We start from the raw sequence: 57,671 nt of genomic DNA, 5'->3' as shown, positions 1-57,671 counted from the left end.
GAACAGTTCGCACACCTCAACTCGATGCTGCGGGACGCCTGTTACATCCTGGACCTGGAGAAGGTTCCGGCGATGTACGTGACGCAGGACCCGAAGCCCAACGCGATGTGCATCGGTCTCGACGAGCCGATCATCGTCGTGACGACGGGTCTGGTGGAGCTGCTCGACGAGGAGGAGATGCGGGCCGTCGTCGGGCACGAGGTCGGGCACGCGCTGTCCGGGCACTCGGTGTACCGGACGATCCTGCTGTTCCTGACGAGTCTCGCGCTGAAGGTCGCGTGGATTCCGCTGGGGAACATTGCGATCATGGCGATCATCACGGCGCTGCGGGAGTGGTTCCGCAAGTCGGAGCTGTCGGCGGACCGGGCGGGGTTGCTGGTGGGCCAGGACTTGCAGGCGTCGATGCGCGGACTGATGAAGATCGCGGGCGGCAACCACCTCCACGAGATGAACGTGGACGCGTTCCTCAAGCAGGCCGAGGAGTACGAGGCGGGCGGCGATCTGCGCGACTCCGTACTGAAGATCCTGAATGTTCTGCCCCGGTCGCACCCGTTCACCACCGTGCGTGCGGCGGAGCTGAAGAAGTGGTCCCAGAGCCGCGACTACCAGCGGATCATGGACGGTCACTACCCGCGGCGTGACGAGGACAAGGACACCTCGGTGACGGACTCCTTCAAGGAGTCGGCGTCGCACTACGCGGACACGGTCCGCACCAGCAAGGACCCGTTGATGAAGCTGGTCGGGGATCTGGCGGGTGGCGCCGGGGACCTGGGGAGCAAGTTGAAGGGCGCGTTCGGTGGGGGCGGGTCCGGAGGGTCCGGGTCGGGGTCCGCCGGCTCGAACGGAGGGGACGGGTCCGGCGCCTGAGGTGCGGGACCCGGCCGGGCGAGGACGGGGGTGGGTGCCGCTGTTGCGGGGCCTTCTCCCCCCTCCCTGCCCCACCCCCTGGCACGGCCCCTAGCCGGGGCTGATGCTCGGCATGGCCGTGGGTGAGAGGGTGCCGCAGATGGTGCCCGTGCCGGGGCCCGTGGCGTACGGGTCGGTGCCTGCGGGGGTGGCCGGGGCCGCGGAGGGCCGCTGGCCGGCCAGCAGGGGCGTCCAGGACTGCGGGACGGCGGGGTCCCAGCTCTCGCCGCAGGCCTGCGGGCCGCCGACCGCGTACGAGCCGAGCAGTTCCGTGCGGTGGCGGCGCAGGTCCTCCGCGTCGTACCGGAAGTGCAGTTCGCGCCGGACGGTGAACAGTGAGGCCCCGTCGGCCCGTTCGCGGCCCGGCCCGGTGGCCGGGCGCAGCGGGTAGACGAAGGTGTGGTCGGTCCTCACGTCGAGGATGTCGGGCCCGACCTCGGTGGCGCGCAGGACGCCGTTCGCGCGGACGGCTCCCGCGAGGGCGACCTTGGTGGAGTCGAAGCGTACGAGCCAGCCGCCCGCGCCCGGGACCTCTCCGTTGCGTACGGCCTGGGAAGACGCGAAGCCCGCGTCGTACTGCTCCAGTTGGTCCGGGTCGAGGAGCAGGCGGACGGGCCTGACCGCGCCGCCGGTCAGGACGCCGGGGTCGACGGACGACTGGACGAGGTAGTCCTTGGCGATGGTCAGAGCTGCCAGGACCTGGCTCTCGGAGAAGTGGGCAGTGCCGCGGGCGACGGGCAGTTGGATTCCTGCGGCGCCGGTGCCGAACTGGGCGGCTGGGCTGTGCAGGAAGAGTTCCGCGGGGGCGCCGCCGGGCACCTTCCCTCTCGGGGCCAGCGGTATCACGGTCGCGCGCAGGGCTTCGGGGCGGCGGTCGGAGGTGGCGGTCGCCGGGGCACGTACGCCCATGTAGACGGCAGTCGCGAAGGCCAGGACGACGAGCAGTACCAGCACGAGCACTTGTCTGCGGCTGCTGCCGGTGACGGCTGGGGCGGCCGGCGGGGGCAGGATGCGGACGGCCGGGGCGTGGTCTTCCGCCCGCTCCGAGGCGGAGTATTCCTGGAGCCGGGCAGCCCGGACGAACGATTCGTCGAAGACGACGGACCGGTAGTCGTCGTCACCACTGTTGGGGAGTCCCTCGGGCGGGGTGCCCTCGGGCGGTTCCGATCGACCTGCCATCGCTTCTCCCTGAGCACTGGGCCCTGCGGTGGGGAGAGGAGTCTCTCTTTCAGAGTAGGTCGCGGGAAGCGAAGGTAAACGCCCCGGAACGAGAGAACTTGGGCTGAACTCTGTTGTGTTTTCCGGGCGTTGGAGGTTTCGCCCGGGGAATCGCGGAGTCCGGGCCTTGTCCGGTCCCTCAGGGTGTGCGGGGCTGGGCGGAGGCCGCCGGTGCCGTGTATTCCGCTGAAGCGGAGGGCGGGCCGCCGCTCCGGCCGACCCCATTGCCCGTGCCCGTGCCCGTGCCCGTACCGGTCTCGGTACCCGTGCCGGTCGTTGTGTCCGTTCCGCCGGCGGGTTTGTCGACGCCGGTAGCGGCCGGTGAGGGCACTTGTCCGTCGCGGCTTCCGGAGGCTCCCCGGTAGACGGCGGCGAAGGCGAAGGCGACCATGCCGATGCCCATCAGCAGGGCGAGCAGCCAGGCGACCGGGCGGTGCCAGCGGGAGGAGTTGCGGTACGGGCGCAGGGCGCCGCCGTAGCGCCCGTACGGCCCGTGGAAGGTCCCGTAGCCGTCCGGGTCGCCGTAGGGCGCGTGGAGGCCGTGTGCGTCGCGCAGCTCGTACGGATCGTCCTCGGGGGTCCGTTGGCCCGCCCAGCTGCGGGCGCCCTCCGTGTCGGAGCGCGCCTGGGTGGCGGCCAAAAGTCGCTCCACCGCGCTCGGTTCATGAATTTCGGCGGCTTTGACGAAGTCCTCGTCGAATACCACGGAGGCGAAGTCCTCGTCCGCGCCCCCGCGGTCGTCGTCGGGCTCCCAGCCATCCGGGAACGGCTTGCCCTCCACGTCGTCCGGCACCCGTTCAGCGTAGACCCGGGCGGTCGTTTTGGGCAGGGAACGGACGGAGCACGCGCGCGTAGTGCTGGTCCGTGCCGGCTTCCGGGGTCTGCGCGCGTGGTCGTCCCGGGGGGTCAGCGCACGTGGCCGTCGCCCGTGACGATGTACTTCGTCGACGTCAGTTCGGGAAGTCCCATGGGTCCGCGCGCATGCAACTTCTGCGTGGAGATGCCGATTTCGGCGCCGAAGCCGAACTGTCCGCCGTCGGTGAAGCGGGTGGAGGCGTTCACGGTGACGGTCGTGGAGTCGACGAGCTGGGTGAAGCGGCGGGCGGCGGCCTGCGAGGTGGTGACAATGGCCTCGGTATGACCGGAGGACCAGCGGCGGATGTGCGCAACAGCGTCGTCCAGCGACTCCACGACGGCTGCCGCGATGTCGTAGGACAGGTACTCGGTCTCCCAGTCGGCCTCTACGGCGGGCACGACTGTCGCCTTCGAATTGTTTGCGTAACCAAGTGTCTTGTCGTCCGCGTGGACGGTGACGCCCGCTTCGGCGAGTGCGTCCAGTGCGCGCGGCAGGAAGGCGTCCGCGATGTCCTGGTGGACGAGGAGGGTCTCGGCGGCGTTGCAGACGCTGACCCGGTGTGCCTTGGAGTTGACGAGGATGTCGATCGCCATCTCGATGTCGGCCTGTGCGTCCACGTACACGTGGCAGTTTCCGGTGCCGGTCTCGATGACGGGGACGGTGGATTCCTCGACGACGGTACGGATCAGCGAGGCGCCGCCGCGCGGGATGAGCACGTCGACCAGTCCGCGGGCGCGCATCAGTTCACGTACCGAATCGCGGGATTCACCGGGAACCAGCTGTACGGCGTCGGCGGGCAGTCCCGCTCCCTCGATCGCGTCGCGGACCACGCCGACGAGTGCGGTGTTGGAGGCGTACGCGGAGGAAGAACCACGCAGCAGAACGGCGTTGCCGGACTTCAGGCACAGTGCGGCGGCATCGACGGTGACGTTGGGGCGGGCCTCGTAGATGATGCCGACGACGCCGAGCGGGACGCGTACCTGGCGCAGGTCGATGCCGTTGGGGAGGGTCGAGCCGCGCACCACTTCGCCGACCGGGTCGGGCAGCGCCGCCACGTCGCGTACGTCCGCGGCGATCGCCCGTACCCGTTCGGGGGTGAGGGTGAGCCGGTCGACGACGGAGTCGGCGGTGCCCGCTTCACGCGCGCGTGCGACGTCCTGGCCGTTGGCGGCGACGATCTCGTCCGTACGGGAGAGCAGTGCGTCGGCCACGGCGAGCAGCGCCGCGTCCTTCACGGCGCGCGGCAGCGGTGCGAGTGCGGCGGCGGCCGCGCGGGCCCGGGAGGCGGCGGCGAGGACCGGGGAGCGGCCTTCGGCGGCGTCGGCTGTGGCGTCGGCGGGAGCGGTGTGCGAGGTCATGCCCGCAGGGTAATCCGGTGCCCGGGGCCGCCCGTCCGCCGTCCCGGACTCCGAGACGGCGGCTTCCGTGCACCGGCCGGTGCGAAAGCCGCACCCCGGGTCCTACGGGATCCGTGCACCGGCCGGTGCGGGTGTGTCTCCCCGGTCAGTACGGGTGTACGCCGACGGGTGCGGCGGGCGGTGGCCCGTATCCCTCGGCGACCCGCTGGTGGTAGGTCTCGCGGTCGATGACTTCCAGGCCGACGATCTCCCAGGGCGGCAGTTGGGCCGTGGAGCGGTGTTCGCCCCACAGCCGCAGGGCGACGGCCGCCGCGTCGTGCAGGTCGCGGGCCTCTTCCCAGTAGCGGATTTCCGCGTGGTCGTCGGCGTACCGGCTGGTCAGCAGGAAGGGGTGGTCGTGGGCGAGCTGTTCGAGGCCGCGCCTGACCTCTTTGAGCGGGGTCTCGGCGCCGGAGACGCTGAGCGTGATGTACCAGAGGCGGGATGCCTCCGGGTCCGGCCGCCGGGGTCCGGTGCGGGTTTCCCGGTTGCCGTGGGTGCCCTGTGTGCCGGGGCCGCCGGATCCGGTCCGCCCGCCCTGGGTGTTCGCGGCGTCGGCCGCGCCGGTGTTCTCACCGTTCTGGTGGCCGCTGTCCCCGCCGTCGTCGAAGTCCGTTCCCGCCCCGACACTCGTCAAGGCTCGCTCGGCTGTCCCTCGGGGCGGCGCCCCCGGGCGCGCTCGTCTCACCGGCGGCCTCCTGATGCGTTTGTGTGCTGTACCCCCGTAACAGAGTTGACCAGTCCTGGGCCGGATGCGGGGGGTTTTCTGGAAGGTCTCCACCAGGAGGCTGGACTTTCGGCCGTTTCGTGGACGCCGGTGGAGCATTCGGGGAGTCTTCGTCCACTTCTCTCCGGCCGGTCAGTGAGGCAGCAGAACCAGGTCGTCGCGGTGCACGACTTCACGTTCGTACGCGGGTCCGAGTTCGCGCGCGAGATCGCGGGTGGAACGGCCGAGGAGTTGCGGGAGTTCTTTCGCGTCGAAGTTGACGAGTCCGCGGGCGACGGCACGGCCCGTGCTGTCGCGCAGTTCGACCGGGTCCCCCGCACCGAACTCGCCCTCTACGGAGGCGATTCCGGCGGGCAGCAGCGAGGTGCGCCGCTCGACGACCGCGCGTACGGCCCCGTCGTCGAGGGTGAGTGCGCCCTGCGGGGTGGAGGCGTGCGCGAGCCAGAGCAGCCGGTCGGCGCTGCGGCGGCCGGTGCGGTGGAAGTACGTTCCGGTGTCCCGCCCGGCGAGGGCGTCGGCGGCGTGGCTGGCGGAGGTGAGGACGACGGGGATGCCGGCGGCGGCGGCGATGCGGGCGGCCTCGACCTTGGTGACCATGCCGCCGGTGCCGACGCCCGCTTTTCCGGCGCTGCCGATCTGGACGTGGGCGATGTCGTCGGGGCCCGCGACCTCGGTGATGCGGGTGGTGCCGGGCTTGGCCGGATCTCCGTCGTACAGGCCGTCGACATCCGAAAGAAGTACCAGGAGGTCGGCGCGGACGAGGTGGGCGACGAGGGCGGCGAGGCGGTCGTTGTCGCCGAATCGGATCTCGTCGGTGGCGACGGTGTCGTTCTCGTTGACGATCGGCAGTGCACCCATGGCGAGGAGTTGATCGAGGGTGCGGTAGGCGTTGCGGTAGTGGGCGCGGCGGCTGGTGTCGGTGCCGGTGAGCAGGACCTGGCCGACGCGGACGCCGTAGCGGGCGAAGGAGGCGGTGTACCGGGCGACCAGGAGTCCTTGGCCTACGCTGGCGGCTGCCTGCTGGCGCGCCAGGTCCTTGGGGCGGCGGTGCAGTCCGAGGGGGGCGAGTCCGGCGGCGATGGCCCCCGACGAAACGAGGACGACCTCGCGCGCTCCGCCCGCCCTGACCTTGGCGAGGACGTCGACGAGGGCGTCGACCCGGTCGGCGTCGAGGCCGCCGGCGGCGGTGGTCAGGGAGGAGGAGCCGACCTTGACCACGACCCTGCGGGCGTCGGTGACGGGCTGCCGGTCGGTGTTGCCCGGAATGTGCTTCGGCTGACTGCTTGCCCCTGCCACGTGCGTGCGTCCCCTCGGTGTGTCCCGGTGCTGCTTCCTGCGCAATGTACGTGAGGGGGTGTGGTGCCCGCCGGGTGATTCTGCCCCGCGAGACACCACCACGGGGCCGCCCCCGGCGGGAGCGAGGTGTACGGCTCCACCCGGGGCTGTCCCGCCCTGCGCGGCGGGGAGGGGGTCAGAGGGAAGGGCAGGAAGGAAGATCAGTCCTGCGGGTGGCGGTGGCGCCAGCCGGACCAGGCGGATTCGACCATTTCGCGGACCGAGTACTGGGCCTGCCAGTCGAGCTCGGTGCTGATGCGGTCCGCGGCCGCGACCACCCGGGCCGGGTCCCCGGCCCGCCGCGGCGCCACCTCGGCCTTGATGTCCTCCCGGCCGCTGACCTCGCGGATGAGGTCGATCATCTCGGCGACGGAAACGCCCTCGCCCTTGCCGATGTTGAGGATCAGCTGGGCCTCGGGGTCGGCCACCAGCTTGCGGGCGGCGGCCACGTGCGCGGAGGCGATGTCGGCGACGTGGATGTAGTCACGGACGCAGGTGCCGTCGGGCGTCGGGTAGTCGTCACCGAAGATCAGCGGTGCCTTGTCGGCTTCGAGTCGCTCGAACACCATCGGTACGAGGTTGAAGATGCCGGGGTCGCCCAGTTCGGGGGAGGCCGCGCCGGCGACGTTGAAGTAGCGCATGCAGGCGGTGGCCATGCCGTGCGCCCTGCCGATCGCGCCGACCATCCATTCGCCGGCCAGCTTGGTCTCGCCGTACGGGCTCATGGGCAGGCAGGGGGTGTCCTCGGTGACCAGCTCGACGTCGGGCATTCCGTAGACGGCGGCGGAGGACGAGAAAAGGAACTGCTTGACTCCGGCGGCGACGGCCGCCTCCAGTACGGTCTGCAGGCCGACCACGTTCTCGCGGTAATAGAACAGGGGCCGTTCCACCGATTCGCCGACCTGCTTCTTGGCGGCGATGTGCACCACGCCCGTGATGCCGTGCCGTCGCAGTACGTCGTCGAGGAGTGCGCGGTCGAGCACGGAGCCCCGCTCCAGCGGAACGCCGGATGGAATCCGCGTCTCGGCTCCCGTACTCAGGTCGTCCAGCACGACGACACTTTCACCGCCGTCGGCGAGCGCCTTTACCACGTGTGAACCGATGTATCCCGCACCGCCAGTTACCAGCCAAGTCATAGAGGCACTATACAGAGACGCAATGATCACTGATCGGGGCATCTCTGGGCAGGGACTGGGCGGGTTGGTCCGTAGGCTAGCCTGGCCGGGACTGTGGAAATCCTCCAGACCCTTCAGTCGGGGTTCATCTGTCGGTCACCCCTCACGTACCCGCAGTGGTGAGGGGATCAGTAATCGAAACGTATCGAGGACGTGAACACAGAGGTGGCCTTGTCAAGCCCGTCTCCCTCGTCGGACAGCCTCCCGACGACCGTGCCGGACATCAGTGTTGTGGTCATTGTCTACAACGATGCCGACCGGTTGCCGACAGCCGTGCAGTCGGTCCTGGACCAGTCGCTGCACAACGTCGAGGTGATCATCGCGGACGACTGTTCCACGGACGGTTCGTACACCGTGGCCAGGACGCTTGCGGCTCAGCACCCCGACCGGGTCCGGGCGATCCAGTTGGAGGAGAACAGCGGCGGCTGCGGTGAGCCGCGCAACCAGGGCATCGCCGTGGCGCGCGGCCGTTATGTGATGTTCCTGGACAGTGACGACACGCTGGAACTCAACGCGTGCCGCAACATGCTGGAGGCGGCCGAGACGACCGGTGCGGATCTGGTGTCCGGACTGTGTCTGCGGGTCCACGTCGACAGCCGGCACGGCAAGACGACGGAGTGGTACCGCTGGCTGTACAACGCCACGCGCACGATCGACTCCGTTGCGGAACTCCCCGACCTGCTGGTCTTCGACACTCTGTCGACCAACAAGTGTTATCGGCGCGAATTCCTGATCGAGAGCAACCTCACCTTCCCCAAGCGGATTCACTACGAGGACCTGCTTTTCTCGGCCCAGGCATATTTGGCAGCTTCTCGTATCACCCTCATTCCTAATACTGTTTATTACTGGAATGTGGTCGAGAAGACCGAGAAGAAGTCGATCAGTAATCGCCGCAACGAAATCAACAATTTCGCGGACCGGGTGGAGATCCACCGGCGGATCGACAAAATCCTCAAGTCCCGCGGTATGGACGACCTGAAGCTGCACAAGGACATCAAGTTCCTGAAGCACGACCTGGTCCTCTACTTGCGTGAACTGCCGTTCCTGGACGACGACTACCGGCACGCCTTCGCCGAGATGGCCCGCGAGTACGTCCAGTCGTTCGCCCCCGAGGCGTACAACGAGCTGCACCCCGCCCACGCCATCTGCGCGTACCTCCTCCTCCAGGAGGACTGGGACAACCTGATGCCCGCGATCGACATGCTCCTGAACCGGAGCAAGCTCACGGTGCCGCTGGTGGAGAAGGACGGCCGGATCTACTGGTGCGAGGAGCACCTGGGGGACAGTCACGCCCGTGCGCTGCTGGACGTCACCGACCTCGGTTACCACACCAAGCCGGTCGACAAGCTGGACCTGCGCAACAGTCTGACCGGGTACACCGAGCACTCCTCGGACGTCGTCCTCAGCGGTGCGGTGGTCAACCCGCTGGGCAAGATCAAGCCGGGCGCGAAGCTGTCTGCGGAGATCGTCCTCAAGGCCCGCCGGACCAGCCTCCAGACGTTCCGTTTCCCCGTCCGCAGTGTCCGTCTGGACGGCGAGAGGGTGTTCTGGGAGGCCACTCTGCCGCTGGCCAAGGAGCTGCGCCCGCTGGGCATCGTGGACGACGTGTGGAACGTCCGGATGCATCTGAAGGTCGACGGGAAGACCACGATCGGTGCGATCACGGTCGGCCAGACCGACATCGAGCGGACCGGCATTGTCACCGTCAAGCCCCGGCTGACGCGGCTGGCGGGCGACCGCATAGAGGCAGAGGTCTCCGGGCGCGGTCATCTGGCGTTCCACATCGTGCAGCACAGCGCGGCCTCGCAGAAGGCCCGCGCGCTGATCCAGAACAACATGGACAGCCTGCCCGCGCGGATCGCCAAGACCACGTACCGCAAGGCGCGTGACGTGCGCAAGGACCTCAACTCCGGGCCGCGCAAGATCGACGGCTACCACCGCATGATCAAGGCTCTGCCGGTCCGCAAGGGCACCGTCGTCTTCGAGAGCCACCTGGGCAAGCAGTACAGCGACAGCCCCCGGGCCATCTACGAGGAGCTGAAGCGGCGCGGCGCCCCGATCCACGCGATCTGGTCGTACGCGGGCGCCAAGCCGACCGGTTTCCCGACCGATGTGGAACTGGTCAAGCGCTGGTCGTGGAAGTACCTGCGGGCGCTGGCCCAGGCCGAGTTCTGGGTCGACAACCAGGGCTTCCCCCTGAAGCTGAGGAAGCGTCCCGAGACGACGTACATCCAGACCTGGCACGGTTCCGCGCTCAAGCGGATGGGCTTCGACGAGCCCGGCTACCGCTTGATGTCGGAGGGCGAGCAGGCCGCGTACCAGACGTCGCTGGACCGCTTCGACCACTTCGTGGTGCGCAGTGAGCACGATGTGCGCACTCTGGCGCGCGCCTACCGGATGCCGGAGAGCAAGCTGCTGCGCAGCGGTTACCCGCGCAACGACGCCCTGGTGAAGGGCCGTGACGCGACCGGGGAGAGCAACGAGGTCAAGGCGCTCAAGGAGCGTCTGGGCATCCGCCCGGGGCTGCCGGTGCTGCTGTACGCGCCCACCTTCCGCGCCAACGCCCAGGGCAAGGTGCAGAAGTTCGAGTTCCCGTTCTCCATCGAGGAGCTGGCGGAGCGGTTCGGGGACAAGTTCACGCTGCTGGTGCGCACGCACTACCTCAACCAGGTGTCGCTGCCGCCGGCGATGGCGGGCCGGGTCATCAACGTCTCGGAGGAGCCGGACATCACGCCGCTGCTCCTGGCGTCGGACGTACTGATCACGGACTACTCCTCCGTGATGTTCGACTACGCACTGTTGCAGCGGCCGATGGTCTTCTTCGCGTACGACTGGGAGGAGTACTCGCAGGACATCCGCGGTACGTACTTCAACCTGCTGGAGACGGCGCCGGGTCCGGTGCCACGCGATCAGGAGGCACTGTTCTCGGTGCTGGCGGACCTGGACGGCGTACGTGCGCAGTACGGTCCGCAGATCAAGGAGTTCGTGGATCGGTACGGCGAGTACGACCACGGTGATGCGGCCGCGCAGATCGCGGAGCGCTTCTTCGGCGGAAAGGGCCGTACCCGATGACTCAGCTCCCGAAGACGCAGCTCCCCGAGACGGGGCTCCCGACGACGCGACGCGACATCTTCTTCGTGGCCAACGAGGTCGACGAGCTGGGCGGGGTGGCCCGCTGGCAGGCGCAGATGGCGGCGCTGCTCGCCGAGCGCGGTCACCGGGTGACCGTCGTCGGTATCGCACCGGCCGAGGTCGCCATGGATCTGGGGGAGAACCCCCCGTTCAAGACGGTCACGCTGTACGGCCGGCGGCCGGAGGGCCGCAAGGCGGTCAGTGGGCTGCGCGGCAGGATCGACGTGGCTGCCCGGCTGCACAACTCGCGGCGTGAGGCCGGGATGCGGGAGGCTTCGGCGAAGCTGTCCCGGCTGTTCCGGACGGCCGCACCCGGCGCGATGATCATCGTGACCCAGGTGTGGGCGATGGAGTGGGTGAAGCTCGCGGACACCGCCGGTCACCCGGTGATCGGCATGAGCCACGAGAGTTACGACTACTCGCGGCAGTCCTCCCGCTTCGGCCGTGTCCTCAAGCACTACAAGGACGTCGACCGGCTGCTGCTGCTCACGCAGGAGGATGCCGACAAGTGGGCGGTCAAGGGCCTCAACAACGTCGGGTTCATGCCGAACCCGCTGCCGATGATGCCGGAGACCGTTTCCCCGCGTTCCGAGAAGACCGTGGTCAGCATCGGCCGGCTCAGCCACCAGAAGGGCCTCGACATGATGCTCGACGCCTGGGCGGAGGCGGCTCCGCAGGTGCCGGGCTGGAAGCTGAAGCTGTACGGTGCCGGCGAGCTTGAGCAGTCGCTCAAGAAGCAGGCGACGGACCTCGGTCTGGACGATTCGGTGGAGTGGGCCGGGCAGACCCGCGATGTCGTCGGCGCCCTGCACGGGGCGTCGGTGTTCGCGCAGTCGTCGCGCGGTGAGGGCTTCCCGCTCGCGCTGCTGGAAGCGATGGCGTGCGGTGTTCCCTGTGCGGCCTTCGACTGTGCACCGGGTGTGCACGAGATCATCCAGGACGAGGTCGACGGACTTCTCGCCCGGCCGGGCAACACTCCTGAGCTGGCACGGCAGTTGGTGCGGCTGATGCAGGACCAGGAGATGCGCGACCGGATGGGTGACCTGGCCCGGAAGAACGTGCAGCGGTACTCCCCCGAGTCGATCACCGAGCGCTGGGAAGAACTCTTCGACTTCCTGGAGCGGTAGACAACACCGCGGCACTCAGCACAGTGGCCCCCTTCCGCACCGTCGGAAGGGGGCCACTGTGCTGCGCCTGTTCTTCTTGTTTCTCGTTCTTGTTTCCTACTTCGTCTTGCGCGCCAGCCTCTTGAGGCGGCGGCCCAGTACGTCCTGCGCTCCCCGCACTCCCCCGACCACGCGCACGGTCAGTGCCTGCCGTGGGGTCACATTCGCCTGGACGAGGAGGGGTAGTCCGGCTCCGAGGACGATTCTGCGGCGGGCCACCGAGGGTGCCGAGGCGCGCACCTCCGCCGGGATGCGGGTGCCGTCCTCGCAGACCACTTCGGCATGCACTCGCCAGGCCATCAGCCGCTCCCGGTCGGCCAGTTCGCGTGCCCGTACGGAGATGTCGGCCTGCCAGGCGTCGGCGCCGGTGCGTCGCAGGGGCTGTTCCCGCTCGCGTGCGGGGCGGGCGCCGCGCTGGTCGGTCAGGCGCAGCAGGAGCCGTTGCGGCTTCAACGGGCCGAGCAGGCCGTGGAGTTCCCGTACCGTCAGGGTGAACTCGATCGAGGGACCGATGTCGATGCTGCCGTTGACGGTCAACGGCAGCTTGTGGGCGGGCAGTTCGCTCAGCCCGTCGAGCTGCACCTCGGGCAGTTCCTTCGCCAGTACGGGTACCCCGGCGTCCGTGGTGCACGACGGCGGCAGCAGCCGGGGCGGCTGGGCGGCGAGCGCCACGACCCGCTCCAGTTCCACGGGGACCTCCCGGGCCAGGAGGGTGCGGGCCAGCCAGCGGGACGGGGCTTCGGCGGCGCTGTGGGCGGCCTCGTCGAAGCCGGTGAGGTACGCGCGCGTGGCGGTCCACCAGTCGGCCCGGTAGCCGGCGTTGCGCTGCGGCAGTTCCCGTACGTACATGGGCAGGTCGTAGTCGAGGAACTTGGTCTGTGCGGCCACTGCCAGGGCTTCGGAGCCCGCCTTGCGGAACACCTCGACGACGCGGCGGTGTGCCTCGACGCGGTGCTCCCAGTTGGCAATGGTGGCGCGGCGCAGCGAAATGGAGAGTTCGGCGGCGTCACGGCGGACGTGCCACACGTACACGGGGGTGGCGATGACGGCCATGCGCGGGGCTGCCGCGTACACCTTCGCGGTGAACACGAAGTCCTCGTAGTGGAAGGCGCCGTCGGGGAAGGTCGCGGCGTGCTCGACGAGGAAGTCCCGCCGGTAGAGCTTGTTGACGGAGAGGGTGTCGAGGAGGAACTCGGGGTGTGCGGCGATGCCGTCCAGGACGGTGCCGGGCAGGGTGGCGCCTGCGGCCGGGTCGTAGAGGGCGGGGGCCCACACAGTGTCGCGGCCTTCGGGGAGTTCGCGGCGTACGCACTGGCCGGCGACCAGGTCCGTTTCGGGGTCTGCGGCGGCCAGCAGGGCGTCGACGGCACCGCTCGGGTAGATGTCGTCGCTGTCGAGGAACATCACGTACGGGTGTTTCGCAGCGGCGATGCCGTCGTTGCGGGGGCTGCCGCAGCCGCCGCTGTTCTCGGTGCGGTGCAGGGGACGGACCCGGGGGTGCTGCCTGGCGAGGGCGTCGACCGCTTCGCGGGTGCCGTCGGTGGACGCGTCGTTGACGACGATCACCTCGCCGACGGCTTCGCCCTGGGCGAGCGCGGAGTGGACGGCGGACGCCACTTGTTCCGCGTCGTTGTAGACGATGACGACAACGCTGACCGTTACGTCGGATTCCACCGGGCCGCTCCCAAAATTCTCGTCGTGTGCAGGCCCCATCCTTGCCGGTCCTCCGTCGAATCCGAAAAGGGGGCCCTTGTCGCGCCCCCCTGGTTCGTGGTCACTCACCGCCGGGGGTGGGAGTGACCACGAAGCGCGACCGCGGAACGACGGTCAGAACGGCTTGAACTCGTCGTATTCCTTCTGCGAGTTGTCACGCTCGGCCTCACGGTCCTTGCGGCGCGTGGCAGCGGGGCGCGGCTCGTCCAGGCGGTGGTCCTCGCCTCGGCGGCCGAGCATCTCTGCGCCGGCCATGACGGTCGGCTCCCAGTCGAAGACCACGGAGTTCTCGTCGGAGCCGATGGCGACGGCGTCGCCCGCGCGGGCTCCCGCCTTCACCAGCTGGGTTTCGACGCCGAGGCGGCTGAGGCGGTCGGCGAGGTAGCCGACGGCCTCGTCGTTGCTGAAGTCGGTCTGCTGGACCCAGCGCTCGGGCTTCTCGCCGCGCACCCGGTAGACGCCCTCTTCCTCGTCCTTGATGACGGTGAAGCCGCTGTCGTCGACGGCCTTGGGCCGGATGACGATGCGGGTGGCCTCTTCCTCCGGCTTGCGGGCGCGCAGCTTGGCGATGCCCTGGGCGAGGGCGAAGGAGAGTTCCTTCAGGCCGGTGCGGGACACGGCGGACACTTCGAAGACCTTGTAGCCGCGGGCTTCGAGCTCCGGGCGGATCATGTCCGCGAGTTCCTGGCCGTCGGGGATGTCGACCTTGTTGAGGACGACGAGGCGCGGCCGGTCGTCGAGTCCGCCGTACAGCTTGAGTTCTTCCTCGATGACGTCGAGGTCGGAGATCGGGTCGCGGTCGGACTCCAGGGTGGCGGTGTCCAGGACGTGCACGAGGACCGAGCAGCGCTCGACGTGCCGCAGGAATTCCAGGCCCAGTCCCCGGCCCTCGCTAGCGCCGGGGATCAGGCCGGGGACGTCGGCGATGGTGTAGACGGTCGAGCCCGCGGTGACCACGCCGAGGTTGGGGACGAGCGTGGTGAAGGGGTAGTCCGCGATCTTGGGCTTGGCGGCGGAGAGCACCGAGATCAGCGAGGACTTTCCGGCGCTCGGGTAGCCGACCAGGGCCACGTCGGCGACGGTCTTGAGTTCCAGGACGATGTCGCGGGACTTGCCGGGCTCGCCGAGCAGGGCGAAGCCGGGGGCCTTGCGGCGGGCCGAGGACAGTGCCGCGTTGCCGAGGCCGCCGCGGCCGCCCTCTCCGGCGACGAACATGGTGCCCTGGCCGACCATGTCGGCCAGTACGTTGCCGTCCTTGTCGAGGACCACGGTGCCGTCCGGTACGGGCAGGACGAGGTCCTGGCCGTCCTTGCCGGAGCGGTTGTCGCCGCCGCCGGGCTGGCCGTTGGTGGCCTTGCGGTGGGGGCTGTGGTGGTAGTCGAGCAGGGTGGTCACGGCCTGGTCGACGACGAGGATGATGTCGCCGCCGCGTCCGCCGTTGCCGCCGTCAGGCCCGCCGAGGGGCTTGAACTTCTCACGGTGTACGGAGGCGCAGCCGTGGCCTCCGTTACCCGCGGCGACATGCAGTTCGACGCGGTCCACGAAGGTGGTCATGGGTGTCCTCCAGTACAGGTAATGCGGAATGTCTACATACGTAACACGCCGAGGGCGGACACGCTTCCCCGGTAAGCCGGGAAAGAGCGTCCGCCCTCGGAACGTGCTGTGTATCGCTCGGGACCCCGGTTTTCGGGGTCCGCTACGAAAGCTGGCTTGTTCAGCCGGCGATCGGAACGATGTTCACGACCTTGCGACCACGGTGCGTGCCGAACTCGACCGCACCGGCGGCGAGAGCGAACAGCGTGTCGTCGCCACCGCGGCCGACGCCCGTGCCCGGGTGGAAGTGGGTGCCGCGCTGGCGGACCAGGATCTCACCGGCGTTGACGGCCTGACCGCCGAAGCGCTTCACGCCGAGCCGCTGGGCATTGGAGTCGCGACCGTTCCGAGTGGACGATGCGCCCTTCTTGTGTGCCATGTCTCAGTCCCTTTACTTCGCAGCCGTGGGGATACCGGTGACCTTGATCGCCGTGTACTGCTGGCGGTGACCCTGGCGACGGCGGTAGCCGGTCTTGTTCTTGTAGCGGAGAATGTCGATCTTCTCGCCCTTGTGGTGGTCCACGACCTCGGCCGTGACCTTGATCCCGGCCAGGACCCACGGGTCGCTGGTGACGGAGTCGCCGTCGACAACGAGCAGAGTCGAAAGCTCGACCGTGTCGCCAACCTTGGCAGTGGAAATCTTGTCAACCTCAACGATGTCGTCGACAGCAACCTTGTGCTGGCGACCACCGCTGCGCACGATGGCGTACACGCGGATCTCACTCTCACTCGAAGACGGGACCCCTGATGCCAGCCGCTTCCGGCGTGAAACAGGACGAGCGGCCTCTCCCGTACGCACCGAAGTGGTTCAGGAGGGGATTGCTCAGGGGTTTGGCGCACTAAAAGACGCCGACGGTCAAAGTTACGGGACCTGGCCCGGCCGGGTCAAACCGGGCTATCGCCCGCTGCCGGCTTGTCCAGCGGACGCGCCGACGGACTTCACCAGGGTGCTGTAGGCGTCCCTGATGCCGTCCTGGGACAGGTCCAGGTGTTCCAGGACGGTGAAGCGTCCCGGGCGGGTCTGCGGCGCGTACGTCACCGCCTGGACGAATTCGTCGACCGTGAAGCCGATGTCGCCGGGCAGTACCGGCATGTCGTGCCTGCGCAGTACGTCGGCGAACAGTCCGGCCTCCTCGTGTGCGCCGCGCAGGTGCATCGCGAAGACCGCGCCGATGCCGACCTGTTCGCCGTGCAGCGCGGCGCGCTGCGGGAAGAGCAGGTCGAAGGCGTGGCTGATCTCGTGGCAGGCACCCGACGAGGGCCGGGTGTCGCCGCTGATCGACATGGAGATGCCGGACAGTACGAGTGCTTCCGCCAGCACTGTCAGGAACGCGTCCTGGGTGATGTTGCCGGGGTGGCGCAGTACCGCTTCGCCGGCCTGCCGGGCCATGGCCGCGGCGAGTCCGTCGACTTTTTCGCCGTTGATCTCGTGGGACAGTTCCCAGTCGGCGACGGCGGAGATGTTGGACAGTGCGTCGCCGATTCCCGAACGTACGAAACGGGCGGGGGCGTCGCGGATGACATCGAGGTCGATGAGCATCGCGATGGGCGTGGGCACGCCGTAGGAACCGCGCCCGTTGTCGTTGTCCAGGATGGACACCGGGGAGCACAGTCCGTCGTGCGACAGGTTCGTCGCGACGGCGACCATGGGCAGGCCGATCCGGGCGGCGGCGTACTTGGCGACGTCAATAATCTTGCCACCGCCAAGTCCGACGACCGCGTCGTACCGCTTGCGGCCCTTCATCTCCTCGGCGAGTGCGACCGCCGCGTCGATGGTGCCCGCGCCGACCGGGTACCAGTCGGCGTCGGGCAGGACGGGTGCCAGCTTTTCCTGGAGCACCCGTCCCGACCCGCCGCTGATGGCGATGGCCAGCTTGCCCGAGCCGGAGATCCGCTGGTCCGCCAGGAGGCCGGCGAGATCGTCCAGGGCGCCCCTGGAGATGTCGACGGCGACCGGCGAGGGGATCAGCCGGGTCAGTACTGGCACGCGATCTCCCGGCCCCTGGCGAGGTCGTCGTGGTTGTCGATCTCGACCCACTTGAGGTCGCCGATCGGGGCCACGTCGATGCGGAAGCCGTTGTCGACGAGCTCCTGGTAGCCGTCCTCGTAGTAGAGGTCGGGGTCCTTCTCGAAGGTCGCCTTCAGTGCGTCGGCTAGGGCGACGGCGGCCTCGGGCTCGATGAGGGTGACGCCGATGTACTCGCCGGAGGCGGTGGCCGGGTCCATCAGCTTGGTGATGCGGCTGACGGCGCCGGACTCGTCCGTGATGACCTTCATCTCCTCGTCGGCGAGGTTCTTCACCGTGTCGAGGGCGAGGATGATCTGCTGGCCCTTGCCGCGGGCGGCGAGGAGGGTCTCCTCGACGGACACCGGGTGAACGGTGTCACCGTTGGCGAGGATCACGCCCTGCTTGAGGACCTCTCGGGCGCACCACAGGGAGTAGGCGTTGTTCCACTCCTCGGCCTTGTCGTTGTCGATGAGCGTGAGCTTCACGCCGTACTTCGACTCCAGCTCGGCCTGGCGCGCGTAGACGGCTTCCTTGCGGTAGCCGACGACGATCGCGACCTCGGTGAGTCCGACCTTGGCGAAGTTGCCCAGGGTCAGGTCGAGGACGGTGGTGTCGCCGTCCACGGGGACGAGCGCCTTGGGCAGCGTGTCGGTGTAGGGACGCAGACGCCGTCCGGCGCCCGCCGCCAGTACCAGGCCGATCATGGGTTTCTCCTTCGAGCAGGTCGTGCAGGTCGAGCAGGGGCAGAGAGTGGGACGGAAGGGGGCAGGCCCGTGGGGCCTACATCTCCTCCGCGACGTAGCCGCGCAGCCACGTCTTGAAGTCCGGGCCGAGGTCGGCGCGCTCGGCGGCGAGGCGGACGATGGCCTTCAGGTAGTCGCCCCGGTCGCCGGTGTCGTAGCGGCGGCCCTTGAAGACGACGCCGTGGACCGGGCCGCCGACCTTCTCGTCCTGGGCGAGGGTCTGCAGGGCGTCGGTGAGCTGGATCTCGCCGCCGCGGCCGGGCTCGGTGTCGCGCAGGACGTCGAAGACGGCAGGGTCCAGGACGTAGCGGCCGATGATGGCGAGGTTGCTGGGGGCGTCCGCGGTGGCCGGCTTCTCGACCAGGTCGTGGATCTTGACGACGTCGCCGTCCTCGGTGGCGTCGACGGCCGCGCAGCCGTACAGGTGGATCTGCTCCGGGTCGACCTCCATCAGCGCGACGACGCTGCCGCCGTACGTCTGCTGGACCTCGACCATACGGGCGAGCAGCGGGTCGCGGGGGTCGATCAGGTCGTCGCCGAGGAGGACGGCGAAGGCCTCGTCGCCGACGTGCGGGGCGGCGCACAGGACGGCGTGGCCGAGGCCGCGCGGGTCGCCCTGGCGGACGTAGTGCATGGTCGCCAGGTCGCTGGACTCCTGCACGCGCGCGAGGCGGTCGGCGTCGCCCTTCTTGGTGAGGGCGGACTCCAGCTCGTAGTTGCGGTCGAAGTGGTCTTCGAGGGCGCGCTTGTTACGGCCGGTGATCATGAGTACGTCGGAGAGTCCCGCCCCTGCGGCTTCCTCGACCACGTACTGGATCGCGGGCTTGTCGACGACCGGCAGCATTTCCTTGGGCGTCGCCTTGGTCGCCGGGAGGAAGCGGGTACCGAGGCCCGCGGCCGGGATGACGGCCTTGCGTATGGGGCGGGGGGTGGCGCTGTTGCTCATGGGGTTACGAACTCTCCGTCTTTCAGGGACATTTCGCGGCCGTGGGGCATGGGTGATCCGGGGAATTTCCCGGATGCTCCCGCATACCAGGGTGGCCAGTGCCTGATTCGGGCACTGGCCACCCTGCTTCCGACCGGGGCCGGTTCCGCTGGGTACTGCGGGTACTTCAGGTACAGCCTGCACTGCGGTTGTACGGGTACTGCGTCAGTCCTGCGCGGGAGCCGTCACAGTGGGCAGTGTCTGCTCCGCCGCGGCCGTCTTCTTCGCAGTCTTCTTGGCCGCGGTCTTGGTGGCCGCCGTCTTGGTGGCGGTCTTCTTCGCGGTGGTCTTCTTGGCCGTCGTCTTCTTGGCGGCAGCCTTCTTCGCGGGTGCGGCCTTCTTGGCGGCGGTCTTGCGTGCCGTCTTCTTGGCCGGGGCCGGGGCCGGAGCCTCGTCACCCTCGCCCGCCACGGTCACGGCCTCGGCCGCACCGTCCGAAGCGGGCTTGTCCGTCTCGGCCTGCGGGGCTGCCGACGGCGTGGTGTCCACCACGAGCACGGCGGCCTCGACCGACCCGGCGGGCGAACCCGCGGGGGCGGTGGCCTTGCGGGTCGCCCGGCGGCGGGCCCTCGGCGGAGCGGCCTCGACGACGGCCTCGACCGGCGCCTCGGCGGCCACCGGCTCAGCGGCAACCGGCTCGACGGCCACCGGCTCGACGGCCACAGCCGCCTCCGCCTTCGGCTCCTCGACCACGGTCACCTCTGCGGCAGGCGCCTCGGCACCCTTGGGCGAGCCCGCCGGAGCGGACGCCTTCCGGGTCGCCCGACGACGGCCGCGCGGCGCGGCCACAGCCACCTCCGCCTCGACGGCCTCCACAGTCTCGGCCGCCACAGCGTCCTCGACGGGAGCCGGAGCAGCGGTCTCGACGGCCGGAGCCGCCTCGGCCACGAGGGCCGGAGCCACTTCGGCCTCGGCCACCGGCTGCGTCTCTGCCCCGGTCACCTCCGCCGCCTCGGCACCCTTCGCCCGCATCGGCGAGGCGTGCTCGATGTAGTCGGCCGGCGAGGTCTTGCCGCGCGGCGCACCGGCCGGGGCCGACGCCTTGCGGGACCGGCGGCGGCCACGGCCACGCGTGGCCGACGCCTCCGCCTCGGCGGCGCTGCTGTACAGCTCCTCGTCCGGTACGAAGTCAGGCGCCGGCAGCGCGATCGGTGCGGCCGCCTCGGCAGCCACCTCCGCCTCGCTCTCGGTCTCGTGCACCTCGTCCTGGCCGTGGTCGTGACCATGGTCGTGACCGTGGCCGCTCTCGTGCTCGTGACCGTGGTCACCGGCGTGCTCGTGGTCGCCGGCGCTGCCGCCCTTGCCGCGCTTCTTCGAGCGCTTGGAGCCGCCGCCCCCGCCGATCGCGGTGGGCTGCTCCATGTGCACGATGACGCCGCGCCCGTTGCAGTGGACGCAGGTCTCGGAGAAGGACTCCAGGAGGCCCTGGCCGACCCGCTTGCGGGTCATCTGGACCAGGCCCAGCGAGGTGACCTCGGCGACCTGGTGCTTGGTGCGGTCGCGTCCCAGGCATTCGAGCAGTCGCCGCAGCACCAGGTCCCGGTTGTTCTCCAGGACCATGTCGATGAAGTCGATGACGACGATGCCGCCGAGGTCGCGCAGCCGCAGCTGACGGACGATCTCCTCGGCCGCCTCCAGGTTGTTCTTGGTGACGGTCTCCTCCAGGTTTCCGCCCTGCCCGGTGAACTTCCCGGTGTTGACGTCGACGACGATCATCGCCTCGGTCTTGTCAATGACAAGTGAACCGCCGGACGGCAGGTAGACCTTGCGGTCCAGCGCCTTCATCAGCTGCTCGTCGATCCGGTACGTCGCGAAGACGTCGACCTCGGAGGTCCAGCGGGAGAGCCGGTCGGTGAGGTCCGGCGCGACGTGGGCGACGTAACCGTGGATGGTCTGCCAGGCCTCGTCACCGCTGACGATGACCTTGGAGAAGTCCTCGTTGAAGATGTCGCGGACGACACGGACGGTCATGTCCGGCTCGCCGTAGAGCAGGGTCGGCGCGTTGCCGGCGTTGCTGCTCTTCGCCTTCTTCTGGATGTCCTCCCACTGTGCCTGCAGACGCTCGACGTCGCGGCGCAGCTCGTCCTCGCTCGCGCCCTCGGCGGCGGTGCGCACGATGACGCCCGCGTCCTCGGGGACGATCTTCTTGAGGATGGTCTTCAGACGCGCCCGCTCGGTGTCGGGGAGCTTGCGGCTGATGCCGGTCATGGAGCCCTCGGGCACGTACACGAGGTAGCGGCCCGGCAGGGACACCTGGCTCGTCAGACGCGCGCCCTTGTGGCCGATCGGGTCCTTCGTCACCTGTACGAGGACGGACTGGCCGGACTTGAGGGCGGTCTCGATGCGGCGCGGCCCGTGGGCCATGCCGAGCGCCTCGAAGTTGACCTCACCGGCGTACAGGACGGCGTTGCGGCCCTTGCCGATGTCGATGAACGCGGCCTCCATGGAGGGGAGGACGTTCTGCACCTTGCCGAGGTAGACGTTGCCGACGTAGGACGTCGACTGCTCCTTGTTGACGTAGTGCTCGACGAGGATGTTGTCCTCAAGGACACCGATCTGGGTGCGCTCGCCGTTCTGCCGGACGACCATGACGCGCTCGACGGCCTCGCGGCGGGCCAGGAACTCGGCCTCCGTGATGATCGGGACGCGGCGGCGGCCCTGCTCGCGGCCTTCGCGGCGGCGCTGCTTCTTGGCCTCCATGCGGGTCGAGCCCTTGATGGACTGGACCTCGTCGAAGCCGGTGCCGGGCTCGCGGTCGGCGACGGCCTCCTTCTTGCGGGGCTCGCGGACCTTGACGACGGTGCGCTCGGGGTCGTCGGTGCCGTTGGAGGCCTCGTCGTGGCCGGAGTCTCCGCTGCGACGGCGACGGCGGCGACGGCGACGGCTGCTGGAGGAGCCGGCCCCGCCCTGGTGCTCGTCGTCGTGGTCTTCGGAGTCGTCCTCGTCGGCGACGTCCTGCGCGACGGCGGGCTGCGGGTCGTCCGTGTCCTCGGCCCGGTCGCTCCGGTCGCCCCTGTCGGTGCGGCCGTGGTTCTCGTTGCTGTCGTTGTCGTCGGCGTCCAGGGCCTCGCCCCGGCGACGGCGGCGGCCACCGCGGCGGCGACGGCGCGCCCTGCGGTCGTCGGCGTCGTCGGACTCGTCGTGGCCCTCGGCCTCGTGCTGCGGCTCGGGGTCCTCGTCGGCGTCGTCCTGCGGGGCCTCCTGCACGGGGGCCTCGGCGCGGCGCTGCTGTACGTCGTCGGCGGACTCGCCGCGACGGCGGCGGCGACGGCGGCCACCGGACTGCGCGGGCTCGGCGGCCTCCTGGACCGGAGCCTCGACGACGGTCTCGGCCTCGGTCTCCTCGCCCTCCTCCGGCTCCTCGACGGGCTCGGCGACGGCGGCCATGGCCGCGGTCTCCGGCGTCTGGAACATGGGCTCGGAAAAGACCGGCGCCTGGAACACGGCGACGGCGGGGCGCTGCGCACGGCGGCGCGAGCGCGGCGACGACTCCTCGGCCGCCTCCTTCTTCGCGGCGGCGGGCGCGGCGGCCGAAGCAGGCTCGGCGGCCGGGGCGGCCGGCTCCGCCGTGAACTTCGGGGTGGCGGCCGGACGGCTCGCCCGGCGGCGGGTGCGACCGCGCGGCGCCTCCTCCTCGACGGCCTCGGGCTCGGCCGCGGCGACGGGCTCCGCCACGGTCTCCTCGGCGGCCGGTGCCTCCTCGACGGGGGCGGGCGCGGTGGCCTTGCGTACGGCCCGACGACGGGCGCGCGGCGCCGGAGCGGCCGTCTCCTCGTCCTGGCGTACGTCCTGTGCTTCCTGCTGCGGTGCTTCCGCCTGTACGTCGTGCTGTACGGGAGCCTCGACGACGGGCTCGGCGGCCGGCGCGGGCGAGCCCGCCGGGGCGGTCGCCTTGCGGGTCGCCCGGCGACGGGTGCGCGGCGCCGGAGCGGCCGTGTCCTCGTCCTGCCGCACGTCCTGTACTTCCTGCTGAGGTGCGTCCTGCTGTACGGGAGCCTCGGCCACGGCCGGGCTCTCCTCGGCGACGGCCTCGGCAGCCGGTGCGGTCGCCTTGCGGACGGCACGACGGCGCGTGCGCGGCGCCGGGGCGTCCTCGGCAGCCGGAGCCTCTTCGGCGACGGCGGCCGGCTCGGCAACGGTCTCGGCGGCGGGCGCGCCCGCCGGAGCGGTGGCCTTGCGGGTGGCGCGGCGACGGGTCGGCGCGGCGACGGCCTCGGCGGCCGGGGCTTCGTCGGTGGTGGCCTCCGCGACGGCCTCTGCGGCGGTCTCCGCGGGGGCACCCGCCGGGGCGGTCGCCTTGCGGACGGCGCGGCGGCGCGTGCGCGGTGCCGGGGCGTCCTCGACGGCCGGAGCCTCGGCAGCCGGAGCCACGGCGGCGGGCGCCTCGGCTGCTGCCGGGGTGTCCTGCGTGGTGGCGGCCGGTGCGGGCGAGCCCGCCGGGGCGGTCGCCTTGCGCACGGCGCGGCGGCGCGGCCGGGCCGGGGCGGCGCTCTCGTCGTTGTTGCTGGTCTGGTCAGTGGTGTCGGTCACGGCACCCTCTCCGGCCGGTATGGCCGGAGCCGCGGCCTCTACGGTCTTGGCGGCATCCGACTGGTCCGGCTGGTCCTGCTGCTGGTGCGTGGTCGCGCCGCCCCCGGGGGGTCCGGCGGGACGCGAGGCCGCGCGGCGCCTGCGGCGCGGCGGCAGTGTGTCGCTGGGCGAAGTGTGGTCGGCCTCAACGGGTTCGATCGGCTCAAGCATGCGGGGTTCTCCCGTCACGCTCCCGGGCGCCGCGCCTGAATCCGGTCCGGCCGCGGCCCACGCGCGTTGCGCGGGGCCACCGTCCGGGGCGCGGGCGCCGCACGGGAGCTGTTGTCCAACTCGCCGGTTCCGTATGCCTCGTGGCGTACGGCCTGGCGAAAGTCCTGGTCAGTACGCGGCCCGACCCAGGTGGCTCCCGAGTACCAGGGCTGCGCTACAACGACCGTCCTCAGGCGGAACCGGAACCTTCAGGCGCCTTCGCGGCGGCGGGTGCGGGGGCTGTGGTAGAGCCTGCCTGCATCGCCTCGCGGTCGGGCGCGAGCGGGTCGGTCACCGTTCCGGACTCCTCGTCGAGAAGCCCCTGCGCCAGCCTGGTCACCGCTGCGGGGACCGGCGGCGCCAGGTCGGCCACAGCGCGGAGACCGGAAAGGACGTCGTCGGGTCGTACGGCAGGTGTCATGTGCCGCACTACCAGCCGCAGTATCGCACAGGGCTCCGCCGTGGTCCTATCGCCGGCTCCGCCGTCGAGCGCCTCGGCCGGGGGCAGTGCGGTCATCTCGACGACGGCCCCGCGGGCGTCGAAGCTGCGCATGCCGTTCTTGGTGCGGCGCTGGACCTCGACGGTCTCGGCGGCGAGGAAGGTTTCCACGGCCTTGGCCGCTTCCTCTTCGCCCACGCCGTTCAGCCGCAGTTCCCAGATGGAGGCGGTCAGCCGGTCGGCGAGGCCGGAGGTGCGGGCCTCGACCGCGTCGGTGATGTCGAGGCCGTCGGGCATCGACTCGTCGAGCAGTCCGCGCAGTGTGGCGGGGTCGCGCGGTGCGGTGAGGGCGATCTCCAGGTACTCGGCCTCGGAGCCGGTGCCGGTGGGGGCCGCGTTGGCGTAGCTCACCTTGGGGTGCGGGGTGAAGCCCGCCGAGTACGCCATGGGCACCTCGGCGCGGCGCAGGGCCCGCTCGAATGCGCGCTGGAAGTCACGGTGGCTGGTGAACCGGAGGCGGCCGCGCTTGGTGTAGCGCAGTCGGATGCGCTGCACCGCCGGTGCGGGCGGCGGGCCTTCGGGCTGTCGCTTGCCCAGTGGTTCTTCTCCTCGGTGCGGGGCGGCGCGTCTTCCGCGCGCCCACAGGCCTGTGGGTGACCCCGTGCGGCATCTCCGTGGTCCGGCTCACCCCTGCGGGTTGCTCCGCTGGGAGATCTCGGGTCCGGGTGCTGCGCCGGGGGCAGTCGTTGTACTACCCAGAGTACGCGCCGGGGGCGCGCATGGTTCCCGCGGAGGGTGACGGGCGCCCTGTCGGGGTGCGAGGGGGCCCTGGCTGGGCTCAGCCCTCCTTGACCAGGGACGGTTGCACGACGGCGGGTTCGGGTGAGGGTGCCGGTACCGGGACGGGTTCCGGTTCAGGGCTTGCGCCGCCCACCAGGGCCCGCCAGGCGTCCTTGCGGGCGGCGCGGACGGAGGCGCGTGCCGAGGCGAGGGCTTCGCGGGCGGTGTGCCGTGCGGTGCGGACGGCTTCCCCGGCGGCCAGGCCGGCCCCTCGGACGGCCCGTCCGGTGCGGGCGGCTGCGTTCTTGACGGGGTGCCAGATTCCGTCGCGCAGCCAGTGGCCGAGCGGGGTGAGCACGCTGCGGTAGACCCAGCGGACCGGGCGGCCGACGGTGTTCCAGGCGAGCCACTTCACGGCCCGGCCCAGCGCCCGGGAGACGTATCCGGCGACCTGCCAGCAGATCTTCAGTGCGGCCGCGATCTCCTTGCCCAGCCACACCACGGGCCCCACCAGCAGCGTCATCACCACCCACGCCACCGCACGCCCGAAGCCCCGTACGGCCCACCAGACGCCGTGGCCGAGCGGAGTGAGCACACTGCGCCAGAGGAACACCGCGGGGGCGGCCAGGAGCCGGGTCCCGGCCCACTTGAGGGCTGCCCACAGGGCGTGTCCGGTGGCTGCTGCGGCGGTGCGCAGCGCGGTGCCCAGTCGGCGCAGGCCGTGCCCGAGGGGTGTCAGTACGTACCGGTGGAGGGCGGTGACCGGCAGCACCAGCAGCGTCCTCACGCACCAGGCGGCGGCTGCCCACAGTCCACGCCGGCAGACGACGGCTCCCGCGCCCAGGTTCAGCCCCAGCCACCGCAGGCCGTGGCCGACCGGGGTGAGCACGCGCGCGTAGAGCCAGTTGGCGGGCGGCTGGACGGCGTACCGCCACAGCGCCACCCAGAGCGACACGAACAGCAGCTTCGCGAGCCACAGGAGCCCGTGTCCGGCCGGGGCCAGCACCCACCGGTGAAGTCCCGCCCACATCCGTACGCCCAGCAGTACCGCCAGCCATCGCAGGCCGTGGCCGAGAGGGGTGAGCACGCGCGCGTAGAGCCATGTGGCGGCGGGGGCGAGTGCGTGGCGCCACAGTGCCGTCCAGGGGGTGACGAGGACGGCCCTGGCCAGATGGCGCAGGCCGTGGCCCAGTGGTGTGAGCAGTGTCTCGTACAGCCAGGTGGGGAAGGTGACGAAGAGGGCGCGGCCCAGTCCGGTGGCCGCGCGGCGGGTCAGGGCGCCGCCGGTGCGGAGCAGGTCCCAGACCACCCGTACGGGGACGACGACGATCAGCACGACCACCCGGACCGGGATCCGTACGAAGGCGGTCAGACAGCCTTCCTGCTGCTGTTCGGGCCGCTGCTCGGGCCTCTGCTGCTGTTGTGGCCGTGGCGCGTGTGGTTGTGGTTGTGGTTGTGGTTGTGGTTGTTTTTCGAGATCCATTCCGGTCCTCCCCGTCTTCCCTTCCAGGACGCGTCAGCGGCCGGTTCGGATCCAGTAGCGCAGGGTTCCCTGCCGCTCGTCCTCCAGGGCGCCGCCGCAGGCCTCGATGGTTCTGCGGGAGCCGGTGTTGGCGGTGTCGCAGGTGACGAGGAGGGAGTCGATGCCGAGGGTGCGGGCGTACGGGAGGCAGCCGCGCAGCATTCCCGTGGCGTGGCCCCGGCGGCGGGCGGTGGGGCGTACGCCGCAGCCGATGTGGCCGCCGAGTTCAGCGAGGAAGGGGGTGAGGCGGTGGCGTATCGCGATGCGGCCGAGGTAGGTGTCGCCGGCCGCCCACCAGAGGGTGGTGACGGGCACGGTGCCGACGGGGCGCGGGGTGTCCGGCCGGGCGTCGGCGCGTACTGCCGCCACGTACCGGGCGAAGACGGCCGGGTCGTGCCACCGCTCGCCGTACTCGGCCAGTTCGCCGACCAGGGTGCGGCCCATGAACGATCCGGTGTCGGCGGCGAACTCGTCCATCGCCTCCAGGAAGGAGTCCTGGAGGCGGGTGGTGGGCTCGACGAGTCCGGGCGGCGGGGCTGGCGTGACCATGCCGAGCATTGTGCCGTGGTCACGGCGGAGGCCCGGCCGGGGGTGTTCCCCTGTGGCCGGGCCTCTGCCGGAGTACGGACGGGCGCGCGGGTGCTCCGGGCACTCGGGCCACGCGCGCGTACCCCGGTGGTTACTTGACGACGCTCAGCGGCAGCAGTTTCTTGCCGGTGGGGCCGATCTGGATGCTGGTGTCCATCTGCGGGCAGACGCCGCAGTCGAAGCACGGGGTCCAGCGGCAGTCCTCGACCTCGGTCTCGTCGAGCGAGTCCTGCCAGTCCTCCCAGAGCCAGTCCTTGTCGAGGCCGGAGTCGAGGTGGTCCCAGGGGAGGACTTCCTCGTAGGTGCGCTCGCGGGTGGTGTACCAGTCGACGTCGACGCCGTACGCGGGGAGCGCCTTCTCGGCGGCCTGCATCCAGCGGTCGTAGCTGAAGTACTCGCGCCAGCCGTCGAAGCGGCCGCCGCCCTCGTAGACGGCGCGGATGACGTCGCCGACGCGGCGGTCGCCGCGGGAGAGCAGTCCTTCGACGATGCCGGGCTTGCCGTCGTGGTAGCGGAAGCCGATGGAGCGGCCGTACTTCTTGTCGCCGCGGATCTTGTCGCGGAGCTTGGTGAGGCGTGCGTCGGTCTCTTCGGCGCTCAGCTGCGGGGCCCACTGGAAGGGCGTGTGCGGCTTGGGCACGAAGCCGCCGATGGAGACGGTGCAGCGGATGTCGTTCTGTCCGGAGACCTTGCGGCCCTCGGCGATGACGTTGACCGCCATGTCGCCGATCTGCAGGACGTCCTCGTCGGTCTCGGTGGGCAGGCCGCACATGAAGTACAGCTTGACCTGGCGCCAGCCGTTTCCGTACGCGGTGGAGACGGTCCGGATCAGGTCCTCCTCCGAGACCATCTTGTTGATGACCTTGCGCATGCGCTCACTGCCGCCCTCGGGGGCGAAGGTGAGGCCGGAGCGGCGCCCGTTGCGTGTGAGCTCGTTGGCGAGGTCCACGTTGAAGGCGTCGACGCGGGTGGACGGGAGGGACAGGCCGATCTTGTCCTCCTCGTACCGGTCGGCGAGGCCCTTGGCGATGTCCGCGATCTCGGTGTGGTCGGCGGAGGAGAGGGAGAGCAGGCCCACCTCTTCGAAGCCGGTCACCTTGAGACCCTTCTCGACCATTTCGCCGATGCCGGTGATGCTTCGCTCCCGCACGGGGCGCGTGATCATGCCGGCCTGGCAGAAACGGCAGCCGCGGGTGCAGCCGCGGAAGATCTCCACGGACATGCGCTCGTGGACGGTCTCGGCGAGGGGGACGAGGGGCTGCTTGGGGTAGGGCCACTCGTCGAGGTCCATGACGGTGTGCTTGGACACGCGCCACGGGACCCCGGACCTGTTGGGTACGACGCGGGCGATGCGGCCGTCGGCGAGGTACTCGACGTCGTAGAAGCCGGGGACGTAGACGTTGCCGGTCTTGGCGAGGCGCAGGAGGACTTCCTCGCGGCCGCCGGGGCGGCCCTCCGCCTTCCAGGTCCGGATGATCGCGGTCATGTCGAGGACCGCCTGCTCGCCGTCGCCGATGACGGCGCAGTCGATGAACTCGGCGATCGGCTCCGGGTTGAAGGCCGCGTGGCCGCCGGCCAGGACGATCGGGTCGTCCAGGGTGCGGTTGCGGGACTCCAGGGGGATGCCGGCCAGGTCGAGCGCGGTGAGCATGTTGGTGTAGCCGAGCTCGGTGGAGAAGGACAGTCCGAAGACGTCGAAGTTCTTCACCGGGCGGTGGGCGTCGACCGTGAACTGCGGGACCTGGTGCTCGCGCATCAGCGCTTCGAGGTCCGGCCACACGCTGTAGGTGCGCTCGGCGAGGACGCCCGCCTGCTCGTTGAGCACCTCGTAGAGGATCATGACGCCCTGGTTGGGCAGCCCGACCTCGTACGCGTCCGGGTACATGAGCGCCCAGCGGACGTCGCACTCGTCCCACGGCTTGACGGTGGAGTTCAGCTCACCGCCGACGTACTGGATGGGCTTCTGCACGTGCGGCAGGAGGGCTTCCAGGCGGGGGAAGACCGACTCAACAGGCATCGCGGTGTCTCTCATGAGCGGGCAGGGGGACCCTCAAGCCTAACTCGGGTTGGCGGTGCGGATTGCACGGGCGGGGGCCGGGGGCCGCCGACAAGGGAGGATCCCGCCCCGGTCCGCCCGCCCGTCAGGCCCCCGCGCCCCTCACACCCCCAGCCACCCCACCGCCTTCTTCCCGCTCGCCTTCTCCCACACCCTCGCCAGCTCCCGCTCGCACTCCTGTGCCGCCGCCTCCTCCTGCCCGTACAGCAGCCCCCAGACGAACGCCGTCTCCCCCGCCGCGTGTGCCTGGACGGCCAGGTTCCGCAGTTCGGTGCGGGCGACCACGCTGTCCTGGTGCTCGCCCAGCACGCCTTGCAGGGCCTTGACCCGTTTGCGGAGGCGGTCGGCGGGTTTGCCCAGGACGGGGCGTGCGGATTCGGCGGCGTAGCGCAGCCGTTTCGCGGCCTTCCTGGCCTCGTGCATGGCGACGTCGCGCGCGGTGCCCGGGGGCAGGGACAGGGCGTGGGTGGTACGGGTGGCCAGGCGGGCGTGGTCCTTGGCCAGGATGCCGGGCAGGACGTCCGCCGCGTTCCGTCCTGCCGCCTTGCGCAGCGGCGGGTCCGCCAGGAGGGCGTCGAGGGAGAGCAGCAGGTCCAGGTAGCGGCGGGAGTTCAGTGCGGCCAGCGTTCTGCGGCGGGAGCCGCTGCGCCGGGCGACCGACCAGATGCGCAGCCTGCCGCGTACCGGGCCCAGGAGCAGGGTGCGCGGCACGGCGGCGATCCGTTCCTGGAGGCGGGCGTGCAGCACCTCCTGGTCGCGGTCGACCCCCAGCTCCCCCGCCAGCCACTTGAGTTCCTCGCCGATCGGGTCGGTGACGGTGCGGTCCAAGACCTTCCGGTACGTCTTGAAGGCGCTGCGCATCCGGCGGGTGGCCACCCGCAGCTGGTGGACCGAGTCGGGCAGGTCGCGCCGTACGGCGGGGTCGTAGGCGACGATCGCCTCGGCCTGGGCCCGCAGGTAGGCGAGGACCTGTCCCCCGGCGGTGTCACCGGCCCCGGAGGCCGCCGGGCCGGGCTCCCGCGAGGGCCCTCCCCCGGTCTCCTCCAGGGCCCGTGCCAGCTTCGACGGGGACGCCGAGGGCCGCACCCCCGCCTTGCGCAGTCGTTTCTCCACCGCGTCCAGGAAGGCCACTTCGCCCTCGTCGGCGAGTTCCACCTCGATCTCGGTCCAGGAGGCGGACACTTCCTCGCCGCCGCCCAGCCGTTGTGCGTGCACCGAGTCCACGCTGACCTCGGCGAGCGGTTCCCCCGCCGCGTCCAGCAGGTGGCGTACCCGGCGCGACGACCTCAGCCGTACGACGGGGGCCAGTGGCGCTCCCCTGGTGCGTGCCCGCACCAGCCCGGCCAGTACGCGCGGGACCTCGCCGCCGGTGGCTCCCAGGGGGGCGCGGATCTCGTCCCGTACGTCCGGGGAGACGGGGAGTTTGAGGTGCCAGCCCGCGTCGTCGCCGCCGGTGCGGCGGCGCAGGGTCATCGCGTGGGCGGCGAGCGCCAGGTCGTCGGTGTCGTAGTAGAGGGCGTCGAGTTCCGCCGTGCCCTCGTCGCGGACGGACGAAACCCCGGCCACCTTGAGGAAGTCGGGCAGCCGGGGTTCTTCGCCGGGGGGTGTCGTAGTGGCTTCGTACTTTCGCTCGATCTCGCGCTTCGTGTCCGCCATGACATGAATCTAGATGCCGTACGGGCTGTCAGACAGTCCCCCCGGCGGGGCGGGGAGCGGGGACTATGCGGTTATCGGCCGCTGCACCCTGATCGACTGGAGCAGTCCGATGGCCACCCAGACCGCGAACATGGACGATCCGCCGTAGGAGACGAAGGGCAGTGGCAGTCCGGCGACGGGCATGATGCCCAGCGTCATGCCGATGTTCTCGAAGGACTGGAAGGCGAACCAGGCGATGATGCCGGCGGCGACGATCGTGCCGTAGAGCTCGGTGGTCTCGCGGGCGATGCGGCAGGCCCGCCACAGGACGACGCCGAGCAGGACGAGGATCGCTCCGGCGCCCAGGAAGCCGAGTTCCTCGCCCGCGACGGTGAAGACGAAGTCGGTCTGCTGCTCGGGGACGAACTGTCCGGTGGTCTGCGACCCCTTGAAGAGTCCCGTCCCGAACAGGCCGCCCGAGCCGATCGCGATGCGCGCCTGGTTGGTGTTGTAGCCGACGCCCGCCGGGTCGAGGTCGGGGTTGGCGAAGGCGGCGAAGCGGTTGATCTGGTACTCGTCCAGCAGGCCGAGGACGGCGACCAGCACGGCGCCGAGCATACCCGCGCCGACCAGGCCGAACACCCACCTGTTGGAGGCGCCCGACGCCAGCAGCACCCCCAGGATGATCATGGCGATGACCATGACGGAGCCGAGGTCCGGCATCAGCATGATGATCATGATCGGCACGACGGCGAGGCCCAGCGACTTCAGTACGGTGCGGTGGTCGGGGTGGGCCTGGTCGCCCGCGTCGACCCGGGCGGCGAGCATCATCGCCATGCCCAGGATGATCGTGATCTTGGTGAATTCGGACGGCTGGAGCGAGAAGCCGCCGCCGATGACGATCCACGCGTGCGCGCCGTTGACGGTCGCGCCGAGCGGGGTGAGCACGGCGAGCACCAGGACGACGGACAGCCCGTAGAGGACCGGGACGGCGCCGCGCAGGGTGCGGTGGCCGAGCCAGATGGTGGCGACCATCAGGGCGAAGCCGATGCCGGTGTTCATCAGGTGACGCAGGAGGAAGTAGTACGGGTCGCCGTGGTTGAGGGTGTCGCGGCCCCGGGTGGCGGACCAGACGAGCAGCGAGCCGATGCCGGACAGGGCCAGTGCGGACAGCAGCAGCGGCCAGTCGAGCCTGCGGACGAGGGAGTCGCGGGCGGTGAGTCGGGCGAACGCCCCCCGCTCGGGGGTGTACCGCTTGACGGAGAAGCCGTGGGTGCTCATGTCAGTCCCCCACTGGCTGGTAGACGTCACCGGTGTTGCCAGGGCCGTTTCCGGGACCGTTGCCCGGTCCCGTGCCGTTGACGGGGTTGCGGCCGGGGCCGGCGGTGTTGTTGTTGCGGCCGGGGCCGGCGGCGGGCGGTCCCGCGAGGGCCGGGGTGCCTTCGGCGTCCTTGGGTTCGGGCACGTACGGCTTGATGGCGGGGGCGTCGATGGAGCCGTCCGCCTCGATCTTCGGCAGGCCGCTCTGCGGCTGCGGCAGGAGTGCCTTCTTCGGGTCGAACTTGCCCGCGGCGTCCAGCCCGTACAGCGCGTTGTAGATCTTTCGCACGGCGGGACCCGAGGCGCCGGAGCCGGTGCCACCCTGCGCGATGGTCATGACGATCGAGTAGTCCTTGGTGTACGTGGCGAACCAGGAGGTGGTCTGCTTGCCGTAGACCTCGGCGGTACCCGTCTTGGCGTGCATCGGGATCTTGTCCTGGGGCCAGCCCTGGAACCTCCAGGCGGCGGTGCCCCGGGTGGCGACTCCCGCGAGGGCTTCGTCTATCAGTTTGTGGGTGGCCTGGTTCATCGGGAGCTTGCCCCTGACCTCGGGCTTGATCTCGTTGACCTGCTTGCCGTCGGCGCTGATGACGGCCTTGCCGACGGAGGGGGCGTGCAGGGTGCCGCCGTTGGCGATGGCCGCGTAGATGGACGCCATCTGGATGGGGGTGACGAGGGTGTCGCCCTGGCCGATGGAGTAGTTGACAGAGTCACCGGCGCGCATCTGGTTGCCGTCGATGCAGTTCTCGAAGGCGATCTTCTCGACGAAGCTGCCGTCCTTCTTGCCCTGCTTGCACCAGGCGTCCTTGTTGGCCGCCCAGAAGCGCTGCTTCCACTGGCGGTCGGGGACCCGTCCGGCGACCTCGTTGGGGAGGTCGATGCCGGTTTCCTTGCCCAGGCCGAACTGGTGGGCGGTCTTGTAGAACCAGTCCTTGGCGTCCTTCTTCGGCTTGGTGCCGCCGTCGCGCTGCCACTGCTGGTGGGCGAGTGCGTAGTAGACGGTGTCGCAGGAGACTTCGAGTGCGCCACCGAGGCTGATGTTGCCGTGGCCCTTGGACTCGTAGTTGGTGAAGGTCTGGCCGCCGATGGAGTACGAACTGGGGCAGGGGTAGCTGCCGTTGAAGTCGTAGCCCGCGTTGACGGCGGCGGTCGTCGGGATCACCTTGAAGATGGAGCCGGGGGCGGCCTGCGCCTGGATGCCGCGGTTCAGCAGCGGGAAGTTGGAGTCCTTCCCGGTGAGCTTGGCGTAGTCCTTGCCGGAGATGCCGCCGACCCAGGAGTTGGGGTCGTACGTCGGGTTGGACGCCATCGCGACGACCCGGCCGGTCTTGGACTCCAGGACGACGACGGCGCCCGCGTCGGCCTTGTAGTTGGTGTTGGTGTTCTTGTCGAAACCCTTGCGGGCTTCCTTCATCGCATCGAGGAGTTCGTACTCGGCGACCGCCTGCACGCGCGCGTCGATGCTGGTGACGACGTTCGATCCCGGCTTGGCCTTGTCGGCCTTGGCAAGGCCGATGACGCGGCCGAGGTTGTCGACCTCGTAGCGGGTGACTCCGGCGTTGCCGCGCAGGTACTTGTCGTACGTCCGCTCCAGTCCCGAGCGGCCGACCTGGTCGGAGCGCAGGTACGGCGAGGAACTGTCCTTGGCCTTCTCGATCTCCTGGTCGGTGACCGGCGAGAGGTAGCCGAGCACCTGGGCGGTGTTGGCCTTGCCGGGGGCTGCGTAGCGGCGCACGGCGGTGGGTTCGGCGGTGATGCCGGGGAAGTCCTCGGCGCGCTCGCGGATCTGCAGGGCCTGCTGGGTGGTGGCCTTGCTGGTGACCGGGATCGGCTGGTACGGGGAGCCGTTCCAGCAGGGCTGCGGGGTCTTGGCGTCGCAGAGACGGACCTTGTCGGCGACGTCCTTGGGCTTCATGTCGAGCACGTCGGCGAGCCGGGCGAGGACGGCCTTGCCGTCGTCCTTCATCTTCATCAGCTCGGTGCGGGACGCGGAGACGACCAGCTTGGTCTCGTTGTCGGCGAGCGGTACGCCCCGGGCGTCGAGGATGGAGCCCCGTACGGCGGGCTGGACGACCTGCTGGACGTGGTTGTTCTTCGCCTCGTTGATGTACTCCTCGCCGTTGCGGATCTGGAGGTACCAGAGGCGTCCGCCGAGGGTGAGCAGCAGGGAGAAGACCAGGACCTGGATGACGATGAGCCGGATCTGCACGCGGGGGGTGCGGCCCGTCTCGGGAATGTTGCTCACAGGCGCTTCACTCCCTTGATGCGTCCGGCGCGCTGGGCGCGGTTGCGGGCGGCGCGCATGCGCAGGCCGCCCTTCTGCTGGCCGATGCGCAGTCCGGTGCCGGAGGAGAGCCAGCCGGAGGAGACGTCGGCGCCGGAGGACGAGGTTTCGGACAAGGGGTCGTTCTCGGCGCGTCTGGCGAGCGCCATGATGCCGGGGACGACGAACGGGGCGAGCAGCAGGTCGTAGAGGGCGGCGGTGAACAGCAGCCCGCCCAGGCCCACGTGGCGTGCCGCGGTGTCGCCGACGAGCGAGCCGACGCCCGCGTACAGCAGGGTGGAGCCGATCGCGGCGGCCACCACGACGAGCATCGGGGCGGTGGCGGAGCGCAGGCGTCCGTTCTCGGGCTTGGCGAGTCCGGCGAGGTAGCCGATGACGCACAGGACGAGTGCGTAGCGGCCGGCCGCGTGGTCGGCGGGCGGGGCGAGGTCGGCGAGGAGTCCCGCGCCGAAGCCGATGAGGGCGCCGCCGACGTGTCCGTAGACGAAGGCCAGTCCGAGGACGACGAGGAGGGTGAGGTCGGGTACGGCGCCGGGCAGCTGGAGTCTGGCGAGGACGGTGACCTGGATGACCAGGGCCACGACCACCAGGGTGGCGGAGAGCAGAATCCGGTTGAAGCGCATCTGGTTCAGCTCCTACTGGCCGTCGGGGTTGCCGTTGTTGGCCGCGCCGTCGGGGTTTGCGTTGCCGTTGACATTGCCATTGTTGGCACCGTCGCCGTTGTTCTGGCCGTTGTCGTTCGGCGGTTTGGGAGTGACCGTGACGGTGACCGTCGGGGCGGGCGTGGGCTTGTTCGGCAGGACGGTGTCGCGGGGGTCGGTGCGCGGGGCCTGGACGACGACGCCGACGATGTCCAGCTTGGTGAAGCCGACGTACGGGCGGACGTAGACGGTCCGGGTCAGGTCGCCGCCGGACGGGTCGACCCGTACGACCTCGCCGACCGGCACTCCGGGCACGAAGGGCTTGGCGGCGCGCGAGCCGAAGGTCACCAGCCGGTCGCCGGGCTTGACCTTGGCCTTGCCGTTGAGGAACTGGACGCTGAGCGGGCGGTCGCCGCCGCCGGTCGCGAAGCCGAGTTCGTTGGTCTTCTCCATGCGGGTGCCGACGGTGAACTTGGGGTCGTTGGCGAGCAGCACGGTCGAGGTGTCGGGGCCGACGGTGGTGACCCGGCCGACGAGCCCGTCCGAGTTGAGGACGGTCATGTCGCGCTGGATGCCGTCGTTGCTGCCGACGTCGACGGTGACGGTCCAGGAGAAGCCCTGGGCCGCTCCTATGGCGATGACTTCGGCGCCCTTGATTCCGTACTGTCCGGCGCCGGCCTTCTTCAGCATGCCGTCCAGTTCGCGCACCCGGCTGCGGTTGCGGTCGTCACTGCCGAGGCGCTGTTTGAGCTCCTGGTTCTCCCGCTCCAGCGCCTTGACCGCGTCATGGGTCTCGCCGGAGTCGCGTACGGCGCCGATCGCGTTGCCGATCGGGTCGACCGCGGTGGCGACGCCCTTCTCCACGGGCCCGAAGACCGCGGCGGCGGCCTGGCGCGCACCGTCGACGGGCGAGTCCTCGCCGCCGCGGATGTCGACCGTGATCAGCGCGAACGCTACGGCGACCAGCAGCACCAGGAGCAGCCGGCTCTCTCGTGTGTCCCTCACGTGCGGCGGCCGTGCCTTCCTCGTCGGAAAAATATGTGCGTGTATATCAACGATCCGCCGCACGGGATGGCAGTCCCGTACGGCGGATTTCCCCTGCGCGTACTATCTGCGCGGCTGGGCGTCCAGTACCTGCTGGAGGGCCTCGAACTCCTCCACGCACTTGCCGGATCCGAGCGCGACGGAGTCCAGCGGGTCCTCGGCGATGTGGATCGGCATGCCGGTTTCGCGGCGCAGCCGCTCGTCCAGGCCGCGGAGCAGGGCGCCGCCGCCGGTGAGGACGATGCCCCGGTCCATGACGTCGCCGGAGAGCTCGGGCGGGCACTTGTCGAGCGTCGTCTTCACGGCGTCGACGATCGCGTTGACCGGCTCCTCGATGGCCTTGCGCACTTCGGCGGCGGAGATGACGACGGTCTTGGGGAGTCCGGAGACGAGGTCGCGGCCGCGGATCTCGGTGTGCTCGTCCTTGTCGAGGTCGTACGCCGAACCGATGGTGATCTTGATCTGTTCGGCGGTCCGCTCGCCGAGGAGGAGGGAGTACTCCTTCTTGATGTGCTGGATGATCGCGTTGTCGAGCTCGTCGCCGGCGACGCGGATCGACTGTGCCGTGACGATTCCTCCGAGCGAGATGACGGCGACCTCGGTGGTGCCGCCGCCGATGTCCACGACCATGTTGCCGGTGGCCTCGTGGACGGGCAGGCCGGATCCGATGGCCGCGGCCATCGGCTCCTCGATGATGTGCACCTGACGGGCACCGGCCTGCGTGGACGCCTCGATGACGGCGCGGCGCTCGACGCCCGTGATACCGGAGGGCACACAGACGACGACGCGCGGGCGGGCCAGGTAGCGGCGCTTGTGGATCTTCAGGATGAAGTAGCGGAGCATCCGCTCGGTGATCTCGAAGTCGGCGATCACACCGTCCTTCAGGGGCCGTACGGCAACGATGTTGCCCGGCGTACGGCCGATCATCTTCTTTGCCTCGGAGCCCACGGCGAGGATTCCGCCGGTGTTGGTGTTGATGGCGACGACGGAGGGTTCGTTGAGCACGATGCCCTTGCCCCTGACGTACACCAGCGTGTTGGCGGTCCCGAGGTCGACAGCCATATCACGGCCGATGAACGACATTGGTTCCCTCTTCTTCCCCATGAGGATGCGTCGGGCCTTCCCGAGTGGAGCGTGTGATGGCTTTGGGTCGGTAGGCGAAGTGGGTGGTGCGCTGAATGCTGCGGGCGCGGTGACTTCCATCGTAGTGCCGCATGTGCGGTCACCGCGCGAGGGTCCTTCGCCATTGTGGGCGGAACACTTACCCGCCCCGGTAATGGTGACGCTGTGTCGGAGGGATGCGTTCCCTCCATCGGGATGCGTATGCCGAAGGGCGACCGAATTACTTCGGTCGCCCCAGGTCATGGACGCTGTTCGGCTGACAGTCCGTCAGAAAGGTGTCAGATGCCGCGTCCGTCGTCCGGCTGCCGTCCGGGTCAGACGAGACCGGGGAAGAACAGCTTGAGCTCGCGCTCGGCGGACTCCTCGGAGTCCGAGGCGTGGATCAGGTTCTCGCGGACGATGGTGCCGAAGTCGCCACGGATGGACCCGGGCGCCGCGGCGATCGGGTCGGTGGGACCGGCCAGCTGGCGTACGCCGTCGATGGCGCGCTCGCCCTCGACGACCAGCGCGACGATCGGTCCGGAGGACATGAAGGTGACGAGCGGCTCGTAGAAGGGCTTGCCCTTGTGCTCGCCGTAGTGCGCCTCCAGGGTGTCCTGGTCGAGGCTGCGCAGCTCCAGCGCGCTGATCGTCCAGCCGGCCTTGCGCTCGATACGGGAGATGACCTCGCCGATCAGGCCGCGGCGTACGGTGTCGGGCTTGAGCAGGACGAGGGTGCGCTGGGTCACGGTGCGGGCTCCTTGCGGGTGCGGTTGCGGTGACGGCAGATTACAGGGCCGAACGGGTGGCCCCGAGCCGGGGACTCGCCCTAGTGCGTGTCTTTCGGCTCAGGCCTGGGTCGCGGGGCTGTGCACGCCGAAAGGGCAAGCCACCCCTGGCCGACCTGATCCGGAAGACGCGCCCTAGGCGGCTTCCGCCTCCGCCTGCGCCGCCCACCTGGCCTTCGCCTCGTCGATCTTGCGGCCGTAGTGGATCGAGGCCCACCACAGTCCGCCGAAGACGGCTCCGAGGAAGAACATCAGCGGCACCCAGAAGCCGCTGACGACCAGCCCCGCCTGAAGGGCCCAGCCCAGCTGGAGCCCGCCGGGCCGCGTGATCATCCCGCACAGCAGCACGGAGAGGAGCATCGCGACGCCGCAGACCGTCCAGACGGTGGCCATCGACAGGTCGTCGGACTTCATCGCGACCAGCCCGGCGAAACCGATCACGAAGAACTCGCCGATCAGTGTGGAAGCACAGAGCGTACGCACGGATTCCTCAGCCCCTTCCCAGCAGCAGCCGGGCCTCTCCGACCGTGATCACCGATCCGGTGACCAGCACGCCGCCGCCGGAGAACTCGCCGTCCTCCTCGGCCAGGGTGATGGCCTCCTCGATGGCGTCGTCGAGCCTCGGCTCGACCTGGACGCGGTCGTCGCCGAAGACCTCGACGGCGAGGGCGGCCAGTTCGTCCACGTCCATGGAGCGCGGCGTCGAGTTCCTCGTCACCACGATCTCCGCGAAGATCGGCTCGAAGGCTTCGAGCAGGCCCCTCACGTCCTTGTCGCCGCTCGCGCCGACGACGCCGATCAGCCGGCTGAAGCTGAAGGCCTCGGTGACCGCTTCGGCCGCCGCCCGCGCGCCGGCCGGGTTGTGCGCGGCGTCCAGGACGACCGTGGGGCTGCGCCGGACGACCTCCATGCGGCCGGGTGAGGTGACCGAGGCGAACGCCTTGCGGATGGTGTCGATGTCCAGCGTGCGCGCCTGCTCGGCGCCGATGCCGAAGAACGCTTCGACCGCGGCGAGCGCGACCGCCGCGTTGTGCGCCTGGTGGGCGCCGTGCAGCGGGAGGAAGATCTCCTCGTACTCGCCGCCGAGTCCGCGCAGGGTGACCAGCTGGCCGCCGACCGCGACCTCGCGGGCGACCACGCCGAACTCCATGCCCTCGCGGGCGACCGTCGCGTCGACCGAGACGGCCTTCTTGAGCATGACCTGTGCCGCGTCGACCGGCTGCTGGGCCAGTACGACGGTGGCGTCCTGCTTGATGATCCCGGACTTCTCGCCCGCGATCTCGCCGGGCGTGGTGCCCAGGCGGTCGGTGTGGTCGAGCGAGATGGGGGTGACGACGGCGACCGTCGCGTCGATGACGTTGGTGGCGTCCCAGGTGCCGCCCATGCCGACCTCGACGACCGCCACGTCCACGGGGGCGTCGGCGAAGGCCGCGTACGCCATGCCGGTCATGATCTCGAAGAAGGAGAGGCGGTAGTCCTGCGACGCGTCGACCATCTCCACGTACGGCTTGATGTCCTGGTACGTCTCCACGAAGCGCTCGGCGCTGATCGCCGCGCCGTCCAGGCTGATGCGCTCGGTGATCGACTGCACGTGGGGGCTGGTGTAGCGGCCGGTGCGCAGTTCGAAGGCGCCGAAGAGGGCCTCGACCATGCGGGCGGTGCTGGTCTTGCCGTTGGTGCCGGTGATGTGGACGGACGGGTAGGCCTTCTGCGGCTCGCCCAGGACGTCCATCAGGGCGGCGATCCGGGTCACCGAGGGTTCGAGCTTGGTCTCGCCCCAGCGGTCCGCGAGTTCGGTCTCGACCGCCCGCAGTGCCTTGTCCACCTCCGGGTCCTGGGGGCGCGCGGGCACGGCGTCGCCGGCCGGGGCGCCGCCCTGGGTGCGCAGGGTGCGGCTGCCGGCCTCGATGACGGCGAGGTCGGGGTCGCGCTGGGTCTCGGTCCCGACGATCTCCTCGAAGGCGGAGTCGTCGTCGGCGTGGTCGTCGTGCTGGGGGAGGTCACTCACCCCGCCAGTCTACGGAGGGGGTACGACAGCGGCCGACAGGACCTTCGCCCCGTCGTCGCGGGGACCTTTTATCCCTTCCATACCGAACGGGTGTGTGACCCTGGTAGATCACGATTGGGGAGGTTTTCGAGTGAGCGACGAGACGACGCAGCCCGCCACGCGCATCCGTGGCGGTCGCGACAGCCGGGACATAGGCATCGACCTGGGTACGGCGAACACCCTGGTGTACATGCGGGGGCACGGAATCGTCCTCAACGAGCCGTCCGTGGTGGCGGTGAAGGCCGGCTCGACGACGGCGCTGGCCGTCGGCACCGAGGCCAAGGAGACCATCGGCCGCACCCCCGGTTCGATCACCGCGATCCGCCCGCTGCGGGACGGTGTGATCAGCGACTACGAGGCGGCCGAGGAGATGATCCGGCACTTCGTCCGCAAGGCGGTGCCCGGCCGCCGTCCGCGCACCCGGATGGTGGTGTGCGTGCCGAGCGGGGTGACGCCGGTGGAGCGGCGGGCCATCGTGCACGCCGCGGAGCGGGCGGGCGCCCGTGCGGTGCACCTGATCGAGGAGCCGATGGCGGCGGCGATCGGTGCCGGTCTTCCGGTGTCGTCCGCGCGGGGCTCGATGGTCGTGGACATCGGCGGCGGTACGACGGAGGTCGCGGTGATCTCACTGGGCGGCATCGTCACCGCCCAGTCGCTGCGGGTCGGCGGGGACCGGATGGACGCCGCGATCACCGCCTACGTGCGCAAGGAGCACCAGCTGCTCATCGGCGAGCGGACCGCCGAGGACATCAAGGTCGCGATCGGTTCGGCCAGGCCGGTGCCCGCGCACCCGGAGCTGGAGCAGAAGACGTTCACCGTACGGGGACGGCAGAAGGTCGGCGGTCTGCCGATGACGCTGGAACTGTCGGTGGACGAGGTGCGCGCGGCGCTGGACGAGCCCGTCGAAGCGATCATCGCCGCGGTGCGCACGACGCTGGAGGAGTGCCCGCCGGAGCTGTCGGGCGACGTGATGGAGCACGGCATCGTGCTGACCGGCGGCGGCGCGCTGCTGCCGGGTCTCGACCTGCGGATCTCGGCGGCGACCGGCATTCCGGTGCACGTGGCGGACAACCCGCTGGACTGTGTGGCGCTGGGCTCGGGCAAATGCGTGGAGGACTTCGACAACCTGCAGAAGCTGCTCGCGGCGAGCTGAGCCGTCGGTACGGCGGGAGGGGCGGGGTTGTCAGACCCCGGCGGGGAGCACCGCGATCACGCGGTACTCCCCGTCGTCGTGGTGCCCCGCCTCCAGGGTTCCGCCCATGGACAGCATCCGCTCCCCCATCGAGAAGGTGCCCGTTCCGGCGGACACGGGCTCTTTGGCGGGTACGGCGCTGGGCAGGCGGTTGGACACCTCGATGCGCAGGTGTACGCCGTCGAGCGCGATCCGTACCCGTACGGTTTCGCCCGGCGCGTGTTTGACGGCGTTCGTCAGGCACTCCTGGACGATCCGGTAGACGGCCGCCTGCCGCAGCGGGGAGAGCCGGACCGCCCGGGAGTCGATGTCGAGCACGACCGGGCTGCCGGCCTGCTCCCCCTCGGTGGCCAGCTCGGCGAGAGCGGCGATGCCGGGGGTGACGTCCTTCTCCTGGGCGCGCTGCACGATGATCTCGTTGAGGATGCGGTGTGCCTTGCGGGCGGTCTCGGAGAGTTCGTCGAAGTCCTTCTGGTGGGCCTCGCCACGCGCGCGTACCGCGAGCACTTCGGCCCGTACGGCGAGCAGGGTCAGTTCCCGGCCGACGAAGTCGTGCACGTCCCTGGCGACCGACGCCCGTTCCTGCTGGACGGCGTGCAGGGCCGCGGTGTGCCCCTTCTGCACTTCCAGTTCGCGTACGAGGTCCTGCCGGTAGGCGGCCACGCCGGCTCCGGCGGCGAGTACGCCGATGGGCACGATGAGGCTCAGGAACTCCACGAGGGTGTCGGACTGTTTCTCGGGCCACCGCTGAAGCAGGAACAGCACGTACGCGAAGACCACGTACCCCAGCGTCGCCATGGTCGCGGCGGCCCGCCCCCGGTAGCGGCCGACCTTGTACAGGGCGAACTGGATCAGGGTGAGCTCGTGCAGCCAGCCCATCAGGCCGAGCGCGACGACGTACGGGATCCAGGGGAACCGGCGGCACAGCAGCAGTGAGCTCGCGCCGAGGGCCAGGACGGCGGTGGCGGAGAGGCCGTTGAGCGCGTTGTCGGCCTCGGCGAGGCCGGGTACGTCCAGCAGCATCAGGCCGAAACAGAGCAGCGGGACCAGCAGGTCCACGGTGCGCGGGTGGACGGTGCGGCCGTCCAGCCAGCGTCGGCCCGCCGCCCAGGCCCGGGGTACCGGCGTGGCGGTGGGCTTGTCGTGCATACGCTCCATCATGCAGGGCCTTTCGCCCCGACTCGACGGACTTCCGTCCTGTTATGCGTGATTTGGGGCACTCGCCGGGCGGCAGCACGAGGGCCCCGCACCGGATCCGGTGCGGGGCCCTCGGAGTGTCGTCGCGCTGCCTACTGGACGGGCAGTGCCTCGATCTGCGCGCTGATGCGGGCGATGTCGGACTCCGCCTTGGTGAGCCGGCCGCGGATCTTGTCCACGACGTTGTCGGGCGCCTTGGCGAGGAAGGCCTCGTTGCCCAGCTTGGCGTTGGCCTGGACGACCTCCTTCTTGGCGGCCTCCAGGTCCTTGGTCAGGCGCTTGCGCTCGGCCTCGACGTCGATGGTGCCGGACAGGTCCAGCTCGACCTTGGCGCCGGCCACCGGCAGCGAGGCGGTGGCGTGGAAGCCGTCCTCGGCGGGCTGCAGGCGCAGCAGCTGGCGGATGGCGGCCTCGTGCGGGGCGAGCGCGGTGCCGGTCAGCTCCAGCCGGGCGGGAACCTTCTGGCCGGGCTGCAGGCCCTGGTCCGAGCGGAACCGGCGGACCTCGGTGACGACCTCCTGGACGAGGGCGATCTCCTTCTCGGCGTCCGCGTCGCGGAAACCGGAGTCCTTGGGCCAGTCGGCGACGACGAGGGACTCGCCGCCGGTGAGGGTGGTCCACAGGGTCTCGGTGACGAAGGGGACGACCGGGTGCAGGATCCGCATCAGGACGTCGAGGACCTCGCCGAGGACCCGGGCGGAGACCTTCGCCTGGGCGCCGCCCGCGAAGAACGTCGTCTTGGACAGTTCGACGTACCAGTCGAAGACCTCGTCCCACGCGAAGTGGAAGAGGGCGTCGGAGAGCTTGGCGAACTGGTAGTCGTCGTAGAGGGCGTCGACTTCGGCGACCGTGGCGTTGAGCCGGGAGAGGATCCACCGGTCGGTCGCCGACATCTCCTCGGCGGGCGGCAGCGGGCCCTCGACGGTCGCGCCGTTCATCATCGCGAACCGGGTGGCGTTCCAGATCTTGTTGGCGAAGTTGCGGGACGCCTGGACCCAGTCCTCGCCGATCGGGACGTCGACGCCCGGGTTGGCGCCGCGCGCCAGGGTGAAGCGCAGGGCGTCGGAGCCGTACTTGTCCATCCAGTCGAGCGGGTTGACGACGTTGCCGAAGGACTTCGACATCTTCTTGCCGTTCTCGTCCCGGACCATGCCGTGGAACGCGATCGTGCGGAAGGGGACGTCGTCCATGGCGTACAGGCCGAACATCATCATCCGGGCGACCCAGAAGAACATCAGGTCGTAGCCGGTGACCAGGACGGAGTTCGGATAGAACTTCTCCAGCGACTGGGTCTTCTCCGGCCAGCCCAGCGTCGAGAACGGCCACAGGCCCGAGGAGAACCAGGTGTCGAGGACATCTGTGTCCTGGTGCCAGCCCTCGCCGGTGGGCGCCTCGTCGTTCGGTCCGACGCAGACCATTTCGCCGTCGGGGCCGTGCCAGACGGGGATGCGGTGGCCCCACCACAGCTGGCGGGAGATGCACCAGTCGTTGAGGTTGTCGACCCAGTCGAAGTAGCGCTGGGTCATGTCTGCCGGGTGGATGTTGACGCGGCCGTCGCGGACCGCGTCACCGGCGGCCTTGGCGAGGGTGTCGACCTTGACCCACCACTGCATCGACAGGCGCGGCTCCAGCGTGGTCTTGCAGCGGGAGCAGTGGCCGACGGAGTGGACGTACGGGCGCTTCTCGGCGACGATCCGGCCCTCCGCGCGCAGGGCGGCGACGATCGCGGAACGGGCCTCGAAGCGGTCCAGGCCCTGGAAGGGGCCGGGGGTGATGATGACGCCGCGCTCGTCCAGGACCTGGATGGTCTCCAGGTCGTGGCGCTGGCCGATGGCGAAGTCGTTCGGGTCGTGGGCGGGGGTCACCTTGACCGCGCCGGTGCCGAACTCGGGGTCGACGTGGGTGTCGGCGACGACCGGGATGGTGCGGTCGGTGAGCGGCAGCTTGATCTGCTTGCCGATCAAGCGGGCGTAGCGCTCGTCGTCGGGGTGGACGGCGATGGCGGTGTCGCCGAGCATCGTCTCGGCGCGGGTCGTCGCGACGACGATGGTGTCCTCGCCCTCGCCGTACTTCATGGAGACGAGTTCGCCGTTGTCGTCCTGGTAGTCGACCTCGATGTCGGAGATGGCCGTCAGACAGCGCGGGCACCAGTTGATGATGCGCTCGGCGCGGTAGATCAGGCCGTCGTCGTACATCTTCTTGAAGACGGTCTGGACGGCCTTGGACAGGCCCTCGTCCATGGTGAAGCGGTCGCGGGACCAGGCCAGGCCCTCGCCGAGGCGGCGCATCTGTCCGGCGATCTGACCGCCGGACTCGGCCTTCCACTCCCAGACGCGCTCGACGAACTTCTCGCGGCCCAGGTCGTGGCGGGACTTGCCGTCCTTGGCGAGTTCGCGCTCGACGACGTTCTGGGTGGCGATGCCCGCGTGGTCCATGCCGGGCTGCCACAGCGTCTCGTAGCCCTGCATGCGCTTGCGGCGGGTGAGGGCGTCGATCAGCGTGTGCTCGAAGGCGTGGCCCAGGTGCAGGCTGCCGGTGACGTTCGGCGGCGGGATGACGATGGTGTACGGGGGCTTGTCGCTGGAGGCGTCGGCCTCGAAGTAACCGCGTTCTACCCAGCGCTCGTACAGCGGCCCCTCTACGGCGGCCGGCGTGTAGGTCGTCGGCAATTCGGAGGTGGATGCGGGCTGCGGAGTCTGAGAGTTCTCGGTCACGCGGCCAGTTTAGAGGGCCCGGAGCACCACTTCGAAACGCGTTTCTTTGGTAACAGTGCGGCCCCCGGCAGCCCACTGACCACACCCGTCCGCCAGGATGTTCGGGACGCATAAGCATCTGGAGGGGAACCCCGTTACATGAGCTACAACCAGCCGGGCCCGTACGGCGGCCAGCAGCCGCAGCAGCCGAACCCGTACGGCGGCCAGCCGGGTCCCTACGGCCAGCAGCCGCCGCAGGGCCAGCCTGGTTACGGGTACCCCCAGCAGGCACCGCCCGCCCAGCCGCAGTACGGCTACCCGCAGCAGCCGCAGCAGCCCCAGTACGGGCAGCAGCCGGGCCCGTACGGCCAGCCGCAGCAGCCGCAGTACGGCCAGCAGCCCCCGCAGGGCCCGTACGGCCAGCAGCCGTACCCGGGCGGCGGCGAGGCGCCGAAAAAGAAGAAGACGGGCCTGATCGTGGGCCTCGTGGTGGTGGTCGCGGCAGCGGGCGCGGGTGCGTACTTCTTCCTCGGCGGCGGAGTCAAGGACGACGGCCCGCACAAGCTGACGACGCCGGCGACGGTGCTGGGCGGCGAGCTCAAGCGCACGGGCAAGGAGTCCACGGACGAGAAGGACGAGGAGGGGACGAAGATGTTCACCGCCGCCGGAGTCAAGGACTTCAAGATGGTGAGCGGGAGCTACTCGGACCTCGACAAGTCCGCGCTCAATCCCAGTGACCCGTCCTCGCTGGAGAAGGCGAAGAAGGCCAAGTTGCAGGTGCTCACGGGCGCCTGGGGCACCATCGACGACCCCGAGAAGGCGCTCGATTCCTTCTTCGCCCAGATGAAGTCCTCGAACGAGGCCGCCAAGGCGAAGGGCAAGAAGGGCACCTCGGAGTTCGTCGGCAGCCCCGTTTCGGTCAGCCCCTCCAGCCTCGACGGCGCCCTCATGAAGTGCCAGACGGTGAAGGGGCAGAACGCCCTGGGCCAGCCCCAGGAGGGCACCGTCTGCGCCTGGGCCGACTACAGCACGATCGCCATGGGTTCCAGCAGTGTCGCCCAGGTGTCGCTGGCCAGGGACGACGCTGCCGAGCAGCTCGCCAAGGTCCGCAGCGAGGTCCGCGTCAAGAAGTGAACCGACGCGAGGGCCCGGCCAGTTGAAGCAACTGGCCGGGCCCTCGTGCGTGTGCTCCGAAGAGTTACGCGGACTTCTCGTGACGGCCGCCGTCACCCTTGCCGATGATGCGCGGCTCGCGCGGTACCAGGGTGGGGTTCACGTTGGAGTGGACGACCTCCTCGGTGATGACCACGCGGGCGACGTCCTTGCGGGACGGGACCTCGTACATCACCGACTGGAGGACCTCCTCCATGATGGCGCGCAGACCGCGCGCACCCGTGCCGCGCAGGATGGCCTGGTCGGCGATGGCTTCGAGGGCCGGGAGGTCGAAGTCGAGCTCCACGCCGTCGAGTTCGAAGAGGCGCTGGTACTGCTTGACCAGTGCGTTGCGCGGCTCGACGAGGATCTTGAGCAGGGCCTCACGGTCCAGGTTGTGCACGGAAGTGATCACCGGCAGACGGCCGATGAACTCCGGGATCATCCCGAACTTCACCAGGTCCTCGGGCATGATCTCGGAGAACTGGTCGCTGGCCTGGATCTCGCGCTTGGAGCGGATCGTCGCGCCGAAGCCGATGCCCTTGGCGCCGGCCCGGGACTCGATGATCTTCTCCAGGCCGGAGAAGGCGCCGCCCACGATGAACAGCACGTTCGTCGTGTCGATCTGGATGAACTCCTGGTGCGGGTGCTTGCGCCCGCCCTGCGGCGGCACCGAGGCCGTGGTGCCTTCGAGGATCTTCAGGAGGGCCTGCTGGACGCCTTCGCCCGATACGTCGCGCGTGATCGACGGGTTCTCGCTCTTGCGGGCGACCTTGTCGATCTCGTCGATGTAGATGATGCCGGTCTCGGCCTTCTTGACGTCGTAGTCGGCCGCCTGGATGAGCTTCAGGAGGATGTTCTCGACGTCCTCGCCGACGTAGCCGGCCTCGGTGAGGGCGGTGGCGTCGGCGATGGCGAAGGGCACGTTCAGCATACGGGCGAGGGTCTGCGCGAGCAGGGTCTTGCCGGAGCCGGTCGGGCCGAGCAGCAGGATGTTGGACTTGGCGAGCTCGATCGCGTCCTCGCGGCCCGCACCGCCGCCGTTCTCACCGGCCTGGACGCGCTTGTAGTGGTTGTAGACCGCCACCGAGAGGGCCTTCTTCGCGGGCTCCTGCCCGACGACGTACCCCTCCAGGAACTCGTAGATCTCACGAGGCTTGGGGAGCTCCTCCCAGCGGACCTCGCTGGTCTCGGCGAGCTCCTCCTCGATGATCTCGTTGCAGAGGTCGATGCACTCGTCGCAGATGTACACACCGGGACCTGCGATGAGCTTCTTCACCTGCTTCTGGCTCTTTCCGCAGAACGAGCACTTCAGCAGGTCTCCGCCGTCACCGATGCGTGCCACGAGGTGAATCCCCTTCGCCTGGGAGCCGCCGGGTTCAGCGGCTCCTGGTGCCTCAATCTTCGACGGTACCTTGCCCGACCCCCCGTTCGGGCCCCCCTTGGCACGGTTCACGCGTACGCGGACGCGGCGTGCGCCGTACCAAGGGGTGGGCAGGGCCCGTTACTTCACGTGCCCGGGGGTCAGGCCGCGGCGGCTGCCGTGGACTTGCGGGTCGAGACGATCTGGTCGACCAGGCCGTACGCCAGGGCGTCCTCGGCCGTGAGGATCTTGTCGCGCTCGATGTCGTCGCGGATCTTCTCGATGGGCGTGGTGGAGTGCTTCGCGAGCAGGTCCTCCAGCTGGGTCCGCATCCGCAGGATCTCCCGGGCGGCGATCTCCAGGTCGGAGAGCTGCTCGCGGCCGGTCTGCGAGGACGGCTGGTGGATCAGCACACGGGCGTTGGGAAGTGCCATGCGCTTGCCCGGCGTACCGGCGGCGAGCAGGACGGCGGCGGCGGAGGCCGCCTGGCCCATGCAGACCGTCTGGATGTCGGGCTTCACGAACTGCATCGTGTCGTAGATCGCGGTGAGCGCCGTGAAGGAGCCGCCGGGCGAGTTGATGTAGATCGAGATGTCGCGGTCGGGGTCCATCGACTCCAGGCACAGCAGCTGTGCCATGACGTCGTTGGCGGATGCGTCGTCGATCTGCACGCCGAGGAAGATCACGCGCTCCTCGAAGAGCTTCGCGTACGGGTCGTACTCGCGCACGCCCTGCGAGGTGCGCTCGACGAAGCGCGGGACGATGTAGCGGCTGTCCACCTGAGGGCCGGTGTAGAGGCCGTTGTCAGGGGCGGAGAAGTTGCTCATGTGGGTGTTCACCATCCTGGTGGCGTTCTTCTGGGCTGGGTTGCGGAGCAGTGGCAGTCGGGGCTCAGGCCCCGGTGCCGCCGCCGCCCGGAACACCCGAAGCAGCGGAGATGATCTCGTCGATGAGGCCGTACTCCTTGGCCTCGTCCGCCGTGTACCAGCGGTCGCGGTCGCCGTCGCGGATGATCGTCTCGACGGTCTGGCCGGAGTGCCTGGCGGTGATCTCCGCCATCCGCGTCTTGGTACGCAGCAGGTACTCGGCCTGGATCTTGATGTCCGAGGCCGTACCACCGATGCCGGCCGAACCCTGGTGCATCAGGATGTCGGTGTTCGGGAGCGCGAAGCGCTTGCCCGCGGCGCCGCCGGTCAGCAGGAACTGGCCCATGGAGGCCGCCATTCCCATGCCGATGGTGACCACGTCGTTCGGGATGTACTGCATGGTGTCGTAGACCGCCATGCCCGCCGTCACCGAGCCGCCGGGGCTGTTGATGTAGAGGTAGATGTCCTTCTCCGGCTCTGCGGCCAGGAGGAGCAGCTGCGCCGTGATCTTGTTCGCGATGTCGTCGTCGACCTGCTGGCCGAGGAAGATGATGCGCTCGCCAAGGAGTCGGCTGTAGACCTGGTCGCCGAGGCCTCCACCGAGGGACGGCTCGCCGGCGGCGTAGGGCATCAGATTCGTCACGTATTCCACCTGCTCGTCTCTGACGGCTCCGGCCGTCTCAGCGTCTTTGTACGGGGGGTCGGGTATCCCACCCAACCCGCCTACTCATGGACCCTAACGCGCAGGTAGGACAACGCCATCCCGCTTCCCGAACTGTTCGCTCGGAGCGCAAGGTGGTGGGCTCAGGTGTACGTACGGGACGAGTGGGGCCCACGCGCGCGTGGGGGCGTCGCGCGGTACGCCCGCGCCACGCGCGCGCGGGCGGGTGTGACGGCCGGGGGTACGGCGACGGGCCCGGACGCAGCGTGTGCGTCCGGGCCCGTCGTCGTTGCTTGCTGCCGAAGGGCGGTGCCTTACTTGGCCTCGGCCTCGGCGGCGTCCTTGACGTCGCCCTCGGCGGACTCGGCGGCGGCGTCGGCCGGGGTCTCCTCGGAGACCTCTTCCTCGTCGTCGAGCTCGACGAGCTCACCGTTGGTGTCCTTGACCGTGGCGGCCTCGACGACGACCGCGAGGGCCTTGCCGCGGGCGACCTCGCCGACGAGCATCGGCACCTGGCCGCCCTCGACGACGGCCTGGGCGAACTGGTCGGGGGACATGCCGGAGGACTGCGCGCGACGCATGAGGTGCTCGGTGAGCTCCTCCTGGTTCACGTTCAGCTTCTCCTTGTTGACGAGCTCGTCGAGGATGAACTGCGTCTTGATGCCCTTGATCGCCTGCTCGGCGGTCTCGGCGTCGAACTCTTCCTCGGTCTTGCCCTGGATCTCCAGGTACTTCGCGAGGTCGATGCCCATCTGGCCGAGCTGGTGGTGCTCCAGGTTGTGCTTGCGGGTCTTGACCTCGTCCGCGAGCAGGTTCTCCGGGATCGGGACCTCGACGAGCTCGATGAGCTTGTCGAGCACGCGCTCCTGGGCCTGGGTGGCCTGGTCGTACTGCTTCATGTTCTCAAGGCGCTTGCGGCTGTCCGCCTTCAGCTCCTCCAGGGTGTCGAACTCGCTCGCCATCTGGGCGAACTCGTCGTCCAGCTCCGGGAGTTCACGGGCGGCAACGGCGGTCACCTTGACGGAGACCTCCGCGTCCTTGCCCTCGGCGGAGCCGCCCTTGAGCTGGGAGGTGAAGGTGGCCTCGCCACCGGCCTCCAGGCCCTTCACGGCCTCGTCGATGCCTTCGAGGAGCTCGCCGGAACCGATGGTGTACGAGACACCCTCGGCCACGCCGTCCTCCAGGACCTCGCCGTCGACCTTGGCCTCAAGGTCGATCGTGACGACGTCGCCGTCTTCTGCGGCGCGCTCCACCGGGTTGGTGGAGGCGAAGCGACCACGCAGGTCCTCGACAGCCTTCTCGACGTCCTCGTCGGAGACGGTGACGGCGTCGACCTCGACCTCGATGCCGGAGTAGTCCGGGATCTCGATCGACGGGCGGATGTCGACCTCGGCGGTGAAGGCCAGCAGTTCGCCGTCCTTCAGCTCCGTGATGTCGACCTCGGGCTGACCCAGCGGGTTCAGCTCACCCTCGTTGACGGCCTCGGTGTAGAACTTCGGGAGGGCGTCGTTGACGGCCTCCTCCAGAACAGCGCCACGGCCGAACCGCTGGTCGATGACTCGGTTCGGGATCTTGCCCTTGCGGAAGCCCTTCACCGTGACCTGCTGGTTGATCTTCTTGTACGCCGCGTCGAGGCTGTCCTTGAGCTCCTCGAAGGGCACCTCAATGCTGAGCCGAACCCGGGTCGGGTTCAGGGTCTCCACGGCGCTCTTCACGGTTCGGTCTCCTTGGTGGCTGACTTCTGGGGTTCTGCCGAACCGCTCAGTGGGCGGTCCTGCTGATCGAGCCCGGTATCAGACACACGGGCACGCAGCTTGCATAGTAACGGCAAGCGGACGTGCTCCCACAATGCGATCTTGTGGGTGGACCTGCTGGGGGATGTACGTGGGTCCTGCTGGTCGGGGTGGCCGGATTCGAACCGACGACCTTCCGCTCCCAAAGCGGACGCGCTACCAAGCTGCGCCACACCCCGTCGGTGCGACACGTAGGGTACATGGCCGCGAGCGCTGCGTCGGCCGCTTTACCGCCTCGTGGAACAGGGTGTGCGCCGACGCGCTCTCACCCGCTACAGTGCTGTCCGTACCCCGGTCGCTTCGGCGGCCGAGGAGTACGTGTGCGGGCGTAGCTCAATGGTAGAGCCCTAGTCTTCCAAACTAGCTACGCGGGTTCGATTCCCGTCGCCCGCTCTTGTGGCCCCCGGCCCGGTCGAGTTCGCTCGCCGGGCCGGGGGTTTTTCCGTGCGCGCACCGGGCCTCAGAAACTGATGTTGTTGAGAGTGCTGGCTATGGAGTTGAGGAAGCGCTGGATGTCGTCGGCCATGCCTGTGGAGGCGAGGAAGAAGCCGAAGAGGATGGCGACCAGCGCCGGTCCCGCCTTGAGGCTCTTTCCTCGTATCAGCACAAAGAGAACGACTGCCAACAACAGCACCACTGACAGTGAAATGGCCACAACTGATCACACCCTTGGTCGGTCCGCCTTGCCGGCCCGGGGATACACGGCCCAGTGCTTCCCCCGCCGGACCATCGTGCCACCAACACCCCATGGCTGGCTGCTGGGTGACGGACACTCGGTGGCTGGATCGCATCAGTGTTCACACTGGTCGCGCGTGGTACGGGGCGCCGGCCCTACCCCGTTGTTGCGTGACGGAAACGGACCGCGGCACTAGGGTGCCTCAAATGCTTCAGGATTCCCGTGAGCACCAGAGCGCACCGCTGCCTCCGCTGAAGGAAGCGGTTCCGGCACTCCGGCCGCTGCGGACCGCGCGCTCCGTCCGTGCCGCGCGCAAGGCGTCCGCACAGGGTGCGGCGGGGCGCGACGCGTACTTCGACAATGCGAAGTACCTGGCGATCGTGCTGGTGGCGATCGGGCACACCTGGCCGCTGGTGCTCTCCGGGAGCCGGGCGACCGAGGCGCTGTACATGCTGGTGTACGTGTTCCACATGCCGGCGTTCATCCTGATCTCCGGCTACTTCTCGCGGACCTTCGACATGCGTCCGCACAAGCTGATGCGGCTCGTTTCGAGCGTTGCCGTGCCGTACGTGGTCTTCCAGATCGTGTACTCGCTCTTCTTCTCCGTGCTGAACCACGAGCCGCTCTCCTTCCAGCTGATGTGGCCGCAGTTCCTGATGTGGTTCCTGATGGCGCTGTTCCTGTGGCGGCTGCTGACTCCGCTGTTCCTCGCGATCCGGTGGCCGGTGCAGATCTCGCTGCTGATCGCCGCCGCCGCGGCGGGGACGCCGGGCATCAGCGGGCAGTGGTCGGCGCAGCGGGTGCTGCAGTTCCTGCCGTTCTTCGTAATGGGGCTGTATCTGCGCCCCGAGCACTTCCGGCTGGTGCAGCGCTGGTCGGTGCGGTGGGCGGCGCTGGTGGTGTTCCCGGTGTCCCTGGCGGTCATGTACTGGGTGGCGCCGAAGGTGCAACTGGACTGGATCTACCGCAATCACGCCTCGCAGGACATGGATCAGCCGTGGTGGGTCGGGGCGTTGATGACGTACGCGATGTTCGGTGCGGCGCTGGTGCTCACCGCGTGCTTCCTGGCGTGGGTGCCGAGACGGCGGATGTGGTTCACGGTCCTGGGCGCGGGCACGATCGGCGGATATCTGCTGCACGGATTCGTGATCAAGTTGGCTGATTCCATGGGGGTGGTCAAGCGGTTCGAGCTCGATACTCCGCTGGGCCGGGTCGTGGTGACGGTGCTGGCGGTGCTCGTGGTGACGGTGCTGTGCACGCCGCCGGTGCGGCGGGCGCTGAAGTGGGTGGCGGAGCCGGATCTGAAGTGGTTGTTCCGGAAGGCGCCGGTGGGTGGGGCGGGTGGCGGGCCGGTTGCGGGTGCCGGTGGTGGCGCGGGTACCGGGAAGTTGGTGCAGCAGGGGGCCGAGGGCGCCCGGGACGAGACGCCGGCGGGGGCGGGGGCCGGGGCGCGCTGAGTGCTCCCGGCTGGGCCCCATCATCGGCTTAAGGGGCGGGTGCGGGTGTGGTCAGCCGGTGAGGGGCCAGCCGACCAGGTGGTACGGGGTGAGGACGGCGAGGAAGAGTGCCGCCGAGACTGCCACGAGCGTGTAGTGGATCCGCCCGCCCCTCCCCCACCAGCCGCGCAGCCAGGCGACCGCGGCCAGTACGAGCGTCGCCACGGTGACGGCGACTGCGGCAGTAAGTACTGCCAGGGAGCCGGTCAGCAGGGGTGAACCGCCGAGCATGATCGACTCGTTCATGGTGTTGGTGTCGGCGGCCAGGACGAGGAAGAGCCCGAGGAACACGACCGGGAGGGCCGCCGCCGTCCAGCCGGCCGCCCGGGCGGTACGGGAGCCGGTAGCGCCAGGTGCCTTGCGGAGGCGGCGTACGAGAGCCGTCAGCGGCCAGCCGAGGAGGGCGGTCAGCAGGACCGCGGCGGTGGCACCGAGGGCGTACTGGTGGGTCGTGGCGGACGCGAGCCAGGTGGTGCGGGTGTAGGCGACGGTCGGGTCCTGGCCGCTGAGCAGGGTGCCGTCCTGGAAGGCGAGGGTGTCCTGGCCGTCCCGTTCGCGGTACAGGCCGGGGCCGGTCGCGACCCAGTGCTGGGTGGTCTTGTCCGGGTCCGGGGAGAGCGGGCCTTCGGTGGTCAGTACGCCGTCCTCGCCGGCCGTGACGGTGATGTCGCCGAAGAGGGCGGCTGCGGCGGACAGGTCGCTGTGCGAGGTGCGGGTGGAGCGGTAGGTGCCCTCGTGGTGGGCGGCCGAGACGGTGTTGTCCTTGGCTGCCATCTCTCTCTTCTGCCCGTTCTGCCCGGTGGCGGGGAAGAAGTGGGCCACGAAGGCGTTCACCAGGTCGCGGGCGGCGAAGGCGCCGGTGCTGCCGTCGCCGTCGCCGTTGAAGCTGACGTACAGGCCGAGGTCGCGGTCGGGCAGCAGGGCGAGGAGGGCGTGGAAGCCGGGGACGTCGCCGTCCTTGAGGAGCAGTGGGCGGCCTTCGCGGCGGTCCTGGGTGAGCAGGTACGCCATGCCGTTCAGGCGGGGGTCGGGGCCGAAGTGGCGGGCTTCGAGGGTGGCGGTGGAGGCGGGGCTCAGGATGCGGGCGGAGCCGGCCGCCCCGCCGCCGAGCAGTGCCCGCATGAGCAGGCCCATGTCGGTGGCGGTGGAGACGGTGCCCGCGCCGGTCGGGGACATCGCGCCGAACTGGCCGCGCGAGGGGGTCTGGCCGCCGTTGCCGTCGGGGCGGTGGCCGGTGGCGGTGGTGGGTCCGTCGACGCGCGGGTCGCGCTGGTCGAAAGTGGTGCCGCGCATGCCGAGGGGGCGCAGGATCTGCTCGTCGACGTACGTGGCGAAGGGCCGGCCGGAGACCTGCTGGACGAGGTAACCGGCGAGGGTGACGCCGTAGTTGTCGTAGCTGGCGGTCCGGCCGGGGGCGCGTACGCGGGTGGGCTGGTCGGTGCGGAGGTAGTCCTCGATACTGCCCGCGTCCTTGGGGTCCGTGCGGGCGATGCCGACCAGGGCGGTGTCGAAGCCGGAGGTGTGGGTGAGGAGGTCCTCGACGGTGACGGGGTGGCCGGGGAAGGTGTCGGCGATCTTGAAGGGGGCCCTGGTCAGGTAGCGGTTGACGTCGGCGGAGAGGTCCAGCTTGCCGCGCTCGACCTGCTGCATGACGGCGACGCCGGTGAGGACCTTGGCGACGGAGCCGGTCAGGAAGCCGGTACGGGCGGGGTCGACGGGGGTCCTGTCCGTGGCGTCGGCGACGCCGTAGCCGGCGGTGGCGAGTTGCTGCTTCGCGGAGACGACGGTGACGGCGGCGCCGGGGATGTTGTGGGCGGCGAGGCGGGCGGGGACTTCCTTGTCGAGGAAGGTGCGGAGGGCGGTGGGGGTGGGGGCCGGGGCTTGGGATTGGGCTTGGGCTTGGGCTGCCGGAGCCTGGGTTTGGGCTGCGGCTGGTGGCGCGAGGGTCAGCAGGAGTGCCGTTGCTGCCAGTGCGCTCAGGGCGCCTCTTCGTACGGCTCCTCGTATCGGCATGCCAACTCCCCCGTAGGTCCAGCGCGTTGACCACTGTCGTGTGGTCGGTCGACACGGAGCGTACGGCTGGGCGGAGGGGGTCTCCGAGGTGGTTCGCCACCCGGTTTCGGGTGTACCTGACACCACCTCGGGAGGGGGCGCCGGGAACAACATCGGGGGTGGGCCTTTTGCAACGTAAATCGTTCGGTAAACTAATTACTGATGCTTTCTTGACGCTTGCTTGACGTCTCCTTGACCATCCCTTAGCAGGAGGAGCGGCCCCATCGGACACGCGGACACCCTCATAGCCATGGGCGGCGCCTTTCTCGCCGCCGCCGTACTCGCTCGGCTCGGCGGCCGGATCGGCCTGCCGACCATTCCTCTGTTCATCCTGGCCGGGATACTGCTCGGCCCGCACACACCCGGTTTCGTACTTCTGAAGGACCCGCACGACCTGGAGATGCTCTCCGCGCTGGGGCTGGTCCTGCTGCTCTTCTACCTCGGACTCGAATTCCATCTGGACGACCTCAAGGAGGGCGGCCGGAAGATGGCGGTCGCCGGGGGTGCGTATCTGCTGCTGAACGTCGGTGCCGGGTTCGGGTTCGGGCTGGCGCTCGGCTGGGGGACGGCGGAGGCGCTGGTGCTGGCCGGGGTGCTCGGCATCTCGTCGTCGGCGATCGTCACCAAGGTGCTGGTGGACCTGGGGCGGATCGGCAATCCGGAGACCAGGCCGATCCTCGGGATCATCGTCGTCGAGGACATCTTCCTGGCGCTGTACCTCGCGGCGCTGCAGCCGATCCTGTCCGGGGCGGACAGCCTCGGGGCGGCGGCGGTGGACGCGGGCAAGGCCTTCGGGTTCCTGCTGCTGCTGGCGTTGGCGGCGCGATTCGGGACCAGGGTCATCGGGCGGCTCATCGGGACCAAGGACAACGAGCTGCTCGTCATCTCCTTCCTGGGAGCGGCCGTCTTCGTGGCCGGGGTCTCCGAGTGGTTCGGGGTCGCGGACGCGATCGGGGCGTTCATGGTCGGGCTGATGCTCGGCAGTACGTCGTCCGGGGAGCGGATCACGAAGCTGGTGCATCCGTTGCGGGACGCGTTCGGGGCGATCTTCTTCTTCGCGTTCGGGCTGTCGATCGATCCCGGGGACCTGCTGGTGGTGTGGGGTCCGGTGCTGGTCGCTGTCGCGCTGACGATGGTGATGAACGTGGTGGCGGGGGTGGTGGCCGGGCGGATCTACGGGTTCGGGGCGCGGCCTTCGGCGAACATCGCGACGACGTTGCTGGCGAGGGGGGAGTTTGCGTTGATCCTCGCGACGATGGCGGCGGGGGCGGGGCTGGACGAGAGGCTGTCGCCGTTCATCGCGGGGTACGTGCTGGTGCTGGCGGTGGTGGGGCCGATGGTGGCGGGGAAGTCGGGGTGGGTGGCCAGGGGGTTGCCTGGGGGGCGGAGGGAGAGGGTGGGGGTGTAGGGGTTCGCGGGGTGGGGGGCCGGCCGCTGCGCGGGGCCTTTCCCCTCCCCGCCCCTTCCCGAAACTGGGGCGCTGCCCCAGGCCCCGGCCCGTGCCGGTGGGTGGGTGGGTGGGCGGGCAGGTGGCGGGCCCGGCCACCCCCGGTGGTCATGTGCAGGTAGTACGTGGCTGGCCGCGCAGTTCCCCGCGCCCCTGAGTACTCGTAGCTGGGCGGCGCTGGGCACGAGTAGTCGGATTGGGGGCGCGGGGAACTGCGCGAGCAACCCACCACCGGCCCGCACATCCGAACCCCTGGCCCCGCGGAGCGGTTTAGGTGAAGGGGTGGGGAGGGGCATCGCCCGCCGCAGGCGCGATACCGCCCGGCGCTTCGAGGGCGGCGCCGCGGACGGTATGTCCGTTGGGTCAGCCTCGGCACAGGAGGAGTAGGGCTCTGTCGTCGTTGACGTCCTTGGCCACTGCCTCGATCAAATGCCACGCCGCGCCCTCGAAGCCCGCCGCCACGTAGCGGTCCGCTTCGCCGGTCAGGCGGTCGACGCCCTCGCTCAGGTCTCGGCCGGGGGCCTCCACCAGGCCGTCGGTGAAGAGCATCAGGACGTCGCCGGGGGCCAGGACTCCCTTGGCGGGGTCGAAGTCGGCGCCGTCGTAGACGCCCAGGAGGGGGCCTTCGCCGGACTTTTCCTCCCAGCGGCCGCTGCCCGCGTGGAGTTGCAGGGCGGGGAGGTGGCCGGCGGAGAGGAGTTCGTACTCGCCGGTCTCCAGGTCGAGGACCAGGTGGATGGAGGTGGCGAAGCCCTCGTCCCAGTCCTGGCGGAGGAGGTAGCCGTTGGCGGCCGGGAGGAAGTGGTGGGGCGGCAGCGAGCCGAGCAGGCCGCCGAAGGCGCCGGAGAGGAGCAGGGCGCGGGATCCCGCGTCCATTCCCTTGCCGGACACGTCCGTCAGGACGACCTCCAGCGTGCGGCCGCCCTCGCCGGTGCGGGTGGCGACCACGAAGTCGCCGGAGAAGGACTGGCCGCCGGCCGGGCGCAGCGCCATCTCGCTGTGCCAGCCCTTGGGCAGGGCGGGCAGCGCGCTCTGTACGCGGATGCGTTCGCGCAGGTCGAAGAGCATGGTTCCGCCGCGCCGCCACGGCACCCCGACCCGTGCC

At 69.8% G+C, this 57,671-nt stretch carries 43 protein-coding genes and 2 tRNA genes (2 of these 45 running past the window's edge); 8 read left to right on the top strand and 37 right to left on the bottom strand.

Features of this window, described 5'->3' with window-relative positions; all coding sequences use genetic code 11:
- Positions 1-867, top strand: partial view of a M48 family metallopeptidase gene (locus tag ACZ5PB_RS07225; protein WP_468688585.1) — the 3' portion only. The gene continues 276 nt to the left of window position 1, outside the view; the window shows 867 of its 1,143 coding nt (coding positions 277-1,143); the start codon falls outside the window, past its left edge; the stop codon is at positions 865-867.
- Positions 868-957: 90 nt separating this feature from the next.
- Here the strand turns inward: ACZ5PB_RS07225 and ACZ5PB_RS07220 are convergent, their stop codons facing one another.
- From ACZ5PB_RS07220 to galE, 6 genes are all read right to left on the bottom strand, one after another.
- Positions 958-2,085: an SCO2583 family membrane protein gene (locus ACZ5PB_RS07220; protein WP_468688583.1), complete on the bottom strand. Its 1,128-nt coding sequence runs from the start codon at positions 2,083-2,085 to the stop codon at positions 958-960.
- A 178-nt stretch (positions 2,086-2,263) separates the two neighbouring features.
- Complete coding sequence (locus ACZ5PB_RS07215; RefSeq protein ID WP_468688581.1) at positions 2,264-2,917, bottom strand: SCO2584 family spore wall biosynthesis protein; 654 nt, start codon at positions 2,915-2,917, stop codon at positions 2,264-2,266.
- Positions 2,918-3,030: 113 nt separating this feature from the next.
- On the bottom strand, positions 3,031-4,338 hold the full coding sequence (locus ACZ5PB_RS07210) for a glutamate-5-semialdehyde dehydrogenase (protein WP_468688579.1): 1,308 nt from the start codon (positions 4,336-4,338) through the stop codon (positions 3,031-3,033).
- Positions 4,339-4,483: 145 nt separating this feature from the next.
- A complete protein-coding gene (locus ACZ5PB_RS07205) occupies positions 4,484-5,065 on the bottom strand; it encodes a hypothetical protein (protein WP_468688578.1) in 582 nt (193 codons plus the stop codon).
- Between the two features lie 171 nt (positions 5,066-5,236).
- On the bottom strand, positions 5,237-6,322 hold the full coding sequence (gene proB, locus ACZ5PB_RS07200) for a glutamate 5-kinase (RefSeq protein ID WP_468688907.1): 1,086 nt from the start codon (positions 6,320-6,322) through the stop codon (positions 5,237-5,239).
- Positions 6,323-6,600: 278 nt separating this feature from the next.
- A complete protein-coding gene (galE, locus tag ACZ5PB_RS07195; RefSeq protein ID WP_468688576.1) occupies positions 6,601-7,575 on the bottom strand; it encodes a UDP-glucose 4-epimerase GalE in 975 nt (324 codons plus the stop codon).
- A 204-nt stretch (positions 7,576-7,779) separates the two neighbouring features.
- Between galE and ACZ5PB_RS07190 the strand changes: the two genes are divergently transcribed.
- Both ACZ5PB_RS07190 and ACZ5PB_RS07185 read left to right on the top strand, forming a co-directional pair.
- Positions 7,780-10,686: a bifunctional glycosyltransferase/CDP-glycerol:glycerophosphate glycerophosphotransferase gene (locus ACZ5PB_RS07190; RefSeq protein WP_468688574.1), complete on the top strand. Its 2,907-nt coding sequence runs from the start codon at positions 7,780-7,782 to the stop codon at positions 10,684-10,686.
- The gene (locus ACZ5PB_RS07185) at positions 10,683-11,873 is read left to right on the top strand and encodes a glycosyltransferase (RefSeq protein ID WP_468688572.1); all 1,191 of its coding nucleotides are present in this window, start codon (positions 10,683-10,685) and stop codon (positions 11,871-11,873) included. Before ACZ5PB_RS07190 ends, ACZ5PB_RS07185 begins: the two co-directional genes overlap by 4 nt.
- A 96-nt stretch (positions 11,874-11,969) precedes the next feature.
- Here ACZ5PB_RS07185 and ACZ5PB_RS07180 read toward each other — a convergent pair whose 3' ends face one another.
- The 21 genes from ACZ5PB_RS07180 to folC form a co-directional block, all read right to left on the bottom strand.
- On the bottom strand, positions 11,970-13,586 hold the full coding sequence (locus tag ACZ5PB_RS07180; protein ID WP_468688570.1) for a glycosyltransferase family 2 protein: 1,617 nt from the start codon (positions 13,584-13,586) through the stop codon (positions 11,970-11,972).
- A gap of 153 nt (positions 13,587-13,739) precedes the next feature.
- A complete protein-coding gene (gene obgE / locus ACZ5PB_RS07175; protein ID WP_468688568.1) occupies positions 13,740-15,179 on the bottom strand; it encodes a GTPase ObgE in 1,440 nt (479 codons plus the stop codon).
- Between the two features lie 160 nt (positions 15,180-15,339).
- Positions 15,340-15,597 (bottom strand): 50S ribosomal protein L27, encoded by a 258-nt coding sequence (gene rpmA, locus ACZ5PB_RS07170; protein WP_018103204.1) that lies wholly within the window; start codon positions 15,595-15,597, stop codon positions 15,340-15,342.
- Between the two features lie 12 nt (positions 15,598-15,609).
- A complete protein-coding gene (gene rplU, locus ACZ5PB_RS07165) occupies positions 15,610-15,930 on the bottom strand; it encodes a 50S ribosomal protein L21 (RefSeq protein ID WP_185026398.1) in 321 nt (106 codons plus the stop codon).
- A gap of 183 nt (positions 15,931-16,113) precedes the next feature.
- On the bottom strand, positions 16,114-17,205 hold the full coding sequence (locus tag ACZ5PB_RS07160; RefSeq protein ID WP_468688565.1) for an iron-containing alcohol dehydrogenase family protein: 1,092 nt from the start codon (positions 17,203-17,205) through the stop codon (positions 16,114-16,116).
- Positions 17,193-17,930, bottom strand: a complete 738-nt coding sequence (locus ACZ5PB_RS07155) for a phosphocholine cytidylyltransferase family protein (RefSeq protein ID WP_468688564.1) — start codon at positions 17,928-17,930, stop codon at positions 17,193-17,195. The genes ACZ5PB_RS07160 and ACZ5PB_RS07155 overlap by 13 nt, the downstream gene beginning before the upstream one ends.
- Positions 17,931-18,006: 76 nt before the next feature.
- A complete protein-coding gene (gene galU / locus ACZ5PB_RS07150; protein ID WP_468688562.1) occupies positions 18,007-18,915 on the bottom strand; it encodes a UTP--glucose-1-phosphate uridylyltransferase GalU in 909 nt (302 codons plus the stop codon).
- A gap of 204 nt (positions 18,916-19,119) precedes the next feature.
- Positions 19,120-23,694 (bottom strand): Rne/Rng family ribonuclease, encoded by a 4,575-nt coding sequence (locus tag ACZ5PB_RS07145; protein ID WP_468688560.1) that lies wholly within the window; start codon positions 23,692-23,694, stop codon positions 19,120-19,122.
- Positions 23,695-23,923: 229 nt separating this feature from the next.
- Positions 23,924-24,727, bottom strand: coding sequence for a TIGR03936 family radical SAM-associated protein (locus ACZ5PB_RS07140; RefSeq protein ID WP_468688558.1), 804 nt, complete (start codon positions 24,725-24,727; stop codon positions 23,924-23,926).
- A gap of 283 nt (positions 24,728-25,010) precedes the next feature.
- Positions 25,011-26,435: a hypothetical protein gene (locus ACZ5PB_RS07135; protein WP_468688557.1), complete on the bottom strand. Its 1,425-nt coding sequence runs from the start codon at positions 26,433-26,435 to the stop codon at positions 25,011-25,013.
- Between the two features lie 33 nt (positions 26,436-26,468).
- Positions 26,469-27,023, bottom strand: a complete 555-nt coding sequence (locus ACZ5PB_RS07130; protein WP_468688555.1) for a GNAT family N-acetyltransferase — start codon at positions 27,021-27,023, stop codon at positions 26,469-26,471.
- 130 nt (positions 27,024-27,153) lie between these two features.
- The gene (locus tag ACZ5PB_RS07125) at positions 27,154-29,079 is read right to left on the bottom strand and encodes a TIGR03960 family B12-binding radical SAM protein (RefSeq protein WP_468688553.1); all 1,926 of its coding nucleotides are present in this window, start codon (positions 29,077-29,079) and stop codon (positions 27,154-27,156) included.
- 141 nt (positions 29,080-29,220) lie between these two features.
- Positions 29,221-30,774: a CYTH and CHAD domain-containing protein gene (locus ACZ5PB_RS07120; protein ID WP_468688550.1), complete on the bottom strand. Its 1,554-nt coding sequence runs from the start codon at positions 30,772-30,774 to the stop codon at positions 29,221-29,223.
- Between the two features lie 63 nt (positions 30,775-30,837).
- On the bottom strand, positions 30,838-32,034 hold the full coding sequence (gene rodA, locus ACZ5PB_RS07115; RefSeq protein ID WP_468688548.1) for a rod shape-determining protein RodA: 1,197 nt from the start codon (positions 32,032-32,034) through the stop codon (positions 30,838-30,840).
- Between the two features lies 1 nt (position 32,035).
- Complete coding sequence (gene mrdA / locus ACZ5PB_RS07110) at positions 32,036-34,318, bottom strand: penicillin-binding protein 2 (protein ID WP_468688546.1); 2,283 nt, start codon at positions 34,316-34,318, stop codon at positions 32,036-32,038.
- Positions 34,315-34,980, bottom strand: coding sequence for a rod shape-determining protein MreD (mreD, locus tag ACZ5PB_RS07105; RefSeq protein ID WP_468688544.1), 666 nt, complete (start codon positions 34,978-34,980; stop codon positions 34,315-34,317). The genes mrdA and mreD overlap by 4 nt, the downstream gene beginning before the upstream one ends.
- A 12-nt stretch (positions 34,981-34,992) precedes the next feature.
- Complete coding sequence (gene mreC, locus ACZ5PB_RS07100) at positions 34,993-36,003, bottom strand: rod shape-determining protein MreC (RefSeq protein WP_468688543.1); 1,011 nt, start codon at positions 36,001-36,003, stop codon at positions 34,993-34,995.
- Between the two features lie 102 nt (positions 36,004-36,105).
- Positions 36,106-37,125 carry a rod shape-determining protein gene (locus ACZ5PB_RS07095; protein ID WP_185026424.1) on the bottom strand — a complete coding sequence of 340 codons (1,020 nt, stop codon included), beginning with the start codon at positions 37,123-37,125 and terminating at the stop codon, positions 36,106-36,108.
- Between the two features lie 353 nt (positions 37,126-37,478).
- Positions 37,479-37,892 (bottom strand): nucleoside-diphosphate kinase, encoded by a 414-nt coding sequence (gene ndk, locus ACZ5PB_RS07090; protein WP_468688542.1) that lies wholly within the window; start codon positions 37,890-37,892, stop codon positions 37,479-37,481.
- A gap of 174 nt (positions 37,893-38,066) precedes the next feature.
- A complete protein-coding gene (locus tag ACZ5PB_RS07085) occupies positions 38,067-38,414 on the bottom strand; it encodes a DUF4233 domain-containing protein (RefSeq protein WP_468688540.1) in 348 nt (115 codons plus the stop codon).
- 7 nt (positions 38,415-38,421) lie between these two features.
- Positions 38,422-39,939 carry a bifunctional tetrahydrofolate synthase/dihydrofolate synthase gene (gene folC / locus ACZ5PB_RS07080; protein WP_468688538.1) on the bottom strand — a complete coding sequence of 506 codons (1,518 nt, stop codon included), beginning with the start codon at positions 39,937-39,939 and terminating at the stop codon, positions 38,422-38,424.
- Between the two features lie 130 nt (positions 39,940-40,069).
- On the opposite strand from folC, the gene ACZ5PB_RS07075 reads away from it, so the two are divergent.
- Entirely contained in the window at positions 40,070-41,131 is a 1,062-nt protein-coding gene (locus tag ACZ5PB_RS07075; protein ID WP_468688536.1) for a rod shape-determining protein, read from the top strand.
- 30 nt (positions 41,132-41,161) lie between these two features.
- Here ACZ5PB_RS07075 and ACZ5PB_RS07070 read toward each other — a convergent pair whose 3' ends face one another.
- Positions 41,162-42,319 carry a sensor histidine kinase gene (locus tag ACZ5PB_RS07070; protein WP_468688534.1) on the bottom strand — a complete coding sequence of 386 codons (1,158 nt, stop codon included), beginning with the start codon at positions 42,317-42,319 and terminating at the stop codon, positions 41,162-41,164.
- 140 nt (positions 42,320-42,459) lie between these two features.
- Positions 42,460-45,081: a valine--tRNA ligase gene (locus ACZ5PB_RS07065; RefSeq protein WP_468688533.1), complete on the bottom strand. Its 2,622-nt coding sequence runs from the start codon at positions 45,079-45,081 to the stop codon at positions 42,460-42,462.
- Positions 45,082-45,219: 138 nt separating this feature from the next.
- On the opposite strand from ACZ5PB_RS07065, the gene ACZ5PB_RS07060 reads away from it, so the two are divergent.
- Entirely contained in the window at positions 45,220-46,194 is a 975-nt protein-coding gene (locus tag ACZ5PB_RS07060) for a hypothetical protein (RefSeq protein WP_468688532.1), read from the top strand.
- Positions 46,195-46,258: 64 nt separating this feature from the next.
- Here ACZ5PB_RS07060 and clpX read toward each other — a convergent pair whose 3' ends face one another.
- From clpX to ACZ5PB_RS07035, 5 genes are all read right to left on the bottom strand, one after another.
- On the bottom strand, positions 46,259-47,557 hold the full coding sequence (gene clpX, locus ACZ5PB_RS07055) for an ATP-dependent Clp protease ATP-binding subunit ClpX (RefSeq protein WP_468688531.1): 1,299 nt from the start codon (positions 47,555-47,557) through the stop codon (positions 46,259-46,261).
- 179 nt (positions 47,558-47,736) lie between these two features.
- Positions 47,737-48,417: an ATP-dependent Clp protease proteolytic subunit gene (locus ACZ5PB_RS07050; RefSeq protein ID WP_468688529.1), complete on the bottom strand. Its 681-nt coding sequence runs from the start codon at positions 48,415-48,417 to the stop codon at positions 47,737-47,739.
- Positions 48,418-48,466: 49 nt separating this feature from the next.
- A complete protein-coding gene (locus ACZ5PB_RS07045) occupies positions 48,467-49,072 on the bottom strand; it encodes an ATP-dependent Clp protease proteolytic subunit (protein WP_468688906.1) in 606 nt (201 codons plus the stop codon).
- A 344-nt stretch (positions 49,073-49,416) separates the two neighbouring features.
- A complete protein-coding gene (gene tig / locus ACZ5PB_RS07040; protein ID WP_468688527.1) occupies positions 49,417-50,817 on the bottom strand; it encodes a trigger factor in 1,401 nt (466 codons plus the stop codon).
- A 180-nt stretch (positions 50,818-50,997) separates the two neighbouring features.
- A tRNA-Pro gene (locus tag ACZ5PB_RS07035) sits at positions 50,998-51,074 on the bottom strand.
- 143 nt (positions 51,075-51,217) lie between these two features.
- On the opposite strand from ACZ5PB_RS07035, the gene ACZ5PB_RS07030 reads away from it, so the two are divergent.
- Positions 51,218-51,288, top strand: a tRNA-Gly gene (locus tag ACZ5PB_RS07030).
- Between the two features lie 67 nt (positions 51,289-51,355).
- On the opposite strand, the gene ACZ5PB_RS07025 is transcribed toward ACZ5PB_RS07030, so the two are convergent.
- Positions 51,356-51,550 carry a hypothetical protein gene (locus ACZ5PB_RS07025; RefSeq protein ID WP_468688526.1) on the bottom strand — a complete coding sequence of 65 codons (195 nt, stop codon included), beginning with the start codon at positions 51,548-51,550 and terminating at the stop codon, positions 51,356-51,358.
- A 227-nt stretch (positions 51,551-51,777) separates the two neighbouring features.
- On the opposite strand from ACZ5PB_RS07025, the gene ACZ5PB_RS07020 reads away from it, so the two are divergent.
- A complete protein-coding gene (locus tag ACZ5PB_RS07020; protein ID WP_468688524.1) occupies positions 51,778-53,028 on the top strand; it encodes an acyltransferase family protein in 1,251 nt (416 codons plus the stop codon).
- Positions 53,029-53,079: 51 nt separating this feature from the next.
- On the opposite strand, the gene ACZ5PB_RS07015 is transcribed toward ACZ5PB_RS07020, so the two are convergent.
- Complete coding sequence (locus ACZ5PB_RS07015) at positions 53,080-55,080, bottom strand: serine hydrolase domain-containing protein (protein ID WP_468688522.1); 2,001 nt, start codon at positions 55,078-55,080, stop codon at positions 53,080-53,082.
- A 289-nt stretch (positions 55,081-55,369) separates the two neighbouring features.
- Between ACZ5PB_RS07015 and ACZ5PB_RS07010 the strand changes: the two genes are divergently transcribed.
- Complete coding sequence (locus ACZ5PB_RS07010) at positions 55,370-56,527, top strand: cation:proton antiporter (RefSeq protein ID WP_468688520.1); 1,158 nt, start codon at positions 55,370-55,372, stop codon at positions 56,525-56,527.
- Between the two features lie 402 nt (positions 56,528-56,929).
- Here the strand turns inward: ACZ5PB_RS07010 and ACZ5PB_RS07005 are convergent, their stop codons facing one another.
- Positions 56,930-57,671, bottom strand: partial view of a SpoIIE family protein phosphatase gene (locus ACZ5PB_RS07005; RefSeq protein WP_468688518.1) — the 3' portion only. 404 nt of this gene lie beyond the right edge of the window; the window shows 742 of its 1,146 coding nt (coding positions 405-1,146); its start codon lies beyond the right edge, outside the window; it ends in the stop codon at positions 56,930-56,932.

The sequence above is a fragment of the Streptomyces sp. NPDC032721 genome (assembly GCF_055579625.1).
This window is presented reverse-complemented; position numbering and strand designations above follow the sequence as displayed.

Bases quoted from the DNA above. Each gene is read 5' to 3' on its own strand.
- ACZ5PB_RS07220 (WP_468688583.1), bottom strand. From the start codon at position 2,085: ATGGCAGGTCGATCGGAACCGCCCGAGGGCACCCCGCCCGAGGGACTC.
- ACZ5PB_RS07210 (WP_468688579.1), bottom strand. From the start codon at position 4,338: ATGACCTCGCACACCGCTCCCGCCGACGCCACAGCCGACGCCGCCGAA.
- galE (WP_468688576.1), bottom strand. From the start codon at position 7,575: ATGACTTGGCTGGTAACTGGCGGTGCGGGATACATCGGTTCACACGTG.
- ACZ5PB_RS07185 (WP_468688572.1), top strand. From the start codon at position 10,683: ATGACTCAGCTCCCGAAGACGCAGCTCCCCGAGACGGGGCTCCCGACG.
- obgE (WP_468688568.1), bottom strand. From the start codon at position 15,179: ATGACCACCTTCGTGGACCGCGTCGAACTGCATGTCGCCGCGGGTAAC.
- rpmA (WP_018103204.1), bottom strand. From the start codon at position 15,597: ATGGCACACAAGAAGGGCGCATCGTCCACTCGGAACGGTCGCGACTCC.
- ACZ5PB_RS07155 (WP_468688564.1), bottom strand. From the start codon at position 17,930: ATGATCGGCCTGGTACTGGCGGCGGGCGCCGGACGGCGTCTGCGTCCC.
- galU (WP_468688562.1), bottom strand. From the start codon at position 18,915: ATGAGCAACAGCGCCACCCCCCGCCCCATACGCAAGGCCGTCATCCCG.
- ACZ5PB_RS07145 (WP_468688560.1), bottom strand. From the start codon at position 23,694: ATGCTTGAGCCGATCGAACCCGTTGAGGCCGACCACACTTCGCCCAGC.
- ACZ5PB_RS07135 (WP_468688557.1), bottom strand. From the start codon at position 26,435: ATGGATCTCGAAAAACAACCACAACCACAACCACAACCACAACCACAC.
- ACZ5PB_RS07130 (WP_468688555.1), bottom strand. From the start codon at position 27,023: ATGGTCACGCCAGCCCCGCCGCCCGGACTCGTCGAGCCCACCACCCGC.
- ACZ5PB_RS07125 (WP_468688553.1), bottom strand. From the start codon at position 29,079: ATGCCTGTTGAGTCGGTCTTCCCCCGCCTGGAAGCCCTCCTGCCGCAC.
- ACZ5PB_RS07120 (WP_468688550.1), bottom strand. From the start codon at position 30,774: ATGGCGGACACGAAGCGCGAGATCGAGCGAAAGTACGAAGCCACTACG.
- rodA (WP_468688548.1), bottom strand. From the start codon at position 32,034: ATGAGCACCCACGGCTTCTCCGTCAAGCGGTACACCCCCGAGCGGGGG.
- mreD (WP_468688544.1), bottom strand. From the start codon at position 34,980: ATGCGCTTCAACCGGATTCTGCTCTCCGCCACCCTGGTGGTCGTGGCC.
- ACZ5PB_RS07095 (WP_185026424.1), bottom strand. From the start codon at position 37,125: ATGTCGTTCATCGGCCGTGATATGGCTGTCGACCTCGGGACCGCCAAC.
- ACZ5PB_RS07070 (WP_468688534.1), bottom strand. From the start codon at position 42,319: ATGCACGACAAGCCCACCGCCACGCCGGTACCCCGGGCCTGGGCGGCG.
- ACZ5PB_RS07060 (WP_468688532.1), top strand. From the start codon at position 45,220: ATGAGCTACAACCAGCCGGGCCCGTACGGCGGCCAGCAGCCGCAGCAG.
- ACZ5PB_RS07050 (WP_468688529.1), bottom strand. From the start codon at position 48,417: ATGGTGAACACCCACATGAGCAACTTCTCCGCCCCTGACAACGGCCTC.
- ACZ5PB_RS07045 (WP_468688906.1), bottom strand. From the start codon at position 49,072: ATGCCCTACGCCGCCGGCGAGCCGTCCCTCGGTGGAGGCCTCGGCGAC.
- ACZ5PB_RS07020 (WP_468688524.1), top strand. From the start codon at position 51,778: ATGCTTCAGGATTCCCGTGAGCACCAGAGCGCACCGCTGCCTCCGCTG.
- ACZ5PB_RS07015 (WP_468688522.1), bottom strand. From the start codon at position 55,080: ATGCCGATACGAGGAGCCGTACGAAGAGGCGCCCTGAGCGCACTGGCA.
- ACZ5PB_RS07010 (WP_468688520.1), top strand. From the start codon at position 55,370: ATGGGCGGCGCCTTTCTCGCCGCCGCCGTACTCGCTCGGCTCGGCGGC.